Origin of the sequence: Pseudomonas sp. (assembly GCF_051660785.1) — a bacterium.
GTDB lineage: Bacteria > Pseudomonadota > Gammaproteobacteria > Pseudomonadales > Pseudomonadaceae > Aquipseudomonas.
Window position 1 is genome coordinate 56,755 of the sequence record NZ_JBOFQE010000056.1, and the last position, 57,671, is coordinate 114,425.

Annotated in this window: 44 protein-coding genes (1 of these 44 running past the window's edge); 33 read left to right on the top strand and 11 right to left on the bottom strand. The window is 59.4% G+C overall.

Annotation, left to right across the window (positions count from 1 at the left end):
• From accC to ACRC4F_RS13515, 9 genes are all read left to right on the top strand, one after another.
• Positions 1-608: the end of an acetyl-CoA carboxylase biotin carboxylase subunit gene (accC, locus tag ACRC4F_RS13475; protein ID WP_010463885.1), read on the top strand. The gene continues 751 nt to the left of window position 1, outside the view; 608 of the gene's 1,359 nt are visible here — the last part of the coding sequence; its start codon lies beyond the left edge, outside the window; it ends in the stop codon at positions 606-608.
• Positions 609-765: 157 nt separating this feature from the next.
• Positions 766-2,289, top strand: a complete 1,524-nt coding sequence (locus ACRC4F_RS13480) for a Fic family protein (RefSeq protein WP_438659736.1) — start codon at positions 766-768, stop codon at positions 2,287-2,289.
• A gap of 342 nt (positions 2,290-2,631) precedes the next feature.
• Positions 2,632-3,510 (top strand): 50S ribosomal protein L11 methyltransferase, encoded by an 879-nt coding sequence (gene prmA, locus ACRC4F_RS13485; protein WP_438659737.1) that lies wholly within the window; start codon positions 2,632-2,634, stop codon positions 3,508-3,510.
• Between the two features lie 30 nt (positions 3,511-3,540).
• Entirely contained in the window at positions 3,541-4,758 is a 1,218-nt protein-coding gene (locus ACRC4F_RS13490; RefSeq protein ID WP_438659738.1) for a DUF3426 domain-containing protein, read from the top strand.
• A 185-nt stretch (positions 4,759-4,943) separates the two neighbouring features.
• The gene (dusB, locus tag ACRC4F_RS13495) at positions 4,944-5,954 is read left to right on the top strand and encodes a tRNA dihydrouridine synthase DusB (protein WP_438659739.1); all 1,011 of its coding nucleotides are present in this window, start codon (positions 4,944-4,946) and stop codon (positions 5,952-5,954) included.
• Positions 5,951-6,271 (top strand): DNA-binding transcriptional regulator Fis, encoded by a 321-nt coding sequence (fis, locus tag ACRC4F_RS13500; RefSeq protein ID WP_007945216.1) that lies wholly within the window; start codon positions 5,951-5,953, stop codon positions 6,269-6,271. Before dusB ends, fis begins: the two co-directional genes overlap by 4 nt.
• 81 nt (positions 6,272-6,352) lie before the next feature.
• On the top strand, positions 6,353-7,960 hold the full coding sequence (gene purH / locus ACRC4F_RS13505; RefSeq protein WP_438659740.1) for a bifunctional phosphoribosylaminoimidazolecarboxamide formyltransferase/IMP cyclohydrolase: 1,608 nt from the start codon (positions 6,353-6,355) through the stop codon (positions 7,958-7,960).
• Between the two features lie 154 nt (positions 7,961-8,114).
• Positions 8,115-9,410, top strand: coding sequence for a phosphoribosylamine--glycine ligase (gene purD, locus ACRC4F_RS13510; protein ID WP_438659741.1), 1,296 nt, complete (start codon positions 8,115-8,117; stop codon positions 9,408-9,410).
• A 99-nt stretch (positions 9,411-9,509) separates the two neighbouring features.
• Positions 9,510-12,284, top strand: a complete 2,775-nt coding sequence (locus ACRC4F_RS13515; protein ID WP_438659742.1) for a response regulator — start codon at positions 9,510-9,512, stop codon at positions 12,282-12,284.
• A 23-nt stretch (positions 12,285-12,307) separates the two neighbouring features.
• Here ACRC4F_RS13515 and ACRC4F_RS13520 read toward each other — a convergent pair whose 3' ends face one another.
• From ACRC4F_RS13520 to ACRC4F_RS13530, 3 genes are read right to left on the bottom strand one after another with little or no spacing between them, the layout of a single operon-like run.
• Positions 12,308-12,949 (bottom strand): hypothetical protein, encoded by a 642-nt coding sequence (locus ACRC4F_RS13520; RefSeq protein WP_438659743.1) that lies wholly within the window; start codon positions 12,947-12,949, stop codon positions 12,308-12,310.
• Positions 12,946-13,674, bottom strand: a complete 729-nt coding sequence (locus ACRC4F_RS13525) for a hypothetical protein (protein ID WP_438659744.1) — start codon at positions 13,672-13,674, stop codon at positions 12,946-12,948. Before ACRC4F_RS13525 ends, ACRC4F_RS13520 begins: the two co-directional genes overlap by 4 nt.
• A 59-nt stretch (positions 13,675-13,733) precedes the next feature.
• Positions 13,734-14,519, bottom strand: a complete 786-nt coding sequence (locus ACRC4F_RS13530; RefSeq protein ID WP_438659745.1) for a hypothetical protein — start codon at positions 14,517-14,519, stop codon at positions 13,734-13,736.
• Between the two features lie 260 nt (positions 14,520-14,779).
• Between ACRC4F_RS13530 and ACRC4F_RS13535 the strand changes: the two genes are divergently transcribed.
• Entirely contained in the window at positions 14,780-15,376 is a 597-nt protein-coding gene (locus ACRC4F_RS13535; protein WP_007937197.1) for a MarC family protein, read from the top strand.
• Here the strand turns inward: ACRC4F_RS13535 and ACRC4F_RS13540 are convergent.
• The 5 genes from ACRC4F_RS13540 to cobG all read right to left on the bottom strand — a co-directional run bounded on the left by ACRC4F_RS13540 (position 15,361) and on the right by cobG (position 27,395).
• Complete coding sequence (locus tag ACRC4F_RS13540; RefSeq protein WP_438659746.1) at positions 15,361-22,482, bottom strand: TcdA/TcdB pore-forming domain-containing protein; 7,122 nt, start codon at positions 22,480-22,482, stop codon at positions 15,361-15,363. The genes ACRC4F_RS13535 and ACRC4F_RS13540 overlap by 16 nt on opposite strands.
• Positions 22,483-22,944: 462 nt before the next feature.
• Positions 22,945-24,648: a precorrin-3B C(17)-methyltransferase gene (gene cobJ, locus ACRC4F_RS13545; protein ID WP_438659747.1), complete on the bottom strand. Its 1,704-nt coding sequence runs from the start codon at positions 24,646-24,648 to the stop codon at positions 22,945-22,947.
• Positions 24,648-25,382 (bottom strand): precorrin-2 C(20)-methyltransferase, encoded by a 735-nt coding sequence (locus ACRC4F_RS13550; RefSeq protein WP_438659748.1) that lies wholly within the window; start codon positions 25,380-25,382, stop codon positions 24,648-24,650. Before ACRC4F_RS13550 ends, cobJ begins: the two co-directional genes overlap by 1 nt.
• Entirely contained in the window at positions 25,379-26,005 is a 627-nt protein-coding gene (locus ACRC4F_RS13555) for a precorrin-8X methylmutase (RefSeq protein WP_438659749.1), read from the bottom strand. The genes ACRC4F_RS13550 and ACRC4F_RS13555 overlap by 4 nt, the downstream gene beginning before the upstream one ends.
• Positions 25,998-27,395: a precorrin-3B synthase gene (cobG, locus tag ACRC4F_RS13560; protein ID WP_438659750.1), complete on the bottom strand. Its 1,398-nt coding sequence runs from the start codon at positions 27,393-27,395 to the stop codon at positions 25,998-26,000. The genes ACRC4F_RS13555 and cobG overlap by 8 nt, the downstream gene beginning before the upstream one ends.
• A gap of 54 nt (positions 27,396-27,449) precedes the next feature.
• On the opposite strand from cobG, the gene cbiE reads away from it, so the two are divergent.
• The 12 genes from cbiE to ACRC4F_RS13620 all read left to right on the top strand — a co-directional run bounded on the left by cbiE (position 27,450) and on the right by ACRC4F_RS13620 (position 37,332).
• A complete protein-coding gene (gene cbiE, locus ACRC4F_RS13565; RefSeq protein ID WP_438659751.1) occupies positions 27,450-28,661 on the top strand; it encodes a precorrin-6y C5,15-methyltransferase (decarboxylating) subunit CbiE in 1,212 nt (403 codons plus the stop codon).
• On the top strand, positions 28,654-29,751 hold the full coding sequence (locus tag ACRC4F_RS13570) for a cobalt-precorrin-5B (C(1))-methyltransferase (protein WP_438659752.1): 1,098 nt from the start codon (positions 28,654-28,656) through the stop codon (positions 29,749-29,751). The genes cbiE and ACRC4F_RS13570 overlap by 8 nt, the downstream gene beginning before the upstream one ends.
• Positions 29,748-30,470 carry a cobalt-precorrin-6A reductase gene (locus ACRC4F_RS13575; protein ID WP_438659753.1) on the top strand — a complete coding sequence of 241 codons (723 nt, stop codon included), beginning with the start codon at positions 29,748-29,750 and terminating at the stop codon, positions 30,468-30,470. The genes ACRC4F_RS13570 and ACRC4F_RS13575 overlap by 4 nt, the downstream gene beginning before the upstream one ends.
• A 59-nt stretch (positions 30,471-30,529) precedes the next feature.
• Positions 30,530-30,865, top strand: a complete 336-nt coding sequence (locus ACRC4F_RS13580; protein WP_438659754.1) for a type II toxin-antitoxin system RelE/ParE family toxin — start codon at positions 30,530-30,532, stop codon at positions 30,863-30,865.
• 4 nt (positions 30,866-30,869) lie between these two features.
• Complete coding sequence (locus ACRC4F_RS13585) at positions 30,870-31,193, top strand: helix-turn-helix domain-containing transcriptional regulator (RefSeq protein WP_131058881.1); 324 nt, start codon at positions 30,870-30,872, stop codon at positions 31,191-31,193.
• 118 nt (positions 31,194-31,311) lie between these two features.
• Positions 31,312-31,710 carry a DUF2946 domain-containing protein gene (locus tag ACRC4F_RS13590; protein WP_438659755.1) on the top strand — a complete coding sequence of 133 codons (399 nt, stop codon included), beginning with the start codon at positions 31,312-31,314 and terminating at the stop codon, positions 31,708-31,710.
• A gap of 48 nt (positions 31,711-31,758) precedes the next feature.
• Positions 31,759-32,238: a copper chaperone PCu(A)C gene (locus ACRC4F_RS13595; protein WP_438659756.1), complete on the top strand. Its 480-nt coding sequence runs from the start codon at positions 31,759-31,761 to the stop codon at positions 32,236-32,238.
• A 20-nt stretch (positions 32,239-32,258) separates the two neighbouring features.
• On the top strand, positions 32,259-32,708 hold the full coding sequence (locus tag ACRC4F_RS13600) for a DUF2946 domain-containing protein (RefSeq protein ID WP_438659757.1): 450 nt from the start codon (positions 32,259-32,261) through the stop codon (positions 32,706-32,708).
• A gap of 215 nt (positions 32,709-32,923) precedes the next feature.
• Complete coding sequence (locus ACRC4F_RS13605) at positions 32,924-34,303, top strand: PepSY-associated TM helix domain-containing protein (protein ID WP_438659758.1); 1,380 nt, start codon at positions 32,924-32,926, stop codon at positions 34,301-34,303.
• A gap of 289 nt (positions 34,304-34,592) precedes the next feature.
• Entirely contained in the window at positions 34,593-35,378 is a 786-nt protein-coding gene (locus ACRC4F_RS13610; RefSeq protein ID WP_438659759.1) for an ABC transporter ATP-binding protein, read from the top strand.
• Positions 35,378-36,325: an ABC transporter substrate-binding protein gene (locus ACRC4F_RS13615; RefSeq protein ID WP_438659760.1), complete on the top strand. Its 948-nt coding sequence runs from the start codon at positions 35,378-35,380 to the stop codon at positions 36,323-36,325. Before ACRC4F_RS13610 ends, ACRC4F_RS13615 begins: the two co-directional genes overlap by 1 nt.
• Positions 36,322-37,332 (top strand): FecCD family ABC transporter permease, encoded by a 1,011-nt coding sequence (locus ACRC4F_RS13620; protein ID WP_438659761.1) that lies wholly within the window; start codon positions 36,322-36,324, stop codon positions 37,330-37,332. The genes ACRC4F_RS13615 and ACRC4F_RS13620 overlap by 4 nt, the downstream gene beginning before the upstream one ends.
• Before the next feature lie 35 nt (positions 37,333-37,367).
• On the opposite strand, the gene ACRC4F_RS13625 is transcribed toward ACRC4F_RS13620, so the two are convergent.
• Complete coding sequence (locus tag ACRC4F_RS13625; RefSeq protein ID WP_438659762.1) at positions 37,368-40,682, bottom strand: hypothetical protein; 3,315 nt, start codon at positions 40,680-40,682, stop codon at positions 37,368-37,370.
• Between the two features lie 284 nt (positions 40,683-40,966).
• Here ACRC4F_RS13625 and urtA point away from each other — a divergent pair, with 284 nt between their 5' ends.
• The 11 genes from urtA (at position 40,967) to ureC (ending at position 51,328) form a co-directional block, all read left to right on the top strand.
• Positions 40,967-42,232: an urea ABC transporter substrate-binding protein gene (urtA, locus tag ACRC4F_RS13630; RefSeq protein ID WP_438659763.1), complete on the top strand. Its 1,266-nt coding sequence runs from the start codon at positions 40,967-40,969 to the stop codon at positions 42,230-42,232.
• Between the two features lie 219 nt (positions 42,233-42,451).
• Complete coding sequence (urtB, locus tag ACRC4F_RS13635; RefSeq protein ID WP_438659764.1) at positions 42,452-43,954, top strand: urea ABC transporter permease subunit UrtB; 1,503 nt, start codon at positions 42,452-42,454, stop codon at positions 43,952-43,954.
• A complete protein-coding gene (gene urtC, locus ACRC4F_RS13640; RefSeq protein WP_438659765.1) occupies positions 43,954-45,033 on the top strand; it encodes an urea ABC transporter permease subunit UrtC in 1,080 nt (359 codons plus the stop codon). The genes urtB and urtC overlap by 1 nt, the downstream gene beginning before the upstream one ends.
• Positions 45,030-45,899, top strand: a complete 870-nt coding sequence (gene urtD / locus ACRC4F_RS13645) for an urea ABC transporter ATP-binding protein UrtD (protein WP_438659766.1) — start codon at positions 45,030-45,032, stop codon at positions 45,897-45,899. Before urtC ends, urtD begins: the two co-directional genes overlap by 4 nt.
• A 139-nt stretch (positions 45,900-46,038) precedes the next feature.
• The gene (gene urtE, locus ACRC4F_RS13650; RefSeq protein ID WP_077748951.1) at positions 46,039-46,737 is read left to right on the top strand and encodes an urea ABC transporter ATP-binding subunit UrtE; all 699 of its coding nucleotides are present in this window, start codon (positions 46,039-46,041) and stop codon (positions 46,735-46,737) included.
• 30 nt (positions 46,738-46,767) lie between these two features.
• Positions 46,768-47,607, top strand: a complete 840-nt coding sequence (locus ACRC4F_RS13655) for an urease accessory protein UreD (protein ID WP_438659767.1) — start codon at positions 46,768-46,770, stop codon at positions 47,605-47,607.
• A 163-nt stretch (positions 47,608-47,770) separates the two neighbouring features.
• Positions 47,771-48,073 (top strand): urease subunit gamma, encoded by a 303-nt coding sequence (locus ACRC4F_RS13660; RefSeq protein WP_128874348.1) that lies wholly within the window; start codon positions 47,771-47,773, stop codon positions 48,071-48,073.
• Positions 48,074-48,082: 9 nt separating this feature from the next.
• Complete coding sequence (locus ACRC4F_RS13665; RefSeq protein WP_438659768.1) at positions 48,083-48,616, top strand: GNAT family N-acetyltransferase; 534 nt, start codon at positions 48,083-48,085, stop codon at positions 48,614-48,616.
• Positions 48,617-48,622: 6 nt separating this feature from the next.
• Positions 48,623-49,156 (top strand): GNAT family N-acetyltransferase, encoded by a 534-nt coding sequence (locus ACRC4F_RS13670; RefSeq protein ID WP_438659769.1) that lies wholly within the window; start codon positions 48,623-48,625, stop codon positions 49,154-49,156.
• Positions 49,156-49,464 carry an urease subunit beta gene (locus ACRC4F_RS13675; protein WP_438659770.1) on the top strand — a complete coding sequence of 103 codons (309 nt, stop codon included), beginning with the start codon at positions 49,156-49,158 and terminating at the stop codon, positions 49,462-49,464. The genes ACRC4F_RS13670 and ACRC4F_RS13675 overlap by 1 nt, the downstream gene beginning before the upstream one ends.
• Positions 49,465-49,627: 163 nt before the next feature.
• The gene (ureC, locus tag ACRC4F_RS13680) at positions 49,628-51,328 is read left to right on the top strand and encodes an urease subunit alpha (protein WP_438659771.1); all 1,701 of its coding nucleotides are present in this window, start codon (positions 49,628-49,630) and stop codon (positions 51,326-51,328) included.
• 54 nt (positions 51,329-51,382) lie between these two features.
• Here ureC and ACRC4F_RS13685 read toward each other — a convergent pair whose 3' ends face one another.
• Together ACRC4F_RS13685 and ACRC4F_RS13690 are read right to left on the bottom strand one after the other, a co-directional pair.
• Positions 51,383-52,450, bottom strand: coding sequence for a hypothetical protein (locus tag ACRC4F_RS13685; protein ID WP_438659772.1), 1,068 nt, complete (start codon positions 52,448-52,450; stop codon positions 51,383-51,385).
• Between the two features lie 261 nt (positions 52,451-52,711).
• A complete protein-coding gene (locus ACRC4F_RS13690) occupies positions 52,712-57,646 on the bottom strand; it encodes a dermonecrotic toxin domain-containing protein (protein ID WP_438659773.1) in 4,935 nt (1,644 codons plus the stop codon).
• Positions 57,647-57,671 lie beyond the last annotated feature (25 nt).

Genomic DNA, 57,671 nt, shown 5'->3' on the forward strand with positions numbered 1-57,671 from the left:
TCGACGAGAAGGCTCGCGCTGAAGTCCTCGCACGCTGCGTCAAGGCGTGCATCGACATCAACTACCGTGGCGCGGGTACTTTCGAGTTCCTGTACGAGAACGGCGCGTTCTATTTCATCGAAATGAACACCCGCGTTCAGGTTGAGCACCCGGTTTCGGAAATGGTCACCGGCATCGACATCGTCAAGGAGATGCTCAGCATCGCCGCTGGCAACAAATTGTCGTACACCCAGGAAGACGTGGTTATCCGCGGTCATGCACTGGAATGCCGAATCAACGCCGAAGACCCGAAAACCTTCATGCCGAGCCCTGGCACGGTCAAGCATTTCCACGCACCAGGCGGCAACGGCGTTCGCGTCGATTCGCACCTGTACAGTGGCTATGCCGTTCCGCCGAACTACGATTCGTTGATCGGCAAGCTGATCACCTACGGCGCAACCCGTGATGAAGCGCTGGCGCGCATGCGCAATGCGCTGGACGAGATCGTTGTCGACGGGATCAAGACCAACATCCCGCTGCACCGCGACCTGGTCCGCGATGAAGGCTTCTGCAAAGGTGGAATCAACATCCACTACCTGGAACACAAGCTGGCTGGCGACAAGCATTAAGCTCTAGCCGGTAAAAACAAGGCCGCCCTCGGGCGGCTTTGTTGTTTCTGGAGATTTCATCTACACCCTACGGGGCTTAACTGACACACATTGGCCTGTGCGGGCTGACTATAATCGCCCTCTCATCAGCGCAACGCCGACGAACCAGAACCTGCCTATGCCTCAAAAACTACCGATCAATCTCAACGATTTGCTGCGCCAGCGGACAGTCGAGAGTGAGCGAATCGAATACAAAACGGGCTGGAACCCCGACCCGATCATTCGCACAATCTGCGCCTTCGCCAATGACTTTGAAAACCTGGGTGGCGGGTATGTGGTGATTGGGCAAGACTGCGATGCAAACGGCCAGCCGATCTTCCCTCCATTGGGGCTTGCCGATCAGGCGCTGGACAAGACTCAGCTCGAATTGCTGGCAGCTTGCCAATCAATTCAGCCCGCCTACTTCCCGGTGCTGAGTGTAGAAGAGGTCGAGGGCCGCAAATTAATCGTGCTATGGGCACCGGGCGGGCAAAATCGGCCCTATAAAGCCCCTGCCGCAGTGACGGCCAAACACCGTAGCTTGCACTACTACATCCGGCGCTACAGCAGCACGGTGGAAGCCAAGGGAGAAACCGAACAGGAACTCTTGAGCCTTGCTGCCAAGGTGCCTTTCGATGATCGATTCAACTTGGGTGCTCGTGTCAGCGACCTGTCCAAACCACTGATGAAAAGTTTCCTCAAAGAGATTGGAAGCGCCCTCGCAGAAGATGCTGACAACCTGTCTATTGAGGCACTAGGCAGACAAATGAATATCGTGGGCGGCCCGACTGAATCGCCGTGGCCCAAGAATGTCGGGCTAATGTTATTCAGCGACGCGCCTGATCGATTCTTTGCGGGAACACAAATTGATGTGCTCTGGTTTCCCGAAGGGGCTGGCGGAGACCGATTTGATGAAAAAATATTCAAGGGGCCTCTTGCAACCATCACGCGCGAAGCCTTGGCCTATATCCAGCGCAATTATCTTCGTGAAACGGTGATAAAGCACCAGGATCGCGCAGAGGCCACACGAGTCTGGAACTTTCCTTTCCCGGCTATTGAAGAGGCATTGGTCAACGCCGTGTATCACCGTTCCTATGAGGAGCGTGAACCCATCGAGGTCCGCATCAGCCAGGAAGAGTTGGTGATATTGAGCTTTCCGGGACCTGATCGCTCTATCCGCCTGGAAGATCTGCGAGCGGGTCGTGCCGTGAGCCGCCGCTACCGTAATCGGAGAATTGGGGAGTTCTTGAAAGAGCTGGACCTGACCGAAGGCCGCTCGACAGGGATCCCGAAAATCCTCAAGGTCATGGCTGCCAATGGCTCACCTGCACCGGTATTTGAAACCGACGATGACCGAATTTCTTATGTCGTGCGGCTGCCCGCACATCCTCAATCGCAACGCACGGAAGCTACGACCATGGAAGTCACCATGGAAGTCACCATGGAAGTCGCTGCGCTTTTGAAAGTTGTTGCTGGCGAAATGAGCAGGCAAGAACTACAAACCGCCATGAGCCTGAAAAACGCCGACCACTTCCGCAAGGCTTACATACTGCCAGCCATCGTTGCCGGAGCCCTTGAAATGACCTTGCCTGGGCAACCTAACAGTCGCCTGCAACGCTATCGCCTGACGAAAAAAGGCTTTGCAATGGTTCAAAGTCAATAATGCGAAGAATCAGCACTAAGATGTGATCCAGACCAACAAAGCCACCCTCGTGCGGCTTTGTTGTTTCTGGAGATTACCGCACACAACCCCGTGGCGAGGGAGCTTGCTCCCGCTGGACTGCGCAGCAGTCCCAAGACAGTCGATCCGGTTCTGTCTGATTCAATGAGATGGATGGTTTTGCGACTGCTGCACAGCCGAACGGGAGCAAGCTCCCTCGCCACAGGTGATTTGTTCACTTGCGGCCTCCGTCTACCCGGTCGTCTTCTGTCGCGCGCTCGCGTAAACTTGCGCGCTTCTCGCAGCCCGCTAGGCTGCAATCAATATTTTTCAAAGGTGCCCGCCATGCCTTGGCTGCAAGTCCGTCTCGCCATCAGCCCAGAACAAGCCGAAACCTACGAAGACGCCTTCCTTGAAGTGGGCGCCGTGTCGGTGACCTTCATGGACGCCGAAGATCAGCCGATCTTCGAACCGGAACTCAACACCACGCCGCTGTGGTCGCACACGCACCTGCTGGCCCTGTTCGAGGGCGGCACCGAAGCCGCCAGCGTACTGGCCCATCTCGAGCTGCTGACCGGCAACCCGCTGCCCGAGCATCACAGCGAAGTCATCGAAGACCAGGACTGGGAACGCAGCTGGATGGACGATTTCCAGCCCATGCGCTTCGGTCAACGCCTGTGGATCGTTCCCAGCTGGCACGCTGCTCCTGAACCTGACGCCGTGAACATTCTGCTGGACCCGGGCCTGGCGTTCGGCACCGGCACGCACCCGACCACCGCACTGTGCCTGGAATGGCTCGACGGTCAGGACCTCAAAGACTGCAACGTGCTCGACTTTGGCTGCGGCTCGGGGATTCTGGCGATTGCCGCCCTGCTGCTGGGCGCCAAGGAAGCGGTCGGCACCGACATCGACGTGCAGGCCCTGGAAGCCTCCCGCGACAACGCCGGGCGAAACAACATCGCCGACGCACTTTTCCCGCTGTATCTGCCGGAAGATCTGCCGCAGGTTAAAGCCGATGTGCTGGTGGCCAACATTCTTGCCGGCCCGCTGGTTTCCCTGGCGCCGCAACTGTCCAGCCTGGTCAAACCCGGTGGTCGACTGGCCCTGTCGGGGATCCTCGCCGAGCAAGGTGAAGAAGTCGCCAAGGCCTATGCCCAGGACTTCGATCTGGACCCGATCGCCAATCGCGATGGCTGGGTGCGCATCACTGGCCGTCGGCGCTAGAATGAGCGCCTGCATAAACCGGATCGCCGCATGACCGACAGCTTCGTCACCCAGTGCCCGCATTGCCAAACCAGCTTCCGCGTCAGCCATGCTCAATTGAGCGTGGCCCGTGGAGTGGTTCGTTGCGGCTCCTGCTTGCAGGTGTTCAACGCCGCCAAGCAGCTGCTTGAGCAACGGGCCGACAAGGAAACCGTCACACCTGCAGCCCCGGCCATTGTCGAACCGCCACCACCGCGCGCCATCAGCCAGAAGCAGTGGTCCGCCACGGAAATGGACCTGGACAGCCTGGACCTGGACGAAGAACTCGCCCGGCTTGAACAACGGGAAATCCAGCCGACCACGGAATTTGGCCGGCATCGCGAAAATGGCCTCAGTGCTCGCCGCGACTCTGTCGAGCACGACGATGAACCCTGGTCCGACAGCCTCTTCAGCGAATCGGCAGCCGATCGCGCCCAGGCGGTCGAAGCCGACCAACGGGAAACGCAGCCAGAACCGGACAAGCACTCGCGCACCGAGCCTTCATTCTCGCTGGAACCGGTTGATCTGGACGACGAGCCCCAGGTGCCGCAACTGCGCCTGAATGATCCGCTCGATATGCCCCTGCGCCATGATCGTCTGTCGGCAACCGATGCACCTGACGACGACCTGCCCCCGATTGTGCCCCTGCGCAAGCGCCACGAACGCAGCGAGGCGACCGAACGTTCCGACGCCTTGCAGGACCTGACCGACGACCCGCTGCAACTGGATTGGCAGAAACGTCGCTCCCCCTGGGGCCGCCGGCTTTTCTGGCTGCTGCTGGTCCTGCTTGGTACTGCCGCGCTCGCTGGCCAGTACGTTGCTTACCACTTCGACGAACTGGCGCGTCAGGACCAGTACCGTCCATGGTTCCAGCAACTGTGCCCGCAACTCGGTTGCACGGTGCCATCCAAAGTCGACATCGCGAAAATCAAAAGCAGCAACCTGGTGGTCCGCAGTCACCCCGAATTCAACGGTGCGCTTGTGGTCGATGCAATCATCTATAACCGTGCACCGTTCTCCCAGCCGTTTCCACTGCTGGAACTGCGCTTCGCCGACCTCAATGGTCACCTGATCGCCAGCCGTCGCTTCAAGCCCGGCGAGTACCTCAACGGTGATCTCGAAGGCATGGCGGAGATGCCGCCGCAAACGCCGATCCACATCGCACTGGATATCCTCGATCCAGGCGCCAAAGCGGTGAATTACAGCCTGAGCTTCCATTCGCCCGAGTGAAACGGTTCAGTGCTACGGCTTTGACGGCATATTTCTGACTTTGACCGCTCATACCAAACCGCTGGCGATAACAGAATTACTGTTCAGATTTTGTTCAATTCAGCCTTTATCCAGTCATCGAGAGCGGGTATCATGCCAACCCTTTTTCGAACTCTCATGATCCGGCCCCACAACAGGGAAGTCCTATGTCGGCGGTACGCATCGGTCCATATACATTGCACAACGGCTTGATTCTCGCCCCCATGGCGGGTGTCACCGACCAGCCCTTTCGTCAGCTGTGCAAGCGACTGGGCGCAGGGCTTGTAGTCTCGGAAATGGTCACCAGCGACATGAGTTTGTGGAACACCCGCAAATCGCGGATGCGCATGATTCACGAAGGTGATCCCGAGCCACGCTCGGTCCAGATCGCCGGGGGTGATGCACAGATGCTGGCGGATGCGGCCCGGGCCAACGTCGAACTGGGCGCACAGATTATTGACATCAACATGGGCTGTCCGGCGAAGAAGGTCTGCAACAAGGCCGCCGGTTCCGCGCTGTTGAAGGATGAGGCATTGGTCACCGAGATCCTGCAGGCCGTCGTGGCCGCGGTTGATGTGCCGGTCACTTTGAAGATCCGTACCGGCTGGGACCGGGACAACAAGAACGGTCTGACGGTGGCGAAGATCGCCGAGCAGGCAGGCATTACGGCGCTGGCGGTCCATGGCCGCACCCGTGCCGATCTGTACACCGGTGAAGCCGAGTACGACACCATTGCCGCGATCAAGCAGGCGGTGTCGATCCCGGTCTTCGCCAACGGCGATATCGATTCACCCGAGAAGGCCCGGTACGTGCTCGACGCAACCGGTGCCGATGGCCTGTTGGTAGGCCGGGCCGCTCAGGGGCGGCCATGGATTTTTCGCGAGATCGACCATTTCCTGCGTACCGGCGAAAAACTCCCGGCGCTGGAATTGATCGAGGTGGAACGCATTCTGCTAGAGCATCTGGCTGCCCTGCACGTCTTCTATGGAGACGTCATGGGCGTCCGTATCGCTCGAAAGCATGTGGGCTGGTATCTCGCAACCTTGCCGGGCGCCAGGGAGTTTCGCGCCCACTTCAATCGTTTGGAAGATACGGAAGCACAATGCGCCAACGTTCAGGGCTTCTTCGCCGAACGTTATAAGAGCCTGACAGGGGACGAAGACGAGGTGGCCGCATGACGATGATGACCGAGACTTTAGTGAGTGGAACAGCACCCGTGAGCGACAACGTGAATTTGAAACAGCACCTCAATACGCCGAGCGAAGAAGGTCAGACCCTTCGCGGGAGTGTCGAGAAGGCGCTGCACAATTATTTCGCCCACCTTGAGGGCGCTGCCGTCACGGATGTGTACAACCTGGTGCTTTCCGAAGTCGAGGCGCCCCTGCTCGAGTGCGTGATGAACTACGTCAAGGGCAACCAGACCAAGGCCAGCGAGCTGCTCGGACTGAACCGAGGCACGCTGCGCAAGAAACTCAAGCAGTACGATTTGCTGTAAGCATTCAATCAAACCAGAAAGGCGCCCGCGTAAAACCGGTCGCCTTTTTTGCTGACTCCTTTGCTTTTGATGGAAATTGAAATGACCGACCAGACTACCCGCCTGCCGATCCGCCGCGCCTTGATCAGCGTTTCCGACAAGACCGGGATCCTCGAGTTCGCCCAAGAGCTTGAAGCCCTGGGCGTCGAGATCCTCTCCACCGGCGGAACGTTCAAGCTGCTGCGCGACAACGGCGTTGCCGCAGTGGAAGTCGCGGATTACACCGGTTTCGCAGAAATGATGGACGGTCGGGTCAAGACCCTGCACCCGAAAATCCACGGCGGGATCCTCGGTCGTCGCGGTATCGACGACGCGATCATGAACGAGCACGGCATCAAGCCGATCGACCTGGTTGCGGTCAACCTGTACCCGTTCGAAACCACCATCAACAAGCCAGGCTGCGACCTGCCGACCGCCATCGAGAACATCGACATCGGCGGCCCGACCATGGTCCGCTCGGCAGCAAAAAACCATAAAGACGTGGCCATCGTGGTCAACGCCAGCGACTACGCCAACGTGCTGGAAAGCCTGAAGACCGGCGGTCTGACCTACGCTCAGCGTTTCGACCTGATGCTCAAGGCCTTCGAGCACACCGCGGCCTACGACGGCATGATCGCCAACTACATGGGCACCGTGAACCAGGCCGCTGACACCCTCAGCACCGAAGGTCGCAGCGAGTTCCCGCGCACCTTCAACAGCCAGTTCGTCAAGGCTCAGGAAATGCGCTACGGCGAGAACCCGCACCAGAGCGCGGCGTTCTATGTGGAAGCCAAGCCTGCCGAAGTCGGCATCGCCACCGCGACCCAATTGCAAGGCAAAGAGTTGTCGTTCAACAACGTGGCCGACACCGACGCCGCGCTGGAATGTGTGAAGAGCTTCGTCAAACCGGCCTGCGTGATCGTCAAGCACGCCAACCCGTGCGGCGTTGCCGTCAGCCCGGACGCTGAAGGCGGCATCCGTCAGGCCTACGAACTGGCCTACGCCACCGACACCGAATCGGCGTTCGGCGGCATCATCGCGTTCAACCGCGAACTGGATGCTGAAACCGCCAAGGCCATCGTCGAGCGTCAGTTCGTCGAAGTGATCATCGCCCCGTCCGTCAGTGAAGAAGCTCGCGCTATCGTCGCGGCAAAAGCCAACGTACGCCTGCTGGCCTGCGGCGAGTGGTCGGCTGACCGCGCCGCTGCCTGGGACTACAAACGCGTCAACGGTGGCCTGCTGGTGCAAAGCCGCGACATCGGCATGATCGGCAGCGAAGACCTGAAAGTCGTGACCAAACGTGCGCCGACCGAACAGGAAATCAACGACCTGATCTTCGCCTGGAAAGTCGCCAAGTACGTTAAGTCCAACGCCATTGTCTACGCCAAGAACCGTCAGACCATCGGCGTCGGCGCTGGCCAGATGAGCCGCGTGAACTCTGCGCGTATCGCCGCGATCAAGGCTGAACACGCCGGTTTGCAGGTGGCAGGCTCGGTGATGGCCTCCGACGCGTTCTTCCCGTTCCGCGACGGCCTGGACAACGCGGCCAAGGTCGGCATTACTGCGGTGATCCAGCCAGGCGGCTCGATGCGTGACAACGAAGTGATTGCTGCCGCTGACGAAGCCGGCATCGCCATGGTATTCACCGGCATGCGCCACTTCCGTCACTAAGCACGACGATCAACTGTGGGAGCTGGCCTGCCAGCGATAGCATCCCCTCGGTTTACCTGATAAACCGAGTTGTTTGCATCGCCGGCAGGCCAGCTCCCACAGAAAAGCATCTCTGCGGTGCTCCACAGAATTAGCGTCATCCGAGGTTTTTGAAATGAATGTTTTGATCATTGGCAGCGGTGGCCGTGAACACGCACTGGCCTGGAAAGTGGCTCAAGATCCGCGTGTGCAGAAAGTGTTTGTTGCCCCGGGCAACGCCGGCACCGCCATTGAAGCCAAGTGCGAGAACGTCGCCATCGACGTATTGGCCCTTGAGCAACTGGCCGATTTTGCCGAGAAGAACGTTTCCCTGACCATCGTCGGCCCGGAAGTGCCATTGGTTGCTGGCGTTGTCGACCTGTTCCGCTCCCGTGGCCTGGATTGCTTCGGTCCGACAGCCGGCGCTGCGCAGCTGGAAGGTTCGAAAGCCTTCACCAAGGACTTCCTGGCGCGCCACAAGATCCCGACCGCCGACTACCAGAACTTCACCGAGATCGAGCCTGCCCTGGCTTATCTGCGTGAAAAAGGCGCGCCGATCGTGATCAAGGCCGATGGCCTGGCTGCCGGCAAAGGCGTGATCGTTGCCATGACCCTGGCCGAAGCCGAGGACGCCGTACGCGACATGCTCGCCGGCAATGCATTCGGCGACGCCGGTTCGCGCGTGGTCATCGAAGAATTCCTCGACGGCGAAGAAGCCAGTTTCATCGTCATGGTCGACGGCAAGAACGTATTGCCGATGGCCACCAGCCAGGATCACAAACGCGTCGGCGACGGCGACACTGGTCCGAACACTGGCGGCATGGGCGCTTACTCCCCTGCCCCGGTGGTCACTGCCGATGTCCATCAACGGGTCATGGACCTGGTGATCTGGCCGACCGTGCGCGGCATGGCCGATGAAGGCAACGTCTACACCGGTTTTCTTTATGCCGGCCTGATGATCGACAAGGCTGGTAACCCAAAAGTTATCGAGTTCAACTGCCGTTTCGGTGATCCTGAGACCCAACCGGTGATGCTGCGTTTGCAGTCGAGCCTGGTGTTGCTGGTCGAAGCGGCCCTGGCACAAGCCCTGGACAAGGTCGAAGCGCAATGGGATCCACGTCCGAGCGTCGGTGTTGTGCTGGCAGCGGGCGGCTATCCTGGCGACTACGCTAAAGGCGTCACTATCAACGGTCTGGAGGCAGCCGCCGCACTGGAAGGAAAAGTCTTCCACGCCGGCACGGCGCTCAAGGACGGTGAAGTGGTAACGGCCGGTGGTCGTGTGCTTTGCGCAACCGCCATGGGTGCCAGCGTAGATGCTGCCCAACAGCAGGCTTACAAACTGGCGGAAAAGATTGATTGGGAAGGCTGTTTCTATCGCAAGGACATTGGCTACCGTGCCATTGCCCGCGAGCGTGGCGAAAATCAGGAATAAGCGATCCGTTCGGCAGGGCTTGAGCTTCAGGCCCTTGCCGGACTGTTCCGGCGCCGCGCATAGTAATAATCTGGCATCAACCTACGAAGGGATTTCGCCGTGCGCTGGCTCAGGATTGCCATAGGTTTAACCGTCACGTTGCTGACCTTGCTCTGCATGCTCCCGGCCCAGGCCGCGCAAGGCAGTGGCTGGGCGGTATTGCTTGACGAACAGGGCGACCTGCAGCTGAGCGACATCCGTTCCGCTCGCTACACCAATCAATTCAGCCCCATCGAACTCGACCGCCTCACCGCCGCTGAGCCCGAAGGTGCATTGTGGCTGCGTTTCAGGCTGGCACCCGGCAAGCACGAACAATTGCTGCGAGTATTTGCCCCCGACCTGTCGCGTCTCAACCTGTATGTGCTCGACGGCGACACGCTGATCGATCAACTGAACACCGGCACCGGCCAGCCTCAGGCTGACCGTCCCCTGCCCAGCAGCGATTTCATGTTGCCGCTGCCGCAAAGCGACAAACCCCTCGACGTCTACCTGCGACTGGTTTCCGAACATCAGTTGCGGCCGTACATCACCCTGCAATCGGCGATCATGACCGCGGCCAATCAGAACCAGATGCTGATTTACGGCCTGCTCTTCGGTTGCATCGGCATGCTGATCCTGCACAACCTCGTCCGCTATGCCTATACCCGCTCGCGCAGCAGCCTCTGGCTGGCCGGATGCGAAGCCCTGTTGATGCTCAGCCTTTTGCTGTTGCTGAATCTGGCCGGCCCTTGGCTGCCCAACTGGCACGCAGTGCAGACGCCCGGCGCTTATCTCGCCTTGCTGATGACGGCGCCCTGCGGCCTGATGTTCGCCTATCGCTTCTTCGCCCCGCTCGGGTCGCACCCGCTGAACAAGCTGTTGCTGGGGGACATTCTGTTCATCGTGGTGTGCGGCTTGCTGCTGTTGTTCGTCAACACGCTGCCGCTGAACATCATCACCTACGCTCTGGTCGCCCTGGCGGGTCTGAGCATGTTGTTCGTCGGTGCCTATCACTGGCAGAAGGGGTATCGCCCGGCACGCCTGTTCGTGGCGGCGATGGTGGTGTTCAACATCGGTACGCTGATCATGTTGCCCGCCCTGCTGGGGCTGACCCTGGTCGCACCTCAAGGCCTGATCATCACGCTGCTGGTGTTCATCTGCATCAGTGGCCTGTTGATGAGCATTGCATTGGGCGAACGCCAGCGCAGCATCACCGAAGACCGTTTCAGCGTCAGCCGCGACCTGGCAGCCAGCAACGCCGAGATCAACGCCAAGGCCGAGTTCCTGGCCAAGATCAGCCACGAAATCCGCACCCCGATGAACGGCGTGCTGGGCATGACCGAACTGCTGCTGGGCACACCGTTGTCGGTCAAGCAGCGTGACTATGTGCAGACCATCCACAGCGCCGGCAACGAACTGCTGACCCTGATCAACGAGATTCTCGACATCTCGAAGCTCGAGTCCGGGCAGATCGAACTGGACGACGTGCAGTTCGACCTCAACGCCTTGATCGAAGACTGCCTGAGCATCTTCCGCGCCAAGGCCGAACAGCAGAACGTCGAACTGATCAGCTTCATCCAGCCGCAAGTGCCGCGCGTCATCAGCGGCGACCCGACGCGTCTGCGCCAGACCTTGCTGAGCCTGCTGGAAAACGCCCTGAAGAAAACCGACGAAGGCGAGATTCTTATCGTCGTCGCTCTGGACGAACGCAGCGCCAAACCGCGCCTGCGCATCGCCGTACAGGACAGCGGCGTGCCGATGGAGGCCGAAGAACGCGACGCGTTGATGCACGCCGAACTGCACAGCAAACACTTCCTCTCGGCGACCAGTCTGGGCGGCAACCTGGGGCTGGTGATTGCCCGTCAGCTGATCCGCCTGATGCAAGGGGAATTCGGCATCAAGAGCGGCGCGAACCAGGGCAGCACCTTGTGGCTGACCCTGCCCCTGGACCCTGATCGTCTCGAGCACCCGACCTCCGACCTCGATGGGCCGCTGCAAGGCGCGCGCGTGCTGGTGGTGGACGATAACGACACCTGCCGCAAAGTGCTGGTGCAGCAATGCAGCGCCTGGGGCTTGAACGTCAGCGCCGTACCGTCCGGTAAAGAGGCGCTGGCGCTGCTGCGCACCAAGGCTCACCTGCGCGATTATTTCGACGTGGTCCTGCTGGACCAGAACATGCCCGGCATGACCGGCATGCAACTGGCGGCCAAGATCAAGGAAGACCCGAGCCTGAACCACGACATTCTGCTGATCATGCTCACCGGCATCAGCAATGCGCCGAGCAAGATCATCGCGCGCAACTCGGGGATCAAACGCATCCTCGCCAAACCGGTGGCCGGCTACACCCTCAAGACCACCCTTGCCGACGAGCTGAACCAACGCAACAAAGGTCCGGCCGTCTCGCAACTCCTGCCCAACGGCCCGACGCTTCCGGTCAAGGTCCCGAGTGATTTCCGCATCCTGGTGGCCGAAGACAACAACATCTCGACCAAGGTGATTCGCGGCATGCTCGGCAAGCTCAACCTGCAACCGGACACCGCCAGCAATGGCGAAGAAGCCTTGCAGGCCATGAAAGCGCAGCGTTATGACCTGGTCCTGATGGACTGTGAGATGCCGATCCTCGACGGTTTCTCCGCCACCCAGCAGTTACGTGCCTGGGAAGTCGGCAATCAGCGGATTCGCACACCGGTGGTGGCGTTGACCGCGCACATTCTTGCCGAGCACAAAGAGCGCGCGCGCCAGGCCGGCATGGACGGACACATGGCCAAACCGGTCGAGCTGTCGCAATTGCGCGATTTGATCGAGCATTGGGTGGCGCAGCGGGATCAGCAGAATCGCACAGTGTCGACCATCTGAGAGCCCTCGGGGCTGACGCTCGGTCAGATGTCCAGCGCACTCAAGTAATTCATGGACTGGGACACCACGGACTTCTTCACCTTTTCCCGAAACGTGGCGTAATGAAGCGTGTTGAAGGTGATCGTGGTTATTTGTTCGGTGCTTTTTTGCTCAAGCGATTCATTTTTGTTGAACAGGAACCGAGAGATATTTCGCGCTATCGTAAACTTGCGATGATAGACCGCCATATCCACCTTGTTCGCGCCGTTCATCACGCACGGAATCATCTGAAAGTAGGCGATATTCCCCTTCAGAGTCGTGGACTCAAACACTTCGAGGGCCTGCGAATTGCGCTCCAACTTTGTCAGAGCGCGGCTGATGGAGTCTGAAAATCTATCATCGATGGATTCCCGGATACGTTGTATTGCCTTGCTGCCCATCGGAGCGGCGGGCACGGGCGAAAACGTTCGAGGTGTGGGTACATCCCATCCCAGAAAACGGAGTTGCCCGCAGTAGTAGTCGAACCAGTCACCCGATAAACCATCATTAACCGCATCGCGTGTGGCTTTTTGCGCAAAAGCCGTGCTCATGTAGATGTCTTCGCGGTGGGACGCAGGCAGATTACTGGCGAACGACACGATACTGCCGCCAACCACCGCTGCCGGTGGTGCAATCAGATCCGTCATGACCGAATCTCCTCTGGCTGAGTGCTGCTGCACGCATCGTCGGGCAGGGTCAACATTGCCACGTTGGTCCCGATCCGGTCTTTGACCTTCAGAGCAATTTGATCCCGTACAGGTGCATATACCTTTTCCGATAGGTGCGCCTGGACGTAACGGCGGCTGATGATGCCTTGTACATCTTCGCCCCAATAGAGGTGTGCCAAAGGGTTGGAGCTCAGCAATTGATGGGTTTTGAGCTCGATGCATACACTGCTGAAAGAAGTCGGTGTCGGCGCCACGATCACCAGCAAACGAATAGCCATCGCAGGTGCCGGCAGCTCGGTGGATTGCTCTGCGGACATTTTTTGCATATGGCTGCGCAACAAGTTGGCTGCCGGGCTGATGTCGGACTCGTTGACCATTTGTGACAGCACTTCAGCCGTCACATGCCCTTCATCTGCCCCCACTTTGGACATAGCTGCGACCGCCCACTGAACCGCCGACTCAACACTCTCTGGAGGTAGAATCAAGTCTTCGCGCGCTTTACTGCGCCAGATCCAGATACCGTCCAAAACTTTCATGTAGGTGTCATACCAACTCGCACCTGGTTCTAGTTCTGTTTTCTTATTGGCTGCCAACTGCGCATACAACACCGTATTGACCACATCATCATAGGCGGTCAAATCCTCGGATTTTGGTACTATCAAAACCGCAGCGCCGACGATCAATATTGAGTAATCACATCTCATCTATATTCCCCTACGCAGAGAAGGACGGTCGTTATTCCGACCGTCCTTCCAGACGCCTATCAAATGTCGTAGTCGAGCTTATCAGCCGAATACTTCACAAGTTTCGATGCAATCAAGTCACGAGTAGCCGCCGACACCAGATCATTCTTTTCAAAAGCTGTCTCACCGCGATACAGATCTACGGTACGAACATCCGTATCGACAAACAGTACTTTTGTCGAAGAATTCCGGCGTGTAAAACGTACTGCACCAACGGCAAAGACTGTGGCACCGTTAACATCGATACACGAACCGGTCGTTACTCCGCCTACACCCTGATTCAGCAAGTTGCGCTCATAAAGCGTCAATGCGGTATCGCGTTTTTGCAGGGCGGCAATTGCATCACCCGCGGTTTTCAGCATCAACGCAGTAGCCGGGCCCGGCACGGCAAGGCCTGTAACGACCGAAGCAAGGATCTCCAGTACCAGCTTGTCCATGCGGACACTCGTTCCCGATACGACCAGATCGTTGTAATACCTGCTGATGGTCGGCCAACCCGCTTCACCCATGACTTTACAGAACAGCGCGTACCATTCTTTACCCTGGTGTTCCAGTGGAAACTGTTTGTTTGCCACAATCGATGCAAAGTGAAAAGCATTCTGCGCGTCACTGCGGTTAACCCCGGTAAGATTACCGCTGAAACTAATGAGGCCTTCGCCAACGACCGACCCTTTCGACGGCACTTCAACTTCTTCACCCTGCGCAAAAAAACCACGAGGCCTGATAACCAGCGACTCACCCAGATCATAAGCCTGAAGATTTTCTATACAAGCAGCAACATGACTTTCATTAAACACATTATTCACAACTTCTTCCTTATCGACATTAATACAAGCTCCTCATGAACTTGCTGAAAGAACGATAAACAATCCAGACAATCTCTACAAACCAAAACATGTAACGCCATATACAGAACAAACCACGCACAACTAATTTATCTAATACAACCCGTCAAAACATAAGTAAACAAACTTGATTTCAGACCTTTTAAACTCGCCACACCCCACAGGCACTTGGCCAACTGATAGACTCCGACTCACCCGTCTCTAGATGCGAGCCCAAAACCATGCTCCATGTGTTATTCAGCGTTTACCTGAAGATGCTGGTGCTCTATAGCCCGTTCTTCGTGTTGTCCTGCTTCATCAGTCTGACTCGCGGTTATTCACGCAAGGAACAGCGTCGACTTGCCTGGAAAGTGGCCACCGCCACACTGGTGTCCAGCGTTTTGCTGTACCTGTTCGGACGCGTGATTTTCAGCGTCTTCGGCATTACCGTGGACGCGTTCCGCATCGGCGCCGGTAGCGTGCTGTTTATTTCTGCGCTGGGCATGGCCCAAGGCAAGTCAGCGGTGCAGACCGACAATGTGCAGCAGGATGTGACTATCGTCCCGCTGACCATTCCATTGACGGTCGGCCCCGGCACCATCGGTGCTCTGCTGGTCATGGGCGTGAGCCAGCCTCATTGGGATGACAAACTCACGGCCATTCTCAGTATTGCCCTGGCCAGCTTTACGGTCGGCGTGGTGCTTTACCTGTCCAACCGTATTGAGCGAATTCTCGGTGACCAGGGCTTGCAGATCGTCAGCCGTTTGATGGGTTTGTTTGTGTGCGCGTTGGCGGCACAGATAATCTTTACGGGTGTGAAAGGTTATCTGGTGCCGTAATCGCCAGGGAGCGCTACGTTCTGAAAAGCCGGTTCTGCGCTCACTCCGATCTGATATTTCGATATCAGCTCCGTTAACGTTGCGCTCCCGGTAATGCCCTTTTGCTTCAGCAACTCGGTCACTATTTGCGAAACCGCACATGATCGATAGCCATTGAGCGAAAGGAACACGTCGCCCCGCAAGGCCACATCCGCGGAGTAAACACCGCGAAAGATCAGGCTGTGCCCGCTGTCTAGGCCGTTCATCACCAAATGCTCATCGACCAGGCTGACCCACCACTCGTCCGTGATTGAGGCGTCCAGAATCAGTTTCCCCGGAACCAAGGGCGGTCGCTCAAGCGGATAACGACAATCGACGATCACCGAGTCGAGTTTCAACCAGGCCGCTCGGGTCAGCCGGCCAGTCGTTGCCCCCTGCCCCATTTTGAGCACCAGGATACGGACATCGTCGGCAATTAACGGCAGAAGGTCATGGGCCGTCTTCGGCCCCTCGACCACCAGCACGTCGGTGTTTCTCTGGACATAGTCCAGCGGCCCGACCGAGCTTTCATCCGGGTAGGTGCGCAACTGGCCGTCCCCGTGTTCGTGCAGCATCACGTTGGTTTTTTCCCGGGTACCAATCAGCGTGTACTGCGCAGTGACGGTGGCTTTCGGAATCCGGATCAATCGCCCGGTCCGGACCACATACCATTGAAGACTGTCAGGGTCTTCGACGGAGAGGAAATCGGCACATCGATGTTCGTTCGCCAGCGCCGCCAACCCTTCGCTCAATGGCCCTTCCAGTGCCGTGACCCAGCGGATATCCACACCCGTAATCCGTACCGGTTCGTTGTGCTGTAAATCCATCTCTATGCCATCAAGCGTCGTTGCGCCAAGACCCGCACCCTCCACTTTCACGTCAGTAAAAGTCCAGGGCGCCCACTCCTGCCTCGGGGCCGGCAATATCTGCGCTTGCAAAAGCCTGGTTCCTTGACCGAATGCAGCGCTCAAGAGTTTCGTATCGATAAAGCGCTGGCGGAAAATCTTGCCCGTTGAAAGATCGAACAGCCAAACGGCCTGATTGTCTGGAGTGACACTCAGCAACCGCACTTCTTTGCCATGGCCAAGGTCCGCGAGCAACAGGCGATCGTCCAGATACCAGGCGCACAAACCGGCGTCCCCGATAAAGTTGGTCAACCCAAGGAGGGCGAAGCTCGATACCGGATACCTTATCGAGACCGCTGGCAATGCGGACCACCACAGCGCTCGATCCTTGAACCAGGTTTCGGTCAATCCGCCCAAACGCAGATACCCCTCCGGCGTCATATTGAAAAACAGGCCGGCGTCAGTCAGGGCGAGATAGCCCTGTTCAACGCAGACGACATTTTTCAGCCCTCTGGGGGCAATTTCTTGGGTAGACCAATGCGCGCGCCCCTCCACAATCGACCTTTGCTGTCGTACGAGGCTTGCAAAAGACTTGTCGTAGGTAACAAACACCTCACCCTCGGCACCGGCGGGAGCGATAAGTAAAAGAGAGTTCAAGGCCTTGATCGAATCCTCCCACCCCCGCGTATGGTGACGCCTGGCAGCCGCACGAACGATCAACCCGTCAGCATCGCGGACCCAGACCAGATCACGGGAAATGCCCTCGAACTGCCAACATATCGAAACCAGCGCAGCGGGACGCCAATTCACCGTATCGATGGACTCTGCCGGCAACACGTAGTTGCCCAGTACCCGCGTCCAGTCCGTCAGCGTGTCAGCGGCTAAAACGGCCTGCAACGCCGGATCGTGACCACGGGTGATTGAGCCAAGCAACACGGACCCGTCATGGATCATAAAGGTCAACTCGTCGTGCGGGCCATCCTTCGGCGTGGACTGTTGCACGACCTGAATCCCGCCATTGGCCACGGCCTCGCAGCGGGCAATGGTCACACCCTGCCTGACCAGCAAACGGTAGCGCTTAACCAGCGTGCCGGTGATCGCGTCGACCTGCCAGACTTCGAAGCTTTCGGGGTGATAGAAATAGGCCGAGCCCTCCACCACGGCTCCGAGCACGACCTCATCGGACAGCAGGACATTCGGGTCACGGATGTACAGGAAACGATCCTGAGCCGAGTCGTAATAGGCGACCACCGTCCTCGGTTCATCCGGCTTTTCAAACGGCACCACAAAGTTGTGAACCGGGGTGTAAGGCATGGCCAGCCGATGTTCACGGGCCAATGACTTGAAGTGATCCAGCAGCGCTTGCTCCCCAAGCGCCGGATCGGCCTCTGCCTCAACCACCTCCAACTTCAGCGCAACAAGATCAACGCGCATGATCGCGTTACCTGCAAGTTTGAGCACCACATCGTGAACACCGCCACCGGTGAACTTCACACCCAGCGAATCCGCAACAAGGCAGCCCGCAGGTGCTACCCGGATGTCTGCCTCCGCCAGCCAGGGAGCGTGCAGCACCCAGCGCATGGCCGTGTGACCGGGCGCGTTGAGCTCAACGTTCACTCCAGGGTTTAGCAGCACGGAACATTGGGCGCCGGCACCTTCTATCCAGTAGGAAACCAGGCCGTGCCACGCCTTCGGCAGGGCAGGCACCACCAGCGAACGTTCGATGTTGTCGAGACGAACGTTGAATGCCGTGGGTTTGTAGACAGGGTTCAGCCGGTTGACCACGTACTCACCGGGAAACGAGTAGAACGAAAACAGAAACTGCCATTGCCCCTGCTCATTCTTTTTCTCCAGACGACGTGCCGTATCGAAGCCGCCGGCATGACGAAACGTGACAAACGGCAGCAACTTGTACTCATAGCCGTACCAGGTTTTCGGTGTGCCGGGCAAAACGATCGTCTGACCGGGCTGCGGCGAGAAAGGCGCCGAGTCGGGCAATCCAAGGCCCACGCGGATATCGGTGGCATGTTCGTAATCCACATCGAAATCCGGAACCCCGAAATGGTCGCGAAGCGGGAACAGTTTAGGGCTGTCAAAACGGACCGTCGATGCGCGCAAATCGAGATCGGCGAACACCAGCAAGGGATGCGCAATCCAGGCATTCGCGGCCGTGTCCAGGTGATAGCCGCCCTGTAGACAAGCCTTTTCCAGCCCTTCAAAAAACCGGGCGACCTCTTTGGCCTCCTCGGCAATGGTGGCAAACCCTTCGGCCAGCGCAGCGACGCCCACTGCCAATCCGCCCAGAATCACCCCGACACCGCCCAGCACCGCCGCCACGGTACCCGCACCTGCCAATGCCGCACCCAGACCGGCGGCGCCCAATACGGCGCTCGCGGAATCGAACGCCAACTGCGTCCCGAACTGCGCCTTTTCAATGTCATTGGTGGCATGGCTCAACTGATAAATATCAAACCCGACATTCACCAACCCCAAGACCGTACCGACGCCTTCATTGGCCACATGTCCCAACGCCTTTTGCACCAACGGCGCGCTGGTACGGGCGATCAGTTTTTCATCGTCGAGTGCCTGACGCACCAGTGTCACAACGCCGATCACATCCACTACGTTGCCGTGGACCAATTGGGCGTAGTTGACGTAGGCATGCAGGCGAATGGCAGTCGTCAGGGCCTGGTCACCGCCGCTGGCCGCGCCTTCGTGATGACGCAGCGCGTTCATCAAGGCTTGCACGGTGAAGCCGGCGTTGAGTGTATGAACGCTGCCGGCGTCCGTGGGGTCAGGCGAGCCAACCGGTTCATGCGGTTGCGCTGCCAACGCATGGAAGGTTTCCGAGAGGTAGTTCCTGATCCTCAGGAATCGAGGGTCATCGGTGGTAACGCGCACAAGGGTCCGTGCTGGATCGCTATCGACAAGACTGATTTTGTACTCGCCTGCCGGGGTGATCTCCAGCGTCTCGAACAACGCAACAGCGCCTGACGACAGCCCGTGCTGCTCCTGCAACTGGCGTGTCGCCTGCGCGATCTGCCTGCCCCACCAGTGGGCGTCCAGTTCCAGTAACGAACTGCCCAGCGGCCCGTTGTTGACCAGCGAGCGCCCTCGCGCACTGGCCAGCCGCTGTCTTGCCCGCGGCGCCTGCCCAGGCAGGCTGCCCGAGTCGGAAAGACTTGAAACCCGGACTCCCGATGGCAATACCGTTGCATTGAGTCGAGCGACGTCCAGTTCAATCAAATCAAAGGCCGGAAGCTCGGGTTTTCCATAAGCAGCGTACGGCTTCGCCATCTCTTGGCGAATGAAAAAATGAGTCAATGCTGCGCTGAGCGCTTGAGCAGTATCGAACTCGAAAACACCAAAATTCGGATCGTAGAAATGATAGGTACTGCCCTCGCCAACGAAGCTTTTGGCCAGCAGCATCGAGTGATTATCCGAGTTGAGCATCAACGTGCGGTCGCCGGTTTCCTCTTCGAGCGTCGCGATCACCTGTGTCAGATCGGATCGCACTACCTGTCCGCCGAGGTCATGCACGTCGACGTCGCGAAGCTCTTCGAGGATGCTCACAAATGCACTCGAATCGCTGGCATCGGGCTCAATGACCGCCAGGTAAAATCGCTCACGGAGGGAGTTGCCCGCTTCGTTTCCCTTGCTGATCGCCGCCGCCATGGCCAATGCCAGCGGGTAGCAGCGCCCGGCGATCCGGTCACCGTCGCCCTGAAGTAACAAGTCCTGCGGCACCAGTTTGAAGGTGCCTTGATCGAAGCTTCCCAGCACATCGGTCATGCGCTCGCTGATGCGGTCGCGGAATTCGAGTTTTGCGACCTGCTGAATCCGCGCGACCTGGCGTCCCCATTGCAGCAAGGTCAGTGACTGCTCCAGCGCCTGCTTCTTCAGCTCGACGCTGGTCTCGGACAACGCTACGAAAGGTGCCAAGGCACTGCCCAGACCCTCAACGAACGCGGGATGATTTTCTTTGAGCAACTCCCGTTCAATGGCCCCGTAACGGTGCGACACGCCCAATTCAGACACATTGTTGGCAAGGTTTTCCAGCCGCGCGCTGACTTGATCAAAATTGCGTTGATCCATGGCCTGCGCCCCCAGCAACGAGCCGATCCACAACCGTTGCCGGGGGTCAAGCTGCTCAACCTGCAAGGTGCCCCGGCCCATCCGGTGAAGCAATTCATCCAGAGGTAAATCCCCCGGTGCCGATTCACCCACCAACGACGGCGGTAGCGCGACCTCCTGCGCGAGGATGGATTGACGCTCGTCAAAGCTCAGCTGCAATGGCTTGTCGAAAGTCACCTCATCGGTGGTCCGCTGACTCATCGCACGCAAAAAAGGTTTGCCAAGGTGTTGCGCCAGGGAGTGCAACACTTGTGTCGACAACACATGTCGACCTTCGATGACAGGCCAGCCCTTATCAAATCTTATGGTCTGCCCTTTCAACAGCTCGGAAAAATCCCCTTGGTAGCGTGTTTTTACTTTCCCGTCGACCCAGTTTGCCTGTTCTTTTTGCAACCATACTTGCGGTGTTGCATTGATAGTCCAGCCAGAAACCTTCTCCTCTTCGGTGGCCACGTTGTAGCCCTCCGACAATTTCAACCGGTCTCGAATTTCGTTTTTTCCATCAAACAGCAGATGCTTCTCCACGTACTCCTCAAGCCCTGTGATAGCGGCCCCGGGTCCGGTCAAATCGATGGTCCCTCGGGATTCATAGCGGATACCGTCACTGTAGTAAGCACCAATAGCGCCAGCCAGCTTGCCCAAGTACCCTCGGCGCGTTCTTGACAGCGCAGGCACCTCGGCCATTTTTTCGCTCACCATCGTCACGAGAATGTCTTGTACGGCCGCATTGTTGCTCCAGTCAGCACCCGCCGTGTTCAATCGGGATTCAAACGCCGACAGGAAGTCGTAATTGAACCTGATCAATTCGATAATTGCCTGGGTCGAGCCAGCGCCGGCATGTGCCACGACATGGGAGTTCATTTCACTGTTGAATTGAACCGCCATGCGAATACCGTCTGTTGGCGTTTGACTATTCTGTGGTGCAGAGAATATTTCACTGGCACCCGGACGCTGTAGCGCAAACTCGGTCAATGCGTTTCGGTGTTCTGCCGGAATACTCATCGTGCGGTCAGTGTAACGACCGGGATCGCGGCCTGGCATCAACGACTTATTGTGATTAAGCAACAGTTGTAATACGCCAATTCGCGCACTTTCGTCAAAGGACGTTATATCGACTGTGCCCAGTCTGTTTTTCAATTGTGGCAAGTAATCTACATCACTGTAGCGGCCACCCTCACGCGCTTCGACTTGCAGGCGAACCACATCGCTGGCCGCAGCGAAGTTTCCTCGTTCTGCTACCTCGCGCTCATAGACGTCCCATAAAAGATGCTCTTTGAACACCTCACGAACGTCACGCAACCGCAGATGCTCATCTACCATGGCCAAGTGGCTGTCCAGGCATTTTTGCCTGAAAGCGATGAGGGTGGCCTCGTCCTTGCCATAGGCACGGACCATCAGATCGATACGCGCCTCATCTGCCTTGCCAGCCCAGCGTTTTTGCCTGAGATGCGTCGACATCTGCATTTTCAACACCCGGGCACGATGCTCGATCATACGGGCCAGTTCCACGGGCGTGGTGATTGTCGCTCCCCCCGACGCCATCGCATGTGCCCTGGCACTTTCCAGAATCACCCGATTCATCTCAAACGCCAGCACTGCATCACTGTCGTACCACAGGTTGAACGTATGGCCTTCCTTGACCATGATCTCCTTCCAGATGTTGATGTAGTCCCGCTGAATAGCGCCTACTGCGCTCCCGCCCACCCAAACGAAGTGCATTGTTTTTGGCACATCTGGCGCAACCGGATTCAACATCCGAACAGTCTGGACGAGTCGATTTGAATAGTTCTCGAGCCGCGCTGAGAGGTCGGCCAACGCTGGCGATATCGGCCCGGCGCGCTGGCCGATCAGCGAGCCCAGCGTGTCTTTGAACAATAACAACGGCGCCACCTGCTCCGTCCATCGCTGATCCTTTGTGCACGCGTCGTAATAGCCACTCAATGCGTCAAATTCCGGCGCGGCGTTAAACGTGTTTGTGAGTGTTTGAATATCGGACTTGAAATGCTGAAGAAACGACTTACCCGCAGAGCTTAATACCTGATATTGATTCATCCCATCCATGCCCTTATAACAATCCTGGAAATACACGCAACCAGCAACGTCGAGCACACGCCATCCGTCGATATTTGCGAACTTAAACTAATATTTAAAACCAGCGCTAATAACTCTGGCATTGAAGGCGCTTCGACCAACCCACAACTGTCACAGCACTTAAGATCAAACACCCTGTAAGTGGCGACACCGAAAAAATACTAAGCCATTTAAATAACCAGCTCAATCGACCAGCCGGGCAATTAATTAATTACACTTAAGCTCGACGAACAAGTGTAACTTTTATCTTTAACAGAAATGGTTATTAACAAACTGCGCGCGGCCGTAAGCCAAACGGCCTGTGTCGGTTGTTTCAGAACATGAAGAGTCAGGTCGTGAATTGCCTGATGCACCCGCACGCACTTTCCAGAAGCGCCCGGGCCAAGTACAGCGGGTATCCGGACGTTTTTCTGTGCATGCACGGTGAAAAATCCTACGCGCCGGAAGGTGACTGCGGCCAGCAGATCTGGCCGCGATGGCTTACCCGGCAGGCTTGTCGCCGTACCAGCGTGGCGTGTACACCCACTGGCCACCCTCGGCACGAGGGAAGGTGCAGGTCGTGGAAGAACCGATCAGCACCATGGTGCGCATGTCGACCTGATCGGGGGTCAGTTCACCCAGTGTGGTGACACGCAACGTCTGGCCAGGACGACCGATGTCCCGCCCCAATACCACCGGCGTTTCAGCGGTGCGGTGCTGCGCGACAATCTCCAGTGCCCGCCCCAGTTGCCAAGGGCGAGAACGCGAGATCGGGTTGTAGAACGCCAGCGCCAGGTCGGCCTGAGATGCCAGTTCCAGCCGCTTCTCGATAATTGTCCAGGGCTTGAGGTTGTCCGACAGAGACATCACGCAGAAGTCGTGACCCAAAGGCGCGCCGGCCTGTGCCGCCGTTGCCAGCGACGCGGAGACGCCCGGAAGAATCTCCAGATCAACGTTATGCCAGCTCGGCTCGCTCGACTCGTGCAAGGCTTCAAGCACTGCTGCAGCCATGGCGAATACGCCCGGATCCCCCGACGAAACCACCACCACCGACCGCCCTTGAGCCGCCAGTTCGAAAGCGTGCCGAGCGCGCTGCATTTCCTCGCGATTGTCGGTGCAATGCAGCACTTGGTCCTCGCGAAAAGGCCCGGCCATGCGCACGTAGGTTTCATAACCCAGCACATCATTGGCGCGCGCCAGTTCGGCCTTGACCGCAGGCACCATCAATTCGGCGGCGCCAGGGCCCAGGCCGATCACGGCCAAACGACCGCGTGCGCGACCGATCTGGGCAACCTCCAGTGGCCGGCTGGCCACTGCGATAGCGATGCCGGTATCCGTCGACACCACGGTAGCGTTCGGCACGGCTTGGTGGGCCAGCTCGCTGACATCGCCGTTGACCGAAACAAACCGCAGCGGCACACCCAGCTCAAGCGCCGCTTCACGCAACGCAGGATTGGCCATGTGCAGTTCGCTGGCCAGCAGACACGCCAGCGATTGCACGGCGATGTTTGCCTGATGCAGGGCCAAGCGAATCGCACTCGGTAAATCCGCCAACTCGGCGTCCACCACCACCAGCACACTGCGCGGGTAGATCAACAATTCATTGGCCGCCGGCGTGCGCTCGGCGCTGCTCACGCGGATCGACAACTGAGCCTGCGGGTCTTCCGGCAACTGTGCTTGCGCCAGCCACGGCGCGGTGCCTTCGATGCGCACGCTTTGGCCGGCGAGCAAATCGGAAACAAAGCGCTTACCCAGTTCCAGATCGCCGAGGGCGTAGCCGTTGGGTGGATTGAGCAGGCAGGTGCCGAAGCGCAACTCACCGCTGGTGGTGATCGCGGCGGCCACTTCGAGACCGGCAGCAATTTCCCGCGCCATGACATTCACGCCACCGAGTCCACCCAGCAGTGGCACCACGGCGCTGCCGTCTTCGGCCACAGCCAGCACCGGTGGCTCGGCGCCCTTCTCCAGCAGCAACGGCGCCAAGGTACGAATCACAATGCCTGCCGCGCACAAGGCAATGATCGGTGTGTCCTGTTGATAGAACTCGCGCAAGGTCGCGCCGAACTCGTGATAGACACGGTCCGCGCCTTCCACCCGTTCGGCCAGACCATGGATCAAGGCGCCGGGGTAGACCTGCTGGATCTTGCGCGCGGTCGCGAGGCTGCCATTGCCAAGAATGACAATCGCCGGAACTGGACGGGGCATCAGCCTTGCCACCTTTCACCGGGAACGATAATCAGCGAGAAGTACGGCGAGGACATCGGCTCGACCTGATCCAGCGGGACGATTTTCTGATTGGCCATGGTCGCGCGCTCGACGTACAGCGCACGCTCAGCCAGACCTAGTTCTTCGAGTACCTGACGGACCTTGGGGAAGTTGCGCCCCAGCTTCATGATCACCGCCGCGTCGGCATCGGCCAGCCGACGCTTGAGGTCTTCGTGCGGCAGCACACCGGAGAGCACCGACAGGCTCTGATTGCGGTAAACCAACGGCGCGCCCAGCACCGACGCGCCGCCGAGCATCGAGCAAACACCCGGCACGACTTCGGCTTCGTAGCGTTCGGCCAGGCGGTCGTGCAGGTACATGTAGGAGCCGTAGAAAAACGGATCGCCTTCGCAGATCACGGCCACGTCGCGACCGGCATCCAGATGCGCGGCGAGTTCTTCGCCCGCCGCATCGTAGAAATCGCTGATCACTTGCTCGTACGACAGCGGCGCCGGCAGCGCTTCAGTGGTGACCGGATACACCAGCGGCAACAGCGTTTGCGCGTCCTGCAAATGCGCTTCGATGATGCCGAAGGCGTTGCCCTTCTTGCCCTTGGCGACGAAGTACGCCACCACCGGCGATTCGCGCAGCAGGCGCAGGGCTTTGACGGTAATCAGTTCCGGATCACCGGGGCCGACGCCCAGGCCGATCAAGCGTCCAGGGGTCTGCATCATTCGATCTCCGTGGCGAGGGCGTTGACGGCGGCGGCGGCCATGGCGCTACCGCCCAGCCGGCCTTGCATGATCACAAACGGCACGCCGCGACTGTCGGCCGCCAGTGCTGCTTTCGATTCGGCGGCGCCGACGAAGCCGACCGGGAAGCCGAGGATCAGTGCCGGTTTCGGTGCGCCTGCGTCGAGCATTTCCAACAAATAAAACAGCGCGGTCGGTGCGTTGCCGATCACCACCACGCTGCCTTCCAGATGCGGGCGCCACAGTTCCAGCGCGGCGGCGGAACGGGTGTTGCCCAGCTCGCGAGCCAGTTCCGGAACGCTTTCATCGCGCAGCGTGCAGATCACCGGGTTGTTGGCCGGCAGACGCGTGCGGGTCACGCCTTCGCTGACCATGCGCGCGTCGCACAGGATTGGCGCACCGGCAGCCAGTGCCTCGCGCCCGGCCTTGCCCGCGCCGTCGGAAAATTGCAGGCCGTCGATGGCATCGACCATGCCGCAGGCGTGGATCACCCGCACCGCGAGTTTTTCCAGATCGGCCGGGATGCGCTCGAGGTTGGCCTCGGCACGAATGATCGCGAAGGAGTTGCGATAGATCTCCTGACCGTCGCGGATGTAATCAAGCATCTAAGGGGCTCCGTGAGCGGGCGTCGAGCAAGGCCGCGACCGCTTCAATAGTAAGGTTGCGTGCGTGCAACGCGCCGAAGCCCGGCTGCGCTGCATCGCGAAAATAGAGGTCGTAGTGACCGGGAGAAACTGCCAGCAACGTGACCGGGGCAATGTGTGCGGCCGCACAGGAACGCTGGCAGCCGGACAGGTGCACATTCAGGGTCTGGCCATGGCGTTTCAGCAGTGCCGCCAATTCTCGGGCATCGCCCTTGGTATCGGCGAGGCCTTTGCCGCATCCGGTCGAGCCGGTGCAGGCGATGAGATGCACCAGAGCATCGTCGGCCGAGCAGCACAGGCCGAGTTGTTCGAGGCTGTGGATAACTTGAGGCGCGTCGTCGCCATGGACGCCGGGCAATAACAGGCTTTGCCAAGGCGTGAAACGCAAAGTGCCGTCGCCCTGTTCGCGCGCCAATTGTGCGGCGCGCCTGAGCATCGCCGGATTCAAGCGGCCCAGAGGCGGCACTGCGCCGATGTACATACGCCCGGCATCACGCTGTGAATGGGCGCCGATGTGCAGGGCGCTTGAACTTGCCTCGCGCGGGGAAGCTTTGATGCACATCAATGGCACTCGCTCGGCCAGACGCGCGAGAAACGTGTCGAGCGAACACTCGGCGAGCAGATGCCGCATGCGGGTCTGCTCGGGGCGCGCCAATTCCAGGAACAACTCCAGCACCGCGACCACCAAGCCGTGGCCCTGTTCCAGCAACACCGCGCCTACAGGCGGGTCGACAAGGCAACCTGCCAGACCGAATGCAAACACCCGCTCTCCGTCTCGTTCAGCAGCGGACAACCAAAGATCATGGGGATGTTCGAGCATCACCAGACCTTCACCGCCATCCAGTTGCACGGCGAACTTGGCGCTGAGGTCGTGGAAGCGTTCATCGCTTTGCAGCGTGGCGAGGATCTGTTCAGCCAGTGGGCGCGTATCGATCAGCATCTGTTGATCAATGCCGGCGCCGGGGCTGAGCATCAGATTGCGCACATCGTCGCCCGCCGCGCTGGTCGGACCGAGCCCGGCCGCCATCAGGCTGTCGATCAAGGCGCCGTGCTCACTGCCTATCCCGCGGATTTGCAGGTTGGCGCGGTTGGTGGCCTCGATCACCCCGCCAGCGAAACGCTCGGCAGCATTGGCCACTGCTTCGGCCTGAGCCGCGCTGATCGAACCGCCATTCAACTTGATCCGACAGATACCGCCGTCCAGCGCCTGGACAATACGCAGCAACCCCGGGCAGGCCGAGGGGCGTAAAGCTGAGGAGATCGGGCGTTCGTTCAAGGAGGCGACCAGCAATGGGGGAAAGACGCTTCGCGGGCGAAGGCGCGGTATTATGCCTGCTTTGTTCGACGGCATGAAAAGACTGCCCGTCGGAACAGCTCGTTTGAAGACTATTTTTGAGGGCTACAGATGTCACTCTGGCTGACAGTAGTGGGAATCGGCGAAGACGGCTTCAAGGGCCTGGGCAAAAACGCCCGGCACGCCCTGTTGCGCGCTTCGCGGATCATTGGTGGCCAGCGACAACTGGATTTGCTGCCGGCCTGCATCCGTGGCGAGCGGCAATTGTGGCCCGGCCCATTTTCCCTCGACCCTTTGCTGGCGCTGCGCGGTGAGCCGGTCTGCGTGCTGGCCAGCGGCGATCCGATGTTCTTTGGCGTCGGTGCCAGTCTTGCCCGGCAAGTGCCCAACGATGAAATGCTGGTCCTGCCAGCGCCCTCTTCCTGCTCGCTCGCGGCGGCGCGAATGGGTTGGCCGTTGCAAGAGGTGGTGACGCTTTCGGTGGTTGCCCGGCCCATCGCCGCACTGAACGCGCAGTTGTTCAGCGGCGTGCGCTTGCTGGTGCTGAGCAACGATGGCCAAAGCCCGGCCGCCATTGCGGCGCTGCTGCGCGAACGCGGTTTCGGTCCGAGCCGTCTCAGCGTGCTGGAACATCTGGGCGGCGCCGCCGAACGACGTATCGATGGCGTTGCCAATGACTGGAACGCTGCATCGGTTGCCGATCTGAACCTGATCGCCATCGAGTGCATCGCCGAGCCAAACACGCCGCGCCTCTCGCGACTGGCCGGCCTCCCAGACGACGCCTTCAAGCACGACGGTCAACTGACCAAACGTGACGTGCGCGCGATTACCCTTGCGCGCCTCGCCCCGGTTCCTGGCGAACTGCTGTGGGACGTCGGCGCCGGCAGCGGCTCGATCGGCATCGAATGGATGCGTGCTCACCCCGGTTGCCGCGCGCTGGCGATCGAAGCCGATGAAGGTCGGCAACAGCTGATCGAACACAACCGCGATGCCCTCGGCGTGCCCGGATTACAGCTGATTCGCGGCAGTGCACCACAGGCCCTGGCCGGGCTCGAACGCCCGGATGCGATCTTTATCGGTGGCGGGGTTACCCGTGAAGGAGTGCTCGACACCTGTTGGGCGCAGCTCAAACCCGGTGGTCGACTGATCGCCAACGCTGTCACGTTGCAAAGCGAAGTGACCCTGATGGCCTGGCGCGAACGTCACGGCGGTGAGCTGACCCGCATTCACGTCGCTCAGGCCCAACCGCTGGGGGAGTTCGACACCTGGCGCCAGGCGTTGCCGATTACCTTGCTGGACGTGACGAAACCTTTCGATGCGTGACGAAACCGCCGAGCAACCCGCCCCGCTGCGCAGCGGCCTGACCACGGGCAGTTGCGCCACCGCGACCAGTCTCGCGGCGGCGCGATTGTTGTTGAGCGGGATGCGCGCAGACGCTGTGGAAATCGTTCTGCCCAAAGGCAAACAAGTGCAGATGCGCCTGGAGTTCTGCCGATTGATCGACGACGGCGCCGAAGCCGGAACGATCAAGGACGCCGGGGATGACCCGGACGTGACCCATGGCGCGCTGCTGTATTCCCAAGTGCGATTGAGTGACGAGCCGGGCATCCGTTTCAGTGCTGGCCGTGGTGTCGGCACCGTCACCCGGCCGGGTCTGGTGCTGGGTGTCGGCGAGCCGGCGATCAACCCGGTGCCGCGCAAAATGATCACCGAACACTTGATGCTGTTGGCCGATGAGCTCGGCTACGGCGGCGGCTTTGCGGTCACGGTCAACGTCGAGGACGGCGAAGCGCTGGCACTGAAAACCATGAACCCGCGACTGGGCATTCTGGGCGGGCTGTCGATACTCGGCACCAGCGGTATCGTCCGGCCGTTTTCCTGCGCGGCCTACATCGCCTCGATCCACCAAGGCATCGATGTCGCCAAAACCAACGGTTACCTGCATATCGCCGCGTGTACCGGCAACGCCAGCGAAGACACCATGCGCCGCGTCTACGACCTGCCGGAAATCGCCCTGATCGAAATGGGCGACTTCGTCGGTGCCGTCCTCAAACACTTGCGCAAAGTGCCGGTGGAAAAACTCAGCCTGTGCGGCGGCTTCGGCAAGATCAGCAAACTGGCCGCCGGGCACATGGACTTGCACAGCCGGCATTCCAGCATCGACCTGCCGCAACTGGCCGAATGGGCTGCCGCGATTGGCGCCGACGAGGCGTTGCAGCAAGGCATCCGCGAGGCCAATACCAGCCAGCAAGCCTTGGTGATGGCCAGCGCGGCGGGCATCGCGCTCGGTGATGCGGTGTGTCAGCACGCGCTGGATTTTGCCCGCAGCGTGGTGCCGGCGCAGGTTCAAGTTGAAGTGTTTGCCATCGATCGACAGGGCGGGATAGTCGGCCATGCAGGAGTTTTTCAATGAAGCGTATTTTGCTGCTGGGCGGCGTGACTGAGGCGTTGGCCATCGCACGCACGCTGGGGCCGGAACACATCTACAGCCTGGCCGGTGTCGGTCGCGTGCCGACGGACCTGACCTGCCAGGTACGCGTCGGCGGCTACGGTGGCGCGCAAGGCCTGGCGCAGTTCATTCGCGATGAAGGGATTGACCTGCTGCTGGACGCGACCCACCCCTACGCTGCGCAAATCAGCCAGAACGCCGCCACCGCCGCGGATTTGACCGACATTCCCTGCTGGGCCCTGCGCCGGCCGGCATGGCAACCGCAGCCGGGCGATGACTGGCGGGACGTCAGCGATTGGGCCGAACTGGTCGAAGCCCTCAAACCCTTCCGCCGACCACTGTTCACCCTCGGCCGCGAACCGCTGCAGCACCTGCACGAAATTCCGCCGGAGCAATTCTGGACCTTGCGCGCACTGGACGTTTACCCCGGCAACGAACGCTGCGAAGTCATCGGCGCACGCGGGCCGTTTCTGATCGAGGATGAACGTGAGCTGTTCGAGCGTCGGCAGATTGATGTACTGATCAGTAAGAACAGCGGCAGCACGGCGACTGAGCCGAAGCTGGAAGTGGCGCGGGAACGTGGGGTGCCGGTGATTGTGTTGCAGCGGCCGGCGTTGCCGGGGGTGGATCGGGAGCTACTGACGCTTCAAGAAACACTTGATGCGTTGGCCACCTTTGTTTAATAGGGCAGGATCGCTGGCTTGCATGATAAGTAACCTATTTGTTACCTTCAGGGCCGTCTGTGATCACACTCGAAGAATATTTGCAGGAAAACGAAACAAGCCCCTTTGGACGTTGGTTTTCCACCTTAAATAAGCAGGCAGCGTTTAAGGTATCTACTGCCCTGGTCCGACTGGAGCTGGGCAATACTTCCAATATCAAGTGGCTTGAAGGTCTCGGCGAATACCGAATAAATTGGGGCCCAGGCTACAGAATCTATCTTATTCAAGAGGGAAAACGCCTGATCATCCTTTTTGGTGGCGGCGATAAGTCCACCCAAAAGGCCGACATCAAACAGGCAAAAACACTGATAGCTGAATTTAGAACCCGTAAGAAAGCTGAACGAACCCGGAGATAAAGTCATGGCGCTCACCCGAAGCTACAAACACACCATCGCCGAGCGTGCCCAGCGTGACCCCGAGTTCGCTCAGGCATTGTTGGATGAGGCTGCTACTCTGTTTCTTAATGGTGAACCTGAAATGGCCAGGATCATTTTGCGCGATCTCGTCAACGCCACCGTTGGTTTTGAAGAGCTGGCGAAGGAAACAGCAAAACCAAGCAAAAGTCTTCATCGAATGTTGTCAGCCAAGGGCAACCCGAGCATGGATAACCTGGCTGCGATATTTGCCGTAATTCGCGCTACGCTTGGGGTAGATATGCAAGTGCATGCGGTACGTGCGCACTGATGGAACGAGAAACAAACTGTTTTTCCTGCGACACCACACCGCACGCCGCATTTTTACTTATCGGCCCTGATCAGGCTAAATAGCCGCGCCTGATCGCCCACCCAACGGATTTTGTCCCATGTCCCGACAACGGCTCGCAATTGCCTGGATCGCCTGCTTCGCAGTGCTGTTCAACATGCTCGCCATGCCGGTGACCGGAGCCATGGCGCAGTCGGCGAAATCACCCGCCGGGCAATTGTTGTGGGGCAGTTTCTGTACGTCCAGCGGCACCAAGATGGTGGCGATTTCCCTGGGCGACCTTGAGCAGAAAGCGCCGCAGAATGACGATCATTCCAACATGCAGCATTGCTGGTGCTGCTCCGGTTCCGCACCGCTGGTGGCGTTGCCCGGGCATGTGCCGCAGCTGTATTTCGCCCGTTTCGAGGCCAATCGAAGCGTGCCTGCCACCTCTCTCGAAACACCGACCCCGCGCCAGCAATGGCCGAGCCTCAATCCCCGCGCGTCCCCTCTGGTGTGATTCTTTCTCGCAATTGACCTGCGTCTTGAATCGTTCTGGAGAACTGCCATGTTGAACAAACTCATCGTTCTGGCTGCGTTGCTGCTGCCTGCCTGCTTTGCCAATGCCCATGAATACAAGGCTGGCGAACTGGAGATAGCACACCCGTGGTCGCAGGAGTTGCCGCCTAACGCGCCAACCGTAGCGGCCTACTTTGTCATTCAAAACCCAGGCAAAACCGCTGACCGCTTGCTCAGCGTCGACTCGCCGATTGCAGGTATTGCGCAACTGCATGAGCACGTCATGAAAGACGATCTGATGAAAATGCAGCAAGTGCCGAGTGTCGATGTTCCTGCCGGTGGCAATGTCACGTTTGCGCCGATGGCCTATCACGTAATGCTGCTGGAATTGAAAGACCGCAGCCTGCTAAGCGACGGCAAGCGTTTCCCGCTGACCCTGCACTTCGAAAAGTCCGGTGATGTGACGGTCGACGTCTCGGTGCAGAAGAAGCCGCCGGAAGACTCGCAGATGCACGCCCACGCCCAGTAATCGACTGAGCAGAAACCGCCATGCGCCCGCTTAGCGCCAAGTCATCCGCACACCGTCGTCAGTCGTCGAGCCTGACGCGCGGAAGCTGGATCAGCCTGTTCGCCATGCTGATGATCTTTATTGGCCCGCTGATTTCTCAGTCGATGCCGATGGATCAGCGCGCCTCGTCGATGGCGATGAGCCTGACGATGGACATCAGCATGGACATGTCGGCCATGGAGCACGCCGATCACGGCGCACAACCTGCCGCCGAGCACTGCCCGCCCGCAGCCTCGCATCACGCGCTCTGGGAAAAATGCGGCTATTGCAGCCTGTTGTTCAATTGCCCGGCGCTGACCGGTGGCCAGACCTTCGTCGCGTTCGACACGCCAACAGCCACCACTTTCACCACCCCCTCCCCTCGCCTGGGCCACGCCCGGCAAACCTTCTTCCCCGGCGCCCGAACCCGCGCCCCACCCATCGTCGCGTAAACACTCACCTCTGATTTCACACGGTTTCGAAGACAACTAAAGCAACCAGTTGCAGTGAGCCAGTGTGGCGAGGGAGCTTGCTCCCGCTTGAGTGCGCAGCACTCATAAATGGGGCCGCTACGCAGCCCATGTGGGAGCCGGATTGCCCGCGATCGGTTGCGCAGCAACCGCAAAACAAACAACTAAAAGAGCCAAGCCAAAGCGGAGCACACGTGATGAAACAGCCCAAAGTGAATTTCTACAACCTGGCCTGGCGCTGGCATTTCTATGCCGGTCTGTTCGTCGCGCCATTCATGGTGATGCTGGCCCTGACCGGTGTCATTTACCTGTTCAAGCCGCAACTCGATCCGTTGATGTACGGCAGCCTGATGAACGTCCCGGCCGGGCATCACAGCGTCCCGGCCGACGACCTGCTCAAGCGGGTGAAACAGGCGTATCCACAAGCAACGATCAAACAGTACCTGCCGCCGGTCAACGCCGAGCGCAGCGCTCAGTTTGTCGTGATCAATGGCGGCACCGAGCTCAACGTATTTGTCGATCCCTACCAGGGCGACATCCTCGGCGATCAAGATGCCAAGAAGAATCTGCAAGCGGTGGCGCGAGCGATTCACGGTGAATTGATGATCGGCACCGTCGGTGATCGGCTGGTCGAACTGGCCGCCGGATGGGGCGTGGTGCTGGTGGTTTCCGGCGTGTTCCTGTGGTGGCCGCGCGGCCAGGCGGCCGGTATTTTGTGGCCGCGCCTGACCAGTCGTGGCCGCATACTCTGGCGTGATCTGCACGCGGTGACCGGCTTCTGGGGCGCGTCGCTGCTGCTGGTGATGCTGCTCAGCGGCATGACCTGGACCGGTTTCTGGGGCCAGAAATACGCACAGGTGTGGAACGTGTTCCCGGCCGCGATGTGGGACAACGTACCCAAGTCCGACGTCGAGGCCCGCAGCCTCAACACTGCCACCCGCCAGACCGTACCTTGGGCCATGGAAAACACCCCGATGCCGATGTCCGGCGACCACGCCGAACACATGGCCCACGACGGCGCCAAAGCCGGCCCCGCGGCGCCGACCATCAGCCTGCAGGACGTGCAAAACATCGCCATGCAACGCAAGGTGGAGCCGGGTTACAGCATCACCTTCCCGACCACCGCGACGGGCGTGTTCACCATCGCCGTGTTTGCCGACGACCCGCGCAACGACGCCACGCTGCATGTCGATCAGTACACCGGCGATGTGCTCGCCGATGTGCGCTACGAGCAATACGGCACCGTCGCCCGCGCCACGGAAATCGGCGTAATGCTGCATGAAGGCAAGATGTTCGGCCTGTTCAACCAGATCGTTGTATTGCTGATCTGCCTGATGATTTTGCTCAGTGCGGTCAGCGGCGTGGTGATCTGGTGGAAACGTCGTCCACAAGGCAAGTTCGGTGTTCCGCCGCTGCGCCATGACCTGCCGAAATGGAAAACCGCGATGGTCGTCATGTTCACCCTGGCCGTGGCGTTTCCGCTGGTGGGTGCTTCGTTGGTCGTCGTGTGGCTGCTGGATCGCCTGCTGTTTTCGCGCTTCTCCCGGCAAACTGAATCGGCCTCATCTTCATCGTGAAGCAGGCGAGATGCGCGGTTTAGAGGGATCTGTAGACTTTCCGCGTTAATCTCCCCTTCGCGCAATGGCGGCGAATCTAATGAGGGGCAGCAGTGGATCCTGGGTGAACCATGGTCGTTTTTCGTCACTGCTGACTACACCTTTTGATTCAAGGGCCCTATCGCGGGCAAGCCCGCTCCCACAGGGATCTGCGGTGTGCACAAATAGTGTGTGAACGCCGGAGACCTTGTGGGAGCGGGCTTGCCCGCGATAGCGCCATCCGCAACACCCAAAATTTCAGAGTTAATGCATGACCTCGCTGAACCTCAAAAACCTCGCCTGGACGCCGCTGGGCCACGGCCACTGCCATCACCAGTTCCGGCTGCGTGATGCTTCGCTGCACGTAGCCGCCGGTGAGTTTGTCGGGTTGATCGGCCCCAACGGCAGCGGCAAGACGAGCCTGCTGCGGTGCGCTTATCGCTTCAGCAAGCCGGAGAGCGGCGAGGTCCGACTCGACCACCACAACGTCTGGAAACAATCCTCGCGCTGGTGCGCCCAACGCATCGCCGTGGTGTTGCAGGAGTTTCCGGATGCCTTCGGCCTGACGGTCGATGAGGTGGTTGCCATGGGTCGCACGCCGCACAAGGGCCTGTTCGACGGGGACACGATTGAAGACCGGAATCTGGCGACCCGGGCATTGGAATCCGTCGGCCTCAAAGGCTTCGAAGACCACGCCTTTGCCACGCTCTCCGGCGGTGAAAAACAGCGGGTGATCCTCGCCCGCGCCCTGGCCCAGCAACCGCAATTGCTGGTCCTCGACGAGCCGACCAACCACCTCGACCCGCGCTATCAGCTGGAGCTTCTGCAACTGGTCAAACACCTGAAGATCGGCACCCTGGCCAGCATCCACGACCTCAATCTCGCTGCTGCTTTTTGCGATCGGCTCTACGTGATCAATCACGGCCGCATCGTCGCTAGCGGTACACCAAAAGAAGTCCTGACTGCCGACCTTCTGCGCGACGTGTTCGGCGTTGAAGCGCTGATCGATCAACACCCCTTGCACGGCTACCCACGAATCACCTGGATAACCCAATGATGAATTTGCGTTCCCTGCTTTGCGTCGCTCTGTTGCTGGGCAGTGCCCAGGCCTTTGCCGACACCACGAAATACCCGCTGACGATCCACAGCTGCAACCGCGAAGTGACGTTCAGGCAAGCACCGAAACACGCGGTCAGCCACGACATCAACATGACCCAGATGATGCTCGCCCTCGGCCTCAAGCCGAGCATGGCCGGCTACAGCGGCGTCACGGGATGGAAGTCGGTCACGCCCGAGATGCAAACCATCCTCGACGGTTTGCCGGAGCTGGCAGCCAAGTACCCGTCAGTGGAAACCCTGCTCAACGCCAACGTCGACTTCTTCTTCGCCGGCTGGGACTACGGCATGCGCGTGGGCGGCGACCTTACGCCGCAAACACTTCAGCCATTGGGCATCAATGTCTACGAGCTGACCGAGTCCTGCGCCTTCGTCATGAAGCGTCCGCCGGCCAGCCTGGAAGACACCTACAACGACCTGCGCAACCTCGGCAAAATCTTCGATGTGCAGGATCGCGCCAATGCCCTGATCGCCCAAATGCAGGCGCAAGTCGCCGAGGTGCGCAAGGATCTGCCCGCCGACAAACCGCGCGTTTTCCTCTATGACAGCGGCGAAGACCGCGCCATGACCTCCGGCCGCCTCGGCATGCCTCAGGCGCTGATCGATGCTGCAGGTGGGCGTAACATTCTCGATGACGTGGAGGCGAGCTGGACCCGCGTGAATTGGGAAAACGTGGTCGAGCGCAATCCGCAGGTGATCGTGATCGTTGACTATGGCGAAGTCACCGCCGAACAGAAAGAGCAATTCCTGCTCGACAACAAGGCACTGCGATCGGTAGACGCGATCAAGAACCAGCGTTTCATCGTGATTCCATACGTGCAGGCCACGCCGGGTATCGACAACGTGCTGGCGGTTGAAACCCTGGCCAAAGGTTTCCACGGCCAATGATGGATCGTCGCTATGCCTTGCTGCTGATGATGCTCGGCGCGCTGTTGCTGGTGTCGTGCGTGGTGTCGCTGGGCTTTGGCCCGGCGCGGGTGCCGGTGGACGTGGTGTGGCGAATTTTGCTGCACAAGGTGTTCGGTTTTGGCGAGGTGAGCTGGACGGCCGGACAGGAACACATCGTGTGGTTGATCCGTGTGCCGCGCATGCTGCTCGGTGCCCTGGTGGGCGCAGGCCTGGCGCTGATTGGCGCAGTATTGCAAGCGGTTACGCGCAATCCCCTGGCTGACCCGCATCTGCTCGGGGTCACTTCCGGCGCTACCCTTGGCGCGGTGATCGTGGTGCTGCATGTCGGTGAAATCGTCGGGCTGCTGACCCTGCCGATTGCGGCGTTTATCGGCGCGCTGCTGAGCATGCTGGTCGTGCTGATGATCGCCAACCGCAACGGGCGGCTGGACAGCGATCGGTTGCTGTTATGCGGCGTGGCGGTGTCATTCGTGATGATGGCGATTGCCAATTTGCTGTTGTTTCTTGGCGATCATCGGGCGAGTTCTGCGGTGATGTTCTGGATGCTGGGCGGGCTAGGGTTGGCGCGTTGGGCGTTGCTGGCGGTGCCGGCTGCCAGTGTGTTGCTGGGACTGGTTTTGCTGTTGGGGATGGCCCGACCGCTGAACGCCTTGATGGCCGGTGAACAGACGGCCGTGACCCTTGGGCTCAACGCCCGCACCGTACGCTTGCGCGTGTTTCTGATTGCGTCGTTGATGACGGGAGTGCTGGTGTCGATCAGCGGCTCCATCGGCTTCGTCGGGCTGATGGTGCCGCACATTGCCCGGCGACTGGTCGGGGCAGAACACCGTCGGTTGCTACCAGCGTGCGTGTTGCTGGGCAGCATTTGCCTGGTCTGGGTCGATGTCGCCGCGCGCACGCTCATCGCCCCCGAGGACTTGCCGATTGGCGTGGCTACGGCGGCAATTGGAGGATTGTTTTTTATCGGCTTGATGCGTAAGCGCTGATAAAAAATAACGTCCTGCCAATGCTGAAATGGGAACTACAGTTCATCGCGAGTGGGTTTATCAGAGACATCGGCAACTTCCTTGCGCCTGACTTTCCAATCGCGCCCAAGACGGCCGGTCTGATTCCAGCCATACGCAGCGTCCAGTACCCGCAATTGGCCAATATCCGCCAGCCTGGAAATAAACTCTTCCGAAGAAAGCGTCTGTTGTGCGAGCAACAATGACTCCTCTGCCTTGCTATACACCGGTACGTATTTGAGCAATGCGCCATGGCCTGTCGAGTAAAAGTAAGCCGATATATCAAACCCTTTGGCTTGCAAGGCGTAGGTGTGCGCGTGCACCAACGCAGGCGCTGCAAAGCGTGCATCGTCCGTTTCGGATGCTGTCGTCACCGTCCTGTTTGCTGGCTGAATCTGATGACTGGCCACCAGTTCGAAACCGTCAGGAAACTGCGGCGCTCTATTGCTCGCGGAGGTAGAGGTATCGCTCGCGGTTCGAAAGATTCGCTTGATGGCTTCATCGGGATAACCCGGATCGACGAGAGGCTCCAGGCCAACGTATGAATACGAACCGGTTTTTCTCAAAACCGCGCTGGCGCGCAAAGTCGTTTGCTCATCGAAACGTGCCGCTCGAAGCTGTGCATGACGGGCAGCATCGTCGGGGTGGTGAAACACGGGTCCCAGAGGTAATGCGGATTTGCCGGCCCACAGCTTATCGGCAGAAACAGCAGGCATGTAAGGACGCCAGTCATGGCCCACTTCACCCTGACGAGACCAATACGTGCTGGATACCAGAACTTCCAGATGTCCGTGTAACGCCATGCGCCGAATGTAACCGGTCAGGCTGAATGTACCCCGACTGATGGCGTGCCAGTCACGCTGTGCCTGCTCAAGCGTTGCAAACGGATTATCCCTGAGTTGGATCTGACCAAATCTGTCCAGAGGTGCGGCCGGATCGAAAGCACTGGGTTGAAAACGTAGCAAGGCGCCGTCGGCACAAGAGAAATAAATCGGCCTGTACCCTTGGTTGGTTCGGACGCTGACACGCGCCAGGTTCACATCCAGGGGTGAAAAAAAGTGCCGATAGTCATCGTCCGACAGCCCTTTCGGAGCTCCTGCTGCGCAGAGAACAATCCCGCTGTCGACGTATCGGTAAGGCAATACACCAGGAAAGATACGGTCATACGCCAACCGTGAGCCTAGCACCTCAACAGGCAGCGTTGCGATGAAAGAACCGGTACGAGCGTTCCTCAAGATGAATCCGAAACCTGGGGTTGATCGACTGCCCGCCTGCTCATGGACGAGACGCGCACAGTCCTGTTCGCGAACGCACACAGGGCTGTAAGCTGGCTCCGTCATGGCCCTTGGATAACCGGTCGTATGGGTCGCTGCAGGAAATGGCTGCAACTCCGTCACCTCACGAGCCGGGCCCCAGAGTCGGCTACCGACGACCACATGCAAGTATCCGGTATTCACCAGTTTTTTTACCCATTCAGTCGGTTTCAATGCGCCCTGATGTATCTGTTTCTTGATCCAGGTCGCATCAAGGTCTCGAGCCGGTTTGCCCGAGGCACCCAATGCAATTCCCAGATCGGCCCGAATGCGCTCCCAGTTGCCAACCCGATAACGAATTGTCGATCCGTCAGGCGCAAACAGGTACTCATCGAACGCTTGCGTGTTGCGCATGAATGCGGCGTAGACGACATCGACGGACAGCATGTTGAGGTAGAGCGCTTTATCGACCCGGGACAGAACGACGGGAAGTGCTCGCGGCACCCGTGAGCGGTAACGCGCAACGAGTGTGCACGCCGCCGGGAACAGGCCGAAGGTGACTGCCTCATCGGGGAAGATCCAATTGACATCGAAATCTTCCTGCAGAATACGGACCGGATCGGTTGCCACGAAAAGCCCGTCATCACGCTTGAGAATGAAGCCACCAAACGCCCCGACGTTGTTGCCTGTGGGCACTCGCGAACGCGCATGCACGGCGGCGTCGTCCGCTGTAAGGAACACCGGACCCAGCGTACGACGCTGCAGGTTCTGGCTCGGCGTCCAATACGCGTCGACCGGCCCTTTCCTGTCCCAGCACAGACTGGTGCGCATGACGCGCAAAACTCCGCTGTTGGCCACCACCCTGACAAAGTCGTTCGCGGTGAGCTTGCCACTGGCCAGATTGTTTTGAATCACCTCCAGCCCCATGTTCGGCACGTCGTTATCGAACAGCTTGCTGCCCTTGCGGGCGTTATATTTCAGAAGGGCGCCGTCCTGAGTCGAGACATAAAGAGGAATGGTGGTCCGCGGCTCCATGACCGTTCGTCTTCTGGAGTTGTAAGCCACCACCCAAAGATCCTTGGGCACGATGAAGTGCTGCGCCAACCATTTCCGGGCAGTGTCGCGTTCATGCCTGACCCGCTGACGGGAATAAAAATAGGCGTGGGGAATGAATGATTCGGGGTACAAGGTCTCCCCGGTCCTGGAGATGCCGAACAGGCTGCCCAACGAGTAAAGTTTGTCCCTTACACCGCTGACCGGGACCAGTTCGCTGGCGATGTATCGCTCCTTGCCTTGGTGCTTGAGGATGAACCCGAACCAGGTCTGCTCCTCCTCATGCTGCCCCATATCTTTGGAGTAGCGATCAAGTGCCGCCTCATCGGCTGACTGGAATACCGCACCAAAAGACGCCCGCTCCGGCACGCGTCTGTCCCAAGGGCCCGGGACGACAGGTCCCGTGATTTTCCCTCGAGGTCGCCAGCGACCGTTGCTGATGAGGACCCGCAAATCGCCGGCGTCCGCCGCTTCCACAACAAGCTGCTCCGGTTTGGCAGCCCCCGCTGCAAGCCCCAAGGCAAATGGACCCGGCTCAAGCTCGCTTCCCAGTAGAGGGAGCAGGATCGCCCCGCGCGACCAATCGGGTGTGAAACTGATCAAACTGTCTTCGGCGCCAGAAAGATACGCTGGCAGTCTGCTCCCGAAACTGTCGCGCAATTCGTCAACGCTGAACATCAACAGATGGGTTGCAGCCTCGTCTGTTGACCATCTCATCTGCGCTACCTTGGTTGCATCGAGCGTCGAAAGCGCAGGGTGAGAATAGAACCGGCCATGCAAGGCGTGGTTGTCGGGAATCACCTGGTGATGGGGGCCGACAGGGACCGGCCGTTCAGCCGGCTCGGTTATCACAAAGCGATGATCGTTTCGCTGAAGGATATAGCCGTAATAGCCGCGCTCACGGCGGCGCCCGACTCGCTCATGGGCGTAACGTGCGGCATCGTCGGACGACAGAAACTCTCTATCCAACACGTTCAATGCTGATGCCGCCCTGGTCGGGGCGGGTTGTCGTGGTTGTTCATCCATGAAACAGAACTCCATTGAATTATCAGGAACGCCCACCTTCGCACCGCAAAACCTTCCCTGAGCGGTACATAGATACTACTTCCCGCGCTCGGCACCACTTAAGCGCATCGACCTGTCCGGGTACGTAGTTCGTGCCCGCTCACGGTGCAACCCACTCAACCGCCGAGCGTTCTCGCCCCCTCAGGCAAAGCAATTCGAGTCTTAGGCACAGCCTTTGCAAAACGGCCTTCAGTAGTCCGCATCTGCCCCCAAGAAAAACATCTAACGTTCATGGAGATCGCACAATGAAGCGTCGCAGCTTGATCAAGGCTTTCACACTCACGGCAAGCATTGCCGCGATGGGCTTGACCTGGACCGTCCAGGCCGCCGAGACCATCAAGGTCGGTATTCTGCATTCGTTGTCCGGGACCATGGCGATCTCCGAAACCTCGCTCAAAGACATGGCCTTGATGACCATCGACGAGATCAACGCCAAGGGCGGCGTCAACGGCAAGATGCTGGAACCGGTGGTTGTGGACCCGGCATCCAACTGGCCGCTGTTCGCGGAAAAGGGTCGTCAGTTGCTGACTCAGGACAAGGTTGCGGTGGTGTTCGGTTGCTGGACATCGGTGTCGCGTAAATCGGTGTTGCCGGTGTTCGAAGAACTCAACGGCCTGCTGTTCTACCCGGTGCAATACGAAGGCGAAGAGATGTCGCCGAACGTGTTCTACACAGGCGCCGCGCCAAACCAGCAAGCCATCCCGGCGGTGGAATACCTGATGAGCGAAGAAGGCGGCAGCGCCAAGCGCTACTTCCTGCTCGGCACCGATTACGTCTACCCGCGCACCACCAACAAGATCCTGCGCTCGTTCCTGCATTCCAAAGGCGTCGCGGACAAGGACATCGAAGAGGTCTACACCCCGTTCGGCCACAGCGACTATCAAACCATCGTGGCGAACATCAAGAAATTCTCGGCGGGCGGCAAGACAGCGGTCATCTCGACCGTCAACGGCGACTCCAACGTGCCGTTCTATAAAGAGCTGGCCAACCAGGGTTTGAAAGCCACTGACGTTCCCGTTGTAGCGTTCTCGGTCGGCGAAGAAGAACTGCGTGGCATCGATACCAAACCGCTGGTGGGCAACCTCGCGGCCTGGAACTACTTTGAATCGGTGGAGAACCCGGCGAACAAGAAATTCGTCGCGGACTGGAAAGCCTACGCCAAGAAACACAACCTGCCGGGCGCCGACAAAGCGGTGACCAACGACCCGATGGAAGCCACCTACGTCGGCATCCACATGTGGGCGCAAGCGGCTGAAAAAGCCAAGTCCACCGACGTCGACAAAGTCCGCGAAGCCTTGGCTGGCCAGACCTTTGCCGCGCCGTCGGGCTACACGCTGACCATGGACAAGACCAATCACCACCTGCACAAACCGGTGATGATCGGCGAGATCCAGGCCGATGGTCAGTTCAACGTGGTGTGGCAGACCGAGGGGCCGATCCGTGCTCAGCCGTGGAGCCCGTTTATTTCGGGTAACGACAAACGGCCGGATTATGCGGTGAAGAGCAACTGAGGCGGATCTGGAGTTTGGGGTGGACTTGAAATCTACCCCTCACCCTAACCCTCTCCCCAGAGGGGCGAGGGGACTGACCGAGTTGTCTGGTCGAGCTACTTCGACCTGCGCAATCAAGTCGAACTCAGGATTTGAAAAGCATGAAGATCGGCCCCCTTTCCCCTCTCCCCATTGGGGAGAGGGCTGGGGTGAGGGGTCGATTTAACAGGAACACCACCAATGCCCACTGCCCTATACCGCGTCATCCTCGCCATCGCACTGTTGCTGCCGATGGCCGCGCATTCAGGCGAAGCCGAAGACTTCGTCGCCGCCAATCCAGTGCAGCAAGCCAAGCTTCTCGAATCCTGGGCCGCGCAGCCCGACCCGGCCCGCATCGAGCTGATCAACGCGCTACAACAAGGCGAGTTGACCATCGACGGCCAGCCGAAAACCCTGCGCCTGAACAATCGCCTGCGGGGTCTGATCGACACCGCTATGGCCAGCCACCAATTGCTCGCCGCCGACGCCAAAATCCGTCTGGCTGCCGCGCAGCAATTGCAGAAAAGCGCCAAACCGGCGCAGCTGAAATTCCTCGACCAGCAACTGGCTGGCGAACAAGACAAAACTGTTCACGCCGCCCTGAGCCTGGCCCTGGCCAATCTGCAATTGGTCGACACCGACCCGGCCGTGCGCCTTGCCGCGGTGCGCCTGCTCGGTGAAACCGGTGATCCTCTTGCGCGCACCCGCCTCGAAAGCTTGCTGCAACCGGGCGTCGAAGCCGACTCCAACGTGCGTACCGCCGCCGAAACCAGCCTCGCTCAAGTCAAACGCAAACTGCTGATCGGCGAGATGCTCGGCCAAGCCTTCAGTGGCATGTCTCTAGGGTCAATCTTGCTGCTCGCGGCATTGGGTCTGGCGATCACCTTCGGCTTGCTCGGCGTGATCAACATGGCCCACGGCGAGATGCTGATGCTCGGCGCGTACTCGACCTACGTGGTGCAGCTGATGTTCCAGCGCTACGCCCCGCAAGCCATCGAGTTCTACCCGCTGATCGCCTTGCCCGTGGCATTTTTTGTCACTGCCGCGATCGGCATGGCGCTGGAACGCACCGTGATTCGTCACCTCTACGGCCGCCCGCTGGAAACTCTGCTGGCGACCTGGGGCATCAGTTTGATGCTGATTCAACTTGTCCGGCTGCTGTTCGGCGCGCAGAACGTTGAAGTGGCCAACCCGGCGTGGCTGTCGGGCGGGATTCAAGTGCTGCCCAACCTCGTGCTGCCGTACAACCGCATCGTGATCATCGCCTTCGCGCTGTTTGTGGTGGTCCTGACCTGGCTTCTCCTGAACAAGACACGCCTCGGTTTGAACGTGCGCGCCGTCACCCAAAATCGCAACATGGCCGCCTGCTGCGGCGTGCCGACCGGACGGGTCGACATGCTCGCCTTCGGCCTCGGCTCAGGCATTGCCGGCCTCGGTGGCGTGGCCCTCAGCCAGATCGGCAACGTCGGCCCGGACCTCGGCCAGAGCTACATCATCGACTCCTTCCTGGTGGTGGTGCTCGGCGGTGTCGGTCAATTGGCCGGCAGCGTGCTGGCGGCGTTCGGCCTGGGGATCGCCAACAAGATTCTCGAACCGCAGATCGGCGCCGTGCTCGGCAAGATTCTGATCCTCGCGCTGATCATTCTGTTCATCCAGAAGCGTCCGCAAGGCCTCTTCGCACTGAAAGGACGGGTGATCGACTGATGAACCAGCCCCTGATGCTCACGGCCAGCCAAAAGGCCGGCCCTAAAGTCACGATTGCCGTCGGTGCGGTGATCCTCCTTCTGCTGCTGGCGTTGCCATTACTCTCACTGTTGTCGCCGGACAATGCGTTTCACGTCTCGGCCTACACGCTGACGCTGGTGGGCAAAATCCTGTGCTACGCCATCGTCGCCCTCGCGCTGGATCTGGTCTGGGGTTACGCCGGCCTGCTGTCCCTCGGCCACGGCCTGTTCTTTGCCCTCGGCGGTTATGCCATGGGCATGTACCTGATGCGCCAGGCGTCGGGTGATGGCTTGCCGGCGTTCATGACCTTTCTGTCGTGGACCGAATTGCCGTGGTACTGGACCGGCACCAGCAGCTTCCTTTGGTCGATGTGCCTGGTGGTATTGGCGCCGGGTTTACTGGCGCTGGTGTTCGGGTTCTTCGCCTTCCGTTCGCGGATCAAGGGCGTGTATTTCTCGATCATGACCCAGGCCCTGACCTTCGCCGGAATGCTGCTGTTTTTCCGCAACGAAACCGGGTTTGGTGGTAACAACGGCTTCACTAACTTCCGCACGATTCTCGGCTTCGGCATTACTGAGCCGGGCACCCGCGCGGTGCTGTTTTTTGCCACGGTGGTGTTGCTGGTGGCGAGTCTGTTTATCGGCTGGCGTCTTGCGCAAAGCAAGTTTGGCCGGGTGCTGACGGCACTAAGGGATGCGGAAAACCGCCTGATGTTTTGCGGCTACGATCCACGCGGCTTCAAGCTGTTTGTCTGGGTGTTGAGCGCTGTGCTGTGTGGCTTGGCCGGTGCGTTGTACGTGCCGCAGGTCGGGATCATCAACCCGAGCGAAATGTCGCCGACCAACTCCATTGAAGCCGCCGTTTGGGTCGCTTTGGGTGGTCGCGGAACGCTGATCGGTCCACTGCTCGGCGCGGGTGTGGTCAACGGGATGAAGAGCTGGTTCACCGTGGCGTTTCCCGAATACTGGCTGTTCTTTCTCGGCGCGTTGTTCATTGTCGTGACCTTGTATTTGCCCAAAGGCGTGATCGGTCTGCTGAAAAAAAGAGGTGAATCATGAGAGTCACAGCGACGGCTGAATTCATGCTCGAACCGGCGTTTTTTCCTGTCGAGCCCAACAAGGATGCGGGCAGCAGCCGCGACGCCATCGGCCTCGGACAACGTGTCAGCCCCGGCCTGAATACACGCCACGGCACCATCCTGACCCTGGAAGACATCAGCGTCAGCTTCGATGGCTTCAAGGCGCTCAATGATCTGAACCTGTACATCGGCGTCGGCGAACTGCGCTGCATCATCGGCCCCAACGGCGCGGGCAAGACCACGCTGATGGACGTCATCACCGGCAAGACTCGCCCCAGTCACGGCAAGGCCTGGTTCGGTGAAACCCTCGATCTGACGTCGATGAGCGAAGTGCAGATCGCCCAGGCCGGCATCGGCCGCAAATTCCAGAAGCCGACGGTGTTCGAAGCCTTGAGCGTGTTCGAGAACCTGGAGCTGGCGCAGAAAACCGACAAATCGGTGTGGGCCAGCCTGCGGGCTCGCCTCAGTGGCGAACAGAAAGACCGCATCAGCGAAGTGTTGGAAACCATTCGCCTGACCAGCTCTGTCAATCGCCCCGCGGGGTTGTTGTCCCACGGCCAGAAGCAGTTTCTGGAAATCGGCATGCTGCTCATGCAAGACCCGCAACTGCTGCTGCTCGACGAGCCGGTGGCGGGCATGACCGACGCCGAGACCGAGTTCACCGCCGAACTGTTCAAGAGCCTGGCCGGCAAGCATTCGTTGATGGTGGTGGAACATGACATGGGCTTCGTCGGCTCCATCGCCGACCACGTCACCGTGTTGCACCAGGGCAGCGTGCTGGCTGAAGGGTCGCTGGAACAGGTGCAGGAAAACGAGCGGGTGATCGAGGTGTACCTCGGTCGCTAGACCTGCCAACACGGACACCGTGGGAGCGGGCCTGCCAGCGATAGCAGTGGGTCAGACAACATCAATACTGGATGTGCCGCCCCCATCGCTGGCAGGCCAGCTCCCACAGGGTTCTGTTTGAAACAGAAGGAATTTGGACATGCTGCAAGTCGACAAGCTGCACCAGTACTACGGCGGTAGCCACATCCTGCGGGGCCTGACGTTTGACGTGAAGGTCGGAGAAGTCACTTGCCTGCTGGGGCGCAACGGCGTGGGCAAAACTACATTGCTCAAGTGCCTGATGGGTTTGCTGCCGGCCAAAGAGGGCGCGGTGAATTGGGAAGGCAAACCGATCACCACGTTCAAGCCGCACCAGCGAGTGCATGCCGGGATCGCTTATGTGCCGCAGGGTCGGGAAATTTTCGGTCGGTTGACCGTGGAAGAAAACCTGCTGATGGGTCTGTCGCGATTTCCTGGCTCTGAAGCCAAGGAAGTCCCAGCATTCATCTACGAGCTGTTTCCAGTGCTGCTACAAATGAAGCAACGACGCGGCGGTGACTTGTCCGGCGGCCAACAGCAGCAATTGGCGATCGGTCGCGCACTGGCCAGCCGCCCACGGCTGTTGATTCTCGATGAGCCCACCGAAGGCATCCAGCCGTCGGTGATCAAGGAGATCGGCGTGGTGATCAAGAAGCTCGCGGCCCGGGGTGACATGGCGATTCTGTTGGTGGAGCAGTTCTACGATTTCGCCGCAGAACTGGCCGATCAATACTTGGTGATGTCCCGGGGCGAGATCGTGCAACAAGGTCGCGGCGAAAATATGGAAGCCGAAGGTGTACGTGGTCTGGTTACGATCTAATCTGCAGCGTCCTGACGATAATTAGAGAATATGAATTTACCTGTCCCCACTGCCCTGTTTACCCCGAGCTGGCACGCCGAGCTGGAATTGGGCTACGCCCGTTTCGGCGACAGCACGCGCCCGGTCCTGCGCCGGCACAAAGGCCCGCTGCGGGTGCAGAAGCACCTGTATGCCGAAGGGCCCGAGGTGTGCCAACACATCATCGTCCACCCGCCGGGCGGCATTGCCGGCGGTGATCAACTGGATATCAGGGCCAGCGTCGGCAGCCAGGCCTGGGCGCAAATCACCAGCCCGGGCGCCGCCAAATGGTATCGCGCGGCGGGGCCCGCCTATCAGCGGTTGGCATTGAAAGTGGCGAGCGGTGCGACACTGGAATGGCTGCCGCAAGAGACGATTATCTTCAGCGACGCTCAGGCCGAGCTCAGCACCTCCATCGACCTTGAAGGCGATGCGCGGCTGTTTTACTGGGACGTCGTGGCGCTGGGCCGTCCGGCCAGTGGCGAGCGCTTCGACCTCGGTCACTTTCAGGCGCAACTGGATATCCGTCGTGACGGCCAGTTGCTCTGGCACGAACGCCAGCGCATTGTCGGGGATGACGGGTTGCTGGACTCGCCGATTGGCCTGGATGGGCAGCCGGTGTTTGCGACGTTGCTGGTGACCGGGGACATCGACAGTGGTTTGCTGGAGCGTTGCCGTTCGCTGCCCCATGACGTGCGCGGGGATCTGACCCAGTTGCCGGGGCTTTTGGTGGCTCGATGCCTGGCCAGTGAGGCGCTGCTAGCGAGAGGTTGGTTGATAGATTTATGGCGATTGCTCCGGCCGGCGTTGTTAGACCGAGAAGCGGTCCCACCTAGAATATGGAGCACCTGAAACGCGATCCCATGTGGGAGCGAGACCGGCTTGCCGGCGATGGCGTCGGCACACACAACATTGACGTCGCCTGATTGGCCGCTATCGCGAGCAGGCTCGCTCCCACAGGGTTTGTGTTTACAGATCCGAATACTTTTTTTATCTGCCCAGATGGATTCCAACGATGGACCTGACCCCACGCGAAAAAGACAAGCTGCTGATCTTCACTGCCGGCCTCGTGGCCGAGCGGCGTTTGGCGCGCGGCGTGAAACTCAATTACCCGGAAGCCATGGCCTACATCTCTGCGGCGCTGCTCGAAGGCGCGCGTGACGGCCAGACCGTTGCCGACCTGATGCACTTCGGCACCACCCTGCTCAGCCGTGAACAAGTGATGGAAGGCATTCCGGAAATGATTCCGGAGATCCAGGTCGAAGCGACGTTTCCCGACGGCACCAAACTGGTCACCGTTCACCAACCCATCGCCTGAGGACGCGTCATGAGCTATCAAATCCGCGATGCGCTGCACGCCGACCTGCCGGCGATCCGCGACATCTACAACGACGCCGTGCTCAACACCACGGCGATCTGGAACGAACAGGCCGTGGACCTGGGCAACCGCCAGGCCTGGTTCAGCGCCCGGCAGACCCAGGCATATCCGATCCTGGTGATTGTCGACGGTGATAACAGCGTGCTGGGCTACGCTTCATTTGGCGACTGGCGGCCGTTCGACGGTTTCCGCCACACCGTCGAGCATTCTGTCTACGTGCGCAGCGACCAACGAGGCAACGGTCTCGGCCCGCAACTGATGACGGCGCTGATCGAGCGCGCCAAAGGCTGCGACAAACACATCATGGTCGCGGCCATCGAAAGCGGTAATGCCGCGTCTATCCGTTTGCATGAACGGGCCGGTTTCGTGATTACCGGTGAGATGCCGCAAGTGGGCACCAAGTTCGGCCGCTGGCTGGACCTGACCTTCATGCAACTGACCCTCAATCCTGGCGCGGAGCCGCCGCCCGCCCACAAGGAGTAATTGCCGATGAACGCTGCCCAACTGCGCCGCGTCAATGTTGAAAGTTTTGCGCACTATCGTCAGGGTTTGATTGATCTGCTGCTCGACGCCGTCGGCTATGGCGCCAGTGTCGGCTTCATGGCCAATCTGGACGCCGCTGCGGCACGCGCCTATTTCGATGACGTTCAGGACAACCTGAACAAGGGCAATGTGCTGCTGTGGGTAGTGGTGAAGGACGAACAAGTGCAGGCCAGCGTTCAGTTAACCTTGTGTCAGAAAGCCAATGGCCTGAACCGTGCCGAAGTGCAGAAACTGCTGGTGCGCGAACAGGCGCGCCGCCGTGGTCTGGGCCAACAGTTGATGAACGCGCTGGAACAAGCCGCGCTTCAGCACAAGCGCGGCATGCTCTTCCTCGACACCGAGGCCGGCTCCCCCGCCGAAGATTTCTACAAAGCCCTGGGTTACACCAAGGCCGGTGAAATCCCCGACTACGCCTGCGACCCGAGCGGCCGGTATAAACCGACCGCGCTCTATTACAAGATTCTCCAGGGAGCTCATTGATGATTCCCGGTGAATTCCAGATCCAGCCCGGCGACATCGAACTCAATGTGGGCCGCCGCACTGTCAGCCTGAAAGTGGCGAACAGCGGCGATCGGCCGATCCAGGTCGGCTCGCATTACCACTTTTTCGAAACCAACGACGCCCTCACCTTCGACCGTGCCGCCAGCCGCGGCATGCGCCTGAACATTCCCGCAGGCACTGCCGTGCGTTTCGAGCCGGGGCAGAGCCGCGAGGTCGAGTTGGTAGACCTGGCCGGACATCGCCGGGTGTTCGGGTTTGCCGGACGGATCATGGGGGACCTCGACTGACACCGGCCCCTGTGGCGAGGGGATTCATCCCCGTTCGGCCGCGAGCGGCCGTAAAACCACCACCTCGGTCTATCTGCAAAAACTCACTCATTGAATTGCGGGTGCTTCGCACCCGAACGGGGATAAATCCCCTCGCCACAATAAATTTGTGCAAGGAATTGCGATGAAGATTTCCCGTCAAGCCTACGCCGACATGTTCGGTCCCACCGTCGGCGACAAGGTCCGTCTGGCCGATACCGAACTGTGGATCGAAGTGGAAAAAGACTTCACCACCTATGGCGAAGAAGTGAAATTCGGCGGGGGCAAAGTCATCCGTGATGGCCAGGGCCAGAGCCAGCTCCTGGCCGCAGAGGTCGTCGACACGGTGATCACCAATGCGCTGATCATCGACCACTGGGGCATCGTCAAGGCCGACGTCGGCCTCAAGGACGGTCGTATCGCCGCGATCGGCAAGGCCGGCAACCCGGACGTGCAACCGAACGTGACTATCGCCATCGGCGCCAGCACCGAAGTCATCGCCGGTGAAGGCATGATCCTCACCGCCGGCGGCATCGACACGCACATCCACTTCATCTGCCCGCAGCAGATCGAAGAAGCGCTGATGAGCGGCGTCACCACCATGATCGGTGGCGGCACCGGCCCGGCCACCGGGACCAACGCCACCACCTGCACCTCCGGACCGTGGCATCTGGCCCGGATGCTTCAAGCGGCGGACGCGTTCCCGATGAACATCGGCCTCACCGGCAAGGGCAACGCCAGCCTGCCGGAGCCGTTGATCGAACAGGTCAAGGCCGGCGCCATCGGCCTCAAGCTGCACGAAGACTGGGGCACGACGCCGGCGAGTATCGACAACTGTTTGAACGTCGCCGACCAATACGACGTACAAGTGGCAATCCACACTGACACCCTCAACGAGTCGGGCTTCGTCGAAACCACCCTCGCCGCCTTCAAGGGCCGCACCATCCACACCTACCACACCGAAGGTGCCGGTGGCGGCCATGCTCCGGACATCATCAAGGCCTGCGGTTTTGCCAACGTGCTGCCGAGTTCCACCAACCCGACCCGGCCGTTCACCCGCAACACCATCGACGAACACCTCGACATGCTCATGGTCTGCCACCACCTGGACCCGAGCATTGCCGAGGACGTGGCCTTCGCCGAAAGCCGCATCCGCCGCGAAACCATCGCCGCCGAAGACATCCTGCACGACCTCGGCGCGTTCTCGATGATCAGCTCCGACAGCCAGGCCATGGGCCGCGTCGGGGAAGTGATCACGCGCACCTGGCAGACCGCCGACAAGATGAAAAAACAGCGCGGCCCCCTACCCGGTGATGGCGAAGGCAACGACAACTTCCGCGCCAGACGCTACATCGCCAAGTACACGATCAACCCCGCGATCACCCATGGCATCAGCCATGAAGTGGGCTCGATCGAAGTGGGGAAATGGGCCGATCTGGTGCTCTGGCGTCCGGCGTTCTTCGGCGTCAAACCCACCTTGATCCTCAAGGGCGGCGCCATCGCGGCCAGCCTGATGGGCGATGCCAACGCCTCGATCCCGACACCGCAACCGGTGCATTACCGTCCGATGTTTGGCAGTTACGGCGGTTCGTTGCACGCCACCAGCCTGACCTTCATCAGTCAGGCAGCGCAGGAGGCGGGCCTGCCCGAAGCCCTGGGTTTGAAGAAGAAAATCGCTGTGGTCAAAGGTTGCCGCGAGGTGCAGAAAACCGATCTGATCCACAACGATTATCTGCCGAGCATCGACGTTGACCCGCAGACTTATCAGGTCAAGGCCGACGGTGTACTGCTGTGGTGCGAGCCGGCAGAGGTGTTGCCAATGGCCCAGCGTTACTTTCTGTTTTAGTGACGCAGCCCCGCTGAAGACGGACGCGATCGTCCGTCTTCATTACCTGTCGCATCAAGAAAACAGATCCCGGATCATCCCCTCGGTGTAGGCGTAATCCAGGCGCAATTCCATACCTGTGGGTATGTCTTGCGTCGCGAATATCGCATTCAACACATAATGTTTTCTGATGATCCTGTCGCCAACCAGCTGATCCGCTTCAACTTTGAAATCAACGGTTTCCACGTTGTAGCCTCCTGCCGCCTGGCGTAACGGTTTTCCCGTGGCGTCGTATTCAAAGTGGGTATTTATCCGGGAGCTGATGTTGTCGCCCACGATTGCGATTTGCTGTAACTCGAGCTGACCTGAACGGGCGCTCAAATGTGCGCCGGCGCTCATGGTGAATGTTGCCGCCCTGGGTATCGTTATCGAGCTGGCGGGGACCAGCGTGCCTCCATAGACAGCGACGATTTCCCCGTTGGCAATCGGCCTGTTGGCAACCACCATGGATTGTCCGATCAGGGCCTTTTCTCCTGGCACTTTTACATCCGACTCGGTGAATGTGCGCAACCGCAGTTTTTCTTCATACAGCCTGCCGACCTCTTCAAACCCTTCGAACTTGATATAGGGTTTTACTTGCTCCGAGGTGTATTGCTTACCGGAGTCAAGCGTCACTTTGGTCTCGAGTTTTCGAATGCGCACGGGTCTGCCATCACGATCCCTTAGCGGGTATTTGCCATTGTTGGCGCGATGGTATGACCCTATCTGATTGCTGTGGGGTAGATACGGAACCGCGAGCCTCATCACGTTGAGTTCTTCGGGGGTATAGGGCGTCATCGCAATAGCAGAGGCTGCCAGTTCAGGTCGGGAAAGCTCCAGCGGGTGCCAGAGTTCGCTGCCCGGTTGGCGCAGGAGCACCGGGCCGCTAGGTTGCAGCTCACTCGATAGCCTGGCCCGGTACTGACCCGTTGCCGGGTCCAGCCCCACGTGCACAATGTGCCCGCCCGGCACCTCGGCGTACTGGCGCCCTTTGAACGTCCTTAGCCCCTGCGCATCGGCTTGCGGCAGTTGCGTCGCCGCGGCGACCCAATAATGCTCCAGGGGCTGTTGAACAGGCCCCTTTGCACGATCGATTGTGGACACTATCGCGCTGACCGAGAGGGGTGTCCGGGTGGCTGGCTCAGGGTCAATGCCTCTCGGTGTTGTGTCCGGTTCCGGGTGGAGCCTCCAACGTGGCGGGATTGGCGACCCCGAAACTACCGGGTGGAAATGTCAGGCCGTGACAGGGGCGAATTCGGCTGTCCGGGATTATTGGCTGTGGCTTTTGAGGGCGGTTTTGGTGACATGGTCTTTTCGTCCTTGAATAAGTTGCCCCCGCTTCGCAGGTTGTGCGGGGGCGTGGCTTCATTGCCGGTCTGGTTCTGTGTCACTGGTTTCAACCGTAAAGGGGATCTCCACCCGTTGCAGTTTCGCCCGGTCCATTGCCTGTTGGGTCAGGCTCTCGAGCAGCGCTTTCATTTCGCTGTCGATCTGGTTCAGTTCGGAGGTGTAAGTATCGTCAGTCATGAGCTCTCCGGGGGCGATCGCGCTGTCCGGTTTACCCAGTTCGGCAGCAAGTAGCCTCAGTTCCTGTTTGAGAGCGGCTTTTGCCTCGAGCGAAAGATCCGGTTCGGTAGCGCGCGTCTCAAGCGCGAGGTAGAACTCCGTCGTCGCATCGATCCGGCGTCTGAGAATCTTGAAGGCGCTTCGATTCGAGCCTCGGACATAAGACGCCCAGAAAGGCTGCTCAATGATCGAGTCGCGCAGCAAATCACCGGCCTCCAGATCCAGCACACGCTGATAGGCACTCTCGATCATCTGCGGGGTGACGCCCGTGTGCGTGCGAAACTGCAAGTCACGGGATTGCCAGGGCAGGTCAAGTCGTTCAGCCAGGTCCGTCATGAAGGCCAGATGAACCTCGACTTCATCGATGCTCCCCGAGACGCCGCCAGTTTCGTCGATCGCCCTGAATTGCTCTCCGTTTTCCAGTCGCTCGGCGACCACCTTGTGAGCAATCCGGCTCAATTCGTCCAGACGGGATTTGCCGCGTGCCAGCTGCACCAGCTCGGCCTCAACCAGGCTCGGACTGCCCAGCGCATAGGCTTCGTGAATCAGCACCTCAACGCCCATGGCATTGAACAGCTGGGCCCCGGCGTCAACACAGGCGGTGGCTTCCTCCTTGCCCATGACAAAAAGATTGCGCCGCAACTCGCTGTCTTTGGACATGGCCTCCAACATTCGCCAAAGTTTGCCCGTCATGTCCTTTCTGAACGGCAGATCGTTCCTGAAATGGCTGGACTGGGTCAGTTGCCTGATCTTGTTGAAAAAATCCAGCGAACCGACTTCATCTTCAACACTGTCCCAGATCGCTTGCCGGGCGACCCATTCAGGCCGCGTCAAGCCTTCTTCCCAATCAAGACTGTCGCGCACGCCACGGGGTGGGTAGGGACGATCGGGATCCATGCCGACGGACCGGATATAGTCCCTGAGCGTGTCCAGATTCTCGACCGACAACCAGGGCGGATCGCGATTCAACACCGTGCGCGCCAACAGCTCGGCAGACGCTGAGCCAGGCGTAACCTGCGGGATAACGGTCAGTTCGTTGCGCAGCTGGCTCAGGTAGAAGTGCCGGAATCTGGGTTGAGCAAACAGCCCGTCCGGCCAGGTATGAATACCGGTCTCATCCAGCAGCACGGTGTGCAGTAAACGCATCCCACCGATATCGGGTACTTGCCCTAACGGGTTCCCATGCAAATCGAGACTGTGAAGCCGGGTAAGCCCTCTCAGGCTCCTCACTCCCTGCGCATCCAGCACGATCCGGTTCTCACCGAGATGCAGCTCCTCCAGCCCACGCATTCGTCCGATGGCCCCAGGAAATTGCGTGACCTTGTTGCCGGTGAGGTTCAACGAACGGAGTCTGGGGAAGTGATCGAGAAAGGCTACCTGTGTGTCGATGATTTCAGTGCCCGACAAGTTCAGGCTCGTCACGTGCTGAAAATTGCCTTCCAGAGGCGGCATGGTCCCCAAGTGCCGCCCCAGGGGCATATTGGCGAGGTCAAGCAACGACCCCTGCATATTTCCCAAAGCGTCCACATCCCTGGGTCCGGTTTGCTGCCAACACTGCCGAATGGCCCTGTATAGCGAGTTTCTGGACTGCCATTCGGCGATGCCGGCGCGGCTGAACCTGAAGGCTCCGGTTGGAGAATCCAGCCAGCGCTGGAAATTGGCATTGAGCCGGTTGAACTCTGCTTCCAGCGCTGTGGCCCGTTGCTCCGGCGTGATGTCGCCTCCACCGCCGTCCAGGTAAGCCTGGGCCTCGGTTTCCGACCACCCCGGGCGCACACTCCTGACGCGCTCGCGCAACGTCAGTTGTCCGGTAAGCCGTTGAATGCCTTGAGGCGCAAACATACCTCCGCGCAGCTTCATCGTCTCAGGATCATAGGCAGGTTTGCGCAGCGGGTTGTCCGCCAGCATCGGGCGCAGCTTGTCCCGTGCCAACGGCGCATCTTGAACGGCGCGCTTGAGGGTCGCACCTTGATTGATCTCAAAACCCAGCGCTCTGCGCTCAGCGTCGGGCAGTGCATGCAAGACGGATGAGAAGAGATCGTCGGCCCCGTGCAGATGATTATTTTCGGCATCCCGGGCTTCATAGCTTCCGTCCGTGCCGATCAGGACTTTACGCAGGCGCGCATCTTCCGGACCGATGCTGTCGCGCAGGTCTCCGTTAAACGAATGTTCACGGATTTCGATGCGCACGTCGCTCGACCAGTTCGGCAAGGTTTCCAGCGAGTGCAGCGCCAGCCTTTGCGTATCAGGAGCGTGCATCAAGTCAAGGAACAGCCCTTCATAGGCCCGCGCCAGACGCAGTTCCAGCAAGGCCGCGCGCGCCTGTTGCCGCAGGTGCAAGCCGATACGCCTGCTCTCGGCGAGCACTCGCAAGTCCGTCGGATCAGCGGCACTCAGCAGTTCCTCGGCCATGTTGGAGGGCAGTTGCGTAAAGGCATCCTGAAGCACCCGCACGCCGGGGTTATCTGATTGCGACAGACCGTTCTCAGGCAGCTTCCCTGTGTCCTCCCACGTTTTGAACCGGTTGATCTCGTCGATCAGCAACGCGGGCGGCGCTTCGTTTTCGACATGCAGCCGACGCAATACATCTGCTTCGACGCCACTGGCGATACGGATGCGTTCAAGCGTTGCATCATTGAACGCTTCTACCTTCGTCCCCAGCCGTCGCATCAGTTCGGTGGAGGTCCATTCGACAGGGCGGTCGAGTTCGGTGTGCCAGGTGCCGGCGCCATTGTGTTCAAGCTTTGGCTGGTAAGCCGTGAGCCGCTTCGGATGCTGCATCCCTGGCTGGCCGGTCAGCGGATCGTCCTGCACCGCGAAATATTTGCCCTCGCGCGACAGGAACTCCTTATCGCCGAGCACGTGAAGGCCTCGCCCGTTGGGCTTCGAGTCGGGACTCAAACTGACTTGATGCTCGTACGGGCTCAAGTCCGGGTTCCAGAGGCGAGGCGTGCCGTCAGGGAGTACGACCGGCTTCAACTGCTCGACAAAAGGCGAAGGCTTGACCACTGCCGCCGCCCCGGGTGGCAGAACATGCCCTGCCGCCATGATCGCCAACTGGGCCGCATTGATCATGACACCGGTCAGGAGTGCAGCCGCTTCCTCCTTGTCGCCCTTGCTCCAGTCTTCAATGCCCTCCATGGTTTCGAGCAGCATTTGCCCGACCATGATTCCCAGCATGGCCTCACCCAGCCCCGGTACCAGCATCGCGCCGAAGTTGAACACGTTCCAGCCGATACTCAGATAGCTCGTCAGTCGCTTCCAGCGAGCGTCGGCATCTTCATCCCCCGTCGGTACGGCAATGTGACGCGCATCGGCGATGGCCTTGTCACACCGCCATCGACCGAGCCGAGGCCAGAGTGCGCCGTCAATCACGCTGGTGATCGGCTCCGCAGTGGGGTTTTCCACAGCCGTTTGCCGCCACCACGGGCCCATGTTCAACGGTTCACGCTGGTGCCAGGTAAAAGTGTTGAAGCGCTCCCTGACGCGAGCGAAAAACCTGCCCTTGTCTTTCTGCGGCACGAACCGGCTGAAGAACTGTTGATAGTCCGAAGAGCGCAGTTGGCTAGTCAACGTCTTCATGAAATCGGTGAAGGAGTCGTATTGTTTCAAAGGATGTTCGGGGTCGTCGGGCACATAGGCGATCAAGGTGCCCTCGAGCCGACTTTGATTGTCGATATCCTCGCGACGCAGAATCTCCCCGGCCAAACCGCTGGGCCCGTTGGCAAAAAAGGCTTTCAGCAAAGTGAACTGTTCAAATTGCTGTCCGGGCAAAATGTTCAGTTTGCGCGACCACTCCAGCATTATTCGTTGATGTGCCGGCACCAGTTCGTCGTAGATTCGTTTTATTTTCGATGGATCCGCCACCGCACTGAACAACACGATTCCCGACAGCCTCACCCCCATCAAGGACAAGCGGTGAGACTGCAACGGGCGATTGCCCAGCGTGATGTTTGACTGGTTATCACGAAGTTGCTGCAGCTTTCGGTACACATGCGAAGTGATATCGCCTTTCAGATACGCAATTAATGCCGATTCATTGAACGCAGCCTTTTCTGTCCCGATGAAATGCTGCTCGATCGACGCCTTCGCCGCAGGTCCTGCAGGACGCAGCAATCCGGTGAGGTGCCGCTGATACTGCGCTCCGAGGTCCAGATCCCTGCACAGGCTTGCAAAGCTCTCAATAGTCAATGCGTGCCGAGTCAGGGCACCTTCGGCGTCGGTGGTGAAAATACCGGAACCGTCGCGAAAGGCGCCTGCCTGGGTTTCAGCAGCCTCGAAGTTATGCAGCGCGGCCTCCAGCAGGCTTGTCTGCCGGAGCCGGCTGGCGTTGGTGTCAATGCCGAAACCCAGGCGCGCCGGAACATACAGGCGCACCGTCGTGGCCTGGACATCCAGCTCCACGTTCAGCTTTTCTTTCAGGGCTTGAATAAGCAACGGTTCGGCGAAGCCGTTGATGTCCTTTTGCAAATCAGCCAGCGTGTCATTCAGATCGTCTTGCAATCGCCAGCGTTCACTGCTGAGTTCCTTGAGGTATTGACGGTCGATTGCACTGGCCTTGACGTACCATTCTGGAAATTCGGATTTCGGCTCTGCCGTTGAAACCACCCGGCACACGGAAAGTCTTTTCAGGATCGCTGGAACCTTGGATGCAAGGTAATTCGAATAAGTATTGTCGTCGGCAATAACTTGCGGCGTACCACCGACGACCGGCCATTCTGCTAATTCATTCATTACGCATGTCCTTATGCGGTCGAAA

Bases quoted from the DNA above. Each gene is read 5' to 3' on its own strand.
- ureC (WP_438659771.1), top strand. From the start codon at position 49,628: ATGAAGATTTCCCGTCAAGCCTACGCCGACATGTTCGGTCCCACCGTC.
- ACRC4F_RS13570 (WP_438659752.1), top strand. From the start codon at position 28,654: ATGCGTGACGAAACCGCCGAGCAACCCGCCCCGCTGCGCAGCGGCCTG.
- urtD (WP_438659766.1), top strand. From the start codon at position 45,030: ATGAGAGTCACAGCGACGGCTGAATTCATGCTCGAACCGGCGTTTTTT.
- ACRC4F_RS13590 (WP_438659755.1), top strand. From the start codon at position 31,312: ATGTCCCGACAACGGCTCGCAATTGCCTGGATCGCCTGCTTCGCAGTG.
- ACRC4F_RS13535 (WP_007937197.1), top strand. From the start codon at position 14,780: ATGCTCCATGTGTTATTCAGCGTTTACCTGAAGATGCTGGTGCTCTAT.
- ACRC4F_RS13655 (WP_438659767.1), top strand. From the start codon at position 46,768: ATGAATTTACCTGTCCCCACTGCCCTGTTTACCCCGAGCTGGCACGCC.
- ACRC4F_RS13490 (WP_438659738.1), top strand. From the start codon at position 3,541: ATGACCGACAGCTTCGTCACCCAGTGCCCGCATTGCCAAACCAGCTTC.
- fis (WP_007945216.1), top strand. From the start codon at position 5,951: ATGACGATGATGACCGAGACTTTAGTGAGTGGAACAGCACCCGTGAGC.
- ACRC4F_RS13690 (WP_438659773.1), bottom strand. From the start codon at position 57,646: ATGAATGAATTAGCAGAATGGCCGGTCGTCGGTGGTACGCCGCAAGTT.
- cobG (WP_438659750.1), bottom strand. From the start codon at position 27,395: ATGCCGTCGAACAAAGCAGGCATAATACCGCGCCTTCGCCCGCGAAGC.
- ACRC4F_RS13615 (WP_438659760.1), top strand. From the start codon at position 35,378: ATGAATTTGCGTTCCCTGCTTTGCGTCGCTCTGTTGCTGGGCAGTGCC.
- urtE (WP_077748951.1), top strand. From the start codon at position 46,039: ATGCTGCAAGTCGACAAGCTGCACCAGTACTACGGCGGTAGCCACATC.
- ACRC4F_RS13605 (WP_438659758.1), top strand. From the start codon at position 32,924: ATGAAACAGCCCAAAGTGAATTTCTACAACCTGGCCTGGCGCTGGCAT.
- ACRC4F_RS13625 (WP_438659762.1), bottom strand. From the start codon at position 40,682: ATGGATGAACAACCACGACAACCCGCCCCGACCAGGGCGGCATCAGCA.
- ACRC4F_RS13520 (WP_438659743.1), bottom strand. From the start codon at position 12,949: ATGACGGATCTGATTGCACCACCGGCAGCGGTGGTTGGCGGCAGTATC.
- ACRC4F_RS13610 (WP_438659759.1), top strand. From the start codon at position 34,593: ATGACCTCGCTGAACCTCAAAAACCTCGCCTGGACGCCGCTGGGCCAC.
- purH (WP_438659740.1), top strand. From the start codon at position 6,353: ATGACCGACCAGACTACCCGCCTGCCGATCCGCCGCGCCTTGATCAGC.
- ACRC4F_RS13675 (WP_438659770.1), top strand. From the start codon at position 49,156: ATGATTCCCGGTGAATTCCAGATCCAGCCCGGCGACATCGAACTCAAT.
- dusB (WP_438659739.1), top strand. From the start codon at position 4,944: ATGTCGGCGGTACGCATCGGTCCATATACATTGCACAACGGCTTGATT.
- ACRC4F_RS13600 (WP_438659757.1), top strand. From the start codon at position 32,259: ATGCGCCCGCTTAGCGCCAAGTCATCCGCACACCGTCGTCAGTCGTCG.
- ACRC4F_RS13620 (WP_438659761.1), top strand. From the start codon at position 36,322: ATGATGGATCGTCGCTATGCCTTGCTGCTGATGATGCTCGGCGCGCTG.
- purD (WP_438659741.1), top strand. From the start codon at position 8,115: ATGAATGTTTTGATCATTGGCAGCGGTGGCCGTGAACACGCACTGGCC.
- ACRC4F_RS13670 (WP_438659769.1), top strand. From the start codon at position 48,623: ATGAACGCTGCCCAACTGCGCCGCGTCAATGTTGAAAGTTTTGCGCAC.
- cbiE (WP_438659751.1), top strand. From the start codon at position 27,450: ATGTCACTCTGGCTGACAGTAGTGGGAATCGGCGAAGACGGCTTCAAG.
- urtA (WP_438659763.1), top strand. From the start codon at position 40,967: ATGAAGCGTCGCAGCTTGATCAAGGCTTTCACACTCACGGCAAGCATT.
- prmA (WP_438659737.1), top strand. From the start codon at position 2,632: ATGCCTTGGCTGCAAGTCCGTCTCGCCATCAGCCCAGAACAAGCCGAA.
- ACRC4F_RS13595 (WP_438659756.1), top strand. From the start codon at position 31,759: ATGTTGAACAAACTCATCGTTCTGGCTGCGTTGCTGCTGCCTGCCTGC.
- ACRC4F_RS13550 (WP_438659748.1), bottom strand. From the start codon at position 25,382: ATGATGCAGACCCCTGGACGCTTGATCGGCCTGGGCGTCGGCCCCGGT.
- urtC (WP_438659765.1), top strand. From the start codon at position 43,954: ATGAACCAGCCCCTGATGCTCACGGCCAGCCAAAAGGCCGGCCCTAAA.
- ACRC4F_RS13525 (WP_438659744.1), bottom strand. From the start codon at position 13,674: ATGAGATGTGATTACTCAATATTGATCGTCGGCGCTGCGGTTTTGATA.
- urtB (WP_438659764.1), top strand. From the start codon at position 42,452: ATGCCCACTGCCCTATACCGCGTCATCCTCGCCATCGCACTGTTGCTG.
- ACRC4F_RS13585 (WP_131058881.1), top strand. From the start codon at position 30,870: ATGGCGCTCACCCGAAGCTACAAACACACCATCGCCGAGCGTGCCCAG.
- ACRC4F_RS13575 (WP_438659753.1), top strand. From the start codon at position 29,748: ATGAAGCGTATTTTGCTGCTGGGCGGCGTGACTGAGGCGTTGGCCATC.
- ACRC4F_RS13660 (WP_128874348.1), top strand. From the start codon at position 47,771: ATGGACCTGACCCCACGCGAAAAAGACAAGCTGCTGATCTTCACTGCC.
- ACRC4F_RS13665 (WP_438659768.1), top strand. From the start codon at position 48,083: ATGAGCTATCAAATCCGCGATGCGCTGCACGCCGACCTGCCGGCGATC.
- ACRC4F_RS13555 (WP_438659749.1), bottom strand. From the start codon at position 26,005: ATGCTTGATTACATCCGCGACGGTCAGGAGATCTATCGCAACTCCTTC.
- cobJ (WP_438659747.1), bottom strand. From the start codon at position 24,648: ATGCCCCGTCCAGTTCCGGCGATTGTCATTCTTGGCAATGGCAGCCTC.
- ACRC4F_RS13480 (WP_438659736.1), top strand. From the start codon at position 766: ATGCCTCAAAAACTACCGATCAATCTCAACGATTTGCTGCGCCAGCGG.